Genomic DNA, 55639 nt, shown 5'->3' with positions numbered 1-55639 from the left:
ACACTGTCCATGCTCGCGGGGTTAGTTTCACCGACAGACGGAACGATACAGTTTCAAGGTGCTTCAAAACAGGATATCCGTTCGATTATCGGGTTTCTTCCACAATATCCAAAGTTCTTCCCTTGGTTATCTGCAATTGAATTTACAGAAATGGCTGCAAGGCTAAGTGGGGTGGAAACAAGGCAGGCGATAATTGAAGCGAAAAAGACATTGGAGTTTGTAGGGCTAGGCGCAGCGATGAACAAGAAGACCGGTACTTTTTCCGGGGGGATGAAACAACGGCTGGGCCTTGCGCAAGCGATTGTCCATAAACCCAAGCTACTTTTGCTAGACGAGCCGGTATCTGCCCTCGATCCAGTCGGACGACGTCAAGTGATGGATTTATTGAAAGAATTGCAACAAGAAACGACGATTTTATATTCAACCCATATTTTGAATGATGCAGAAGAAATGACAGATCAGCTGCTGTTCTTGCGGCAGGGAAAACTTGTCGAACAGGGTTCGCTCGATGAAGTGCGTGCGCGCTATGCAGAACCGCGGATTGTTATAGAATTCGAAGGGATGCAAGAGTTGCATCGATTTATGGAAGCAACTAAGTGGCAAGTAACGTCAAAAGGATTACTGGCATCAATCAACGTTCAAACTGAAGAGGTTGACATGGTGTCGGTCTTGTCCATGTTGAGCACGGGACCATTTTTGGTACGAAAAGTTGAAAGGCAGACGGCAAGCCTTGAAGAAATATTCATGAAAGTGGCGGTGATCTGATGAATGGATTTCGCGTGCTAGTGCAAAAAGAATGGCGTGAAAATACTAGGAATTTTAAAGTTTTGTGGATTCCAATTGTCTTTATTATACTCGGCATGTTAGAGCCTGTAACGAATCACTTCTTGCCTGAAATCATGAAAAGTGTCGGCAATCTTCCCGAGGGAGCAGAGTTTGCATGGCCGGAGTTAAAAGGAGAAGATATTTTCCTTTCATTGCTAGGGCAATATCAATTAATCGGCATTCTTGTTATTATTTTAGCTTTCATGGGTACGATTTCAGGAGAGCGAAAAAATGGCACTGCAACATTACTCTATGTACGCCCGATGTCATTCCGAAACTACTTTTTGAGTAAGTGGATTGTTGTCAATGGTATTGTGCTCGGAAGTTTATGGCTCGGCTTTATGGGGGCGTGGTATTACATTGAAATTCTATATAATCATGTAGATGCATTACCGGTTTTTGCATTTATTGCGACATATAGTCTATGGCTAGTTTTTGTAGTCACAGTTGTCTTAGTATTAAGCGCATGGCTTCCGACAGGCGGCGTAGCGGGACTCGCGATTCTTATTACGTTGATCTATCCGATTATCGATTCACTTATCGGCGCTTATTGGACGGTATCCCCGTGGAAATTGTCGATATATGCTTCATACTGGTTCAATCCAGATTCCGAACTGTCAGGTTTGTGGATGAGTATATATCTTACGGTTATACTAATCGTTTTACTGATATTATTTGGCATCTTTATGTCAAAAAGGAATGCAGCTAAAACGACAGTCTAAATAATTTCTTTGAATAGCTAGTCTTTCAAAGTGATTACTACATGGAGCTATCGGTTAATCTGATTGTACATTGGCTTGCAGAGAACATGACAGATATGAGCATTTCCCGGGAAATGGTGACACTTATCGACATACACACTGATAAGAATGTGTATGGATTTAAAAAGCTGCACTTCATTCATATTATGAATGAAGTGCAGCTTTTTTTAACGCTTGTTAATTCCAGAGCCGGGAAATTTCTCTACACTGGATGAATTGGTTTTGGTATCGTGATGATGTTTCTCTTCCCGTTCTTCCATTTTTAAATCTTCAAGAGGAATCGAATCGACATTTTTCATATCTTCATGCATATCGTAAATACTTTCCTTATCAGTCCGGAGGTTTTCGGGATTATCCATAAATGGCCCCTCAGCATCTTTTCGGTCGCGTTCAGTAAATACTTTTTTGTTAGTCATCTAAGTCAGACTCCTTTCATCTTCAAGTTTGCCGTGGAATATTCTCCTGTCCTTATATTATTCACTCTTTTACAGAAACTAAACATCCGATCTAGTTGAGTAGTGCGTTTCTTAATGGGTTAGACGGGTACAATAAGAAACAAAGGCAATGTCATTGAAAAGGAGGAATTTTGTAAAATGGAAAACAAGGAGTATATAGGTACATTCCATTCTATTGATACAATTTTATACAAAATTACCGAACTGAAAGCGCAAGGCTATGAGGAAAGTGATATGTATGCCGTTACAAAGGCAGAAGATAATATTTCAATGCTCCGAGGACAGACAGATGCCGAACTCCTTGGTGCATCAGATGAAAATTGGTTAGATCGTTTTAAACTATTTTTGAGTGGTGAAGAACCAATTCTGAATGCTTTTTCGCGTATGGGTTTTTCAGAACAACAATCAAGGGGCTATTACGATGAAGTTAAAAGTGGTGGTATTGCGCTATTCGTTAAAAGTAAGGTACTGGATGAGATGGATAGTAGTACAGAACGTGGTCTAAGCGGAGAACAATTGGATGGGCAAGATGGAAACCAACAAATGATGGATAATGGCGGCACAGTTCCACGCCTCAACACGAGAAACTTATGAGTGACGGAAAGGCAGCTGTTTCACATTGGAAACGGCTGTCCAATTTTATTTGGTTGTTATTACAGTTTCCCGCTACTCCAAAAAATTAAAAAAGCCCCCTTCGTCTAAAAAGGAGGCCATACAATTACATAATTATAGGGAATCAAAAAATGATGCAGGATATCACGCTTACTTCTGTAACTAATTATCGTTAGTCTTCTAGTTATCACTTTTTCGATAGCTATTTATCTGTTTTAAAATTATCTATTGTTAGTATCGGAAAACTTATCTTTTAGTTCTCCGACTTTCTTTTGTGCTTCACCTTTCAATTTGTCAAACTTACCTTCGGCTTGTAGCGAAGCATCATTTGTGGCGTTGCCTATCTGATCCTTTGTTTCACCTTTAACTTTATTTACTGTCCCTTTGACTTTGTCTGAGAAACTATTGTTCGTCATTGTAAAGCCTCCCTTTTCTTCTTGTTAGGTAATAGATACCCTTATGAAAAAATCGTTAAACATAAGAGAAAAACATGAAATTTGTAGTGATTTGATATCTAGGAGTTCAAAAGACCTAATTTATTTGGCGAAAAGGTGACGAAACATGTGTACCCAACCTTCGATATATTGCGTATAATGGAGATAGAAATAAAAAGTAGTGGGAGGAGATGGAGTGATTAGAAAAGGTCGATTTGCTTTATGGAATAAGAAGGAGTTTGAACTGGCTTCTTATCAACGACAATACTATTTGCAATCGGCGGATCCTTTAGACTTGAGGAATGGATTCGTGGAGAAGAACGGAAATAAACAACTTTATATTAAGACGGTTTCTGTCAGGGAGTTAGAAGATGCGTATGAAATTATTCCATACGCAATGATTGCAGGCTACCGTTTTGCAGTAGAAGGATACAATGAAAAGACTGGGAAAGTTGCATTGGTGACAAACAATCCGTTTGTCAAAGAGCGAATTGATGTACGTCCTTATGGGAAATTTGAATACATAATAGAAATACTTCTTGAAGATGTTGTAATTGAGGAAGATCGGGTACCCATACTTGGATTTGAAGGGTTAAACACATAAAAAGGCAATTGTGCATGTCGAAAAGACAACACGATTGCCTTTTTTATTGTTTTAACAGCTGTAGTACGGACTGGGCTTGTTGCGTATGCATAGCGAGGACGTATTGACCGGCCTGAAGTAGAATATTTGCTTTCGTGAGAGCCATCATTTCCTTTGCGATGTCGACATCTCGTATGCGGGATTCGGCTGCAATTAAGTTTTCTTCCATGACAAGCGTATTGTTGTATGCATGTTCAAGTCGGTTTGTATAGGCGCCTATTCTAGAGCGTTCTGAGGATACGTTTTTAATTGCATTGTCGAGTAATTCAATTGCATCATTAGCCTTGGATTGGGTTGTGATCGATGCGTCAGACAAACCGATTGCCCTGGCACTCATATCACCAATGAAAAATTCAATTGATTGGCCGGCATTCGCCCCGGCCTGGATCTTCAATGAAGAACGTGAACCATCTAATAGCGGCAAGGTATTGAATTCAGTATCTGTTGAAATACGAGTGATTTCCTTTTTGAGTTCTACAAATTCGAGAGAGAGGGCTTCACGATCGGAATCTGTCAAAGTCCCATTGGCAGACTGGACGCTCAGTTCACGCATTCGTTGCAATATGGTATGTGTTTCATTTAGAGCACCTTCAGCTGTTTGGAATAGGGAAATACCATCTTGGATGTTGCGTCCTGCCATCGACAGACCTCGGATTTGCGCCCGCATTTTCTCGGAAATCGCTAATCCTGCTGGATCGTCTGCAGCCCTGTTTATGCGCATACCTGAAGATAATCGCTCCATCGACCGCATTACTTGATTGTTTTGCATAGTCATATTGCGGATGATGTTCATTCCTGTCGCCTGCCATTTTCCAAGCATGGTACAACCTCCCCTTTATACGTTATATCGGTGGTAATTGAGAGATATTAACAAATTAAGTTAATCATGTTTGGGAAAGAATGAAAAAGGGTACCCAATAAAAATGGGTATTTGCTTAGAATACGTAAATAGATTGTTGAAGAGTCTAATCACAGGGGGCGAAGTGGGTGCTTGAATTTAAAAATGTGTCAAAGATATATGCGGGCGGTAAAAAAGCTGTAGATAAATTAGATCTATTTATTAATGCGGGTGAATTTATTGTCTTTATCGGACCGAGCGGTTGCGGAAAGACGACAACTATGAAAATGATCAATCGGTTAGTTAAACCGACAGAGGGTAAAATATTGATCAATGGTGAAAATATTATGGAAAAGAACATCGTGCAATTGAGGCGTTCAATTGGATATGTTATTCAACAGATTGGTCTATTTCCTCATATGACCATACGTGAAAATATTGCGCTCGTCCCGCGCCTTATGAAAAAGTCGGTTGAGGAGCGTAACAGCAAGGCAGACGAGCTGATCAAACTCGTGAATATGCCTGAGGAATTTTTGGAGCGCTATCCTCATGAACTTAGCGGTGGGCAACAACAGCGTATTGGCGTGCTTCGCGCGTTAGCGGCTGATCCTCCCCTTATTCTTATGGACGAGCCATTCGGCGCGCTTGATCCGATTACTCGTGACTCGTTACAGGCAGAATTTAAACACCTTCAGAAGGCACTGGGGAAAACAATCATCTTTGTTACACACGATATGGATGAAGCCATTAAACTGGCAGATCGAATTGTAATTATGAAGGCTGGAAAGGTTGTACAGATGGGAACCCCGGACGAGATTCTTAGAAATCCTGCAAATGAATTCGTAGAAGATTTCATCGGGAAGGATCGTCTTCTGCAAGCACAGCAACATATTCAAACAGTTGGGCAAATCATGAATCCGAATCCGATTTCCATCTCAACAGGGGGAACACTTTCCGAGGCGGTTCAGCTTATGCGAGGGCGTCGGGTCGACTCACTCCTTGTTGTTGATGAAAATAATGTTCTAAAAGGTCTTTTGAACGTGGAGATGATAGACAGGGGCCGTAATATGGAAACGTCGGTCGGTGAAGTCATGTCGACGGAACTGACCGTTGTTCAAGAAGATACGCTCCTCCGTGAAGCGACACGTAATATTCTTATACGTGGACTGAAATATGTAGCCGTTGTCGATGAAGAGCGACGATTGGTCGGATTGATTACGAGAACAAACCTAGTGGACATCGTCTATGATTCCATTTGGGGAGAAGGCGATATTGAAGAGAAAACACTGGGTCAAGTGTAAGGGGGGATATAAATGAACGGACTTATTGATTTTTTCTCGCAGTATGGAAGCCAACTTGCAGTAAAGACGTGGGAACACCTATATATTTCATTTATCGCACTTTTTCTCGGCATCCTCGTCGCGGTTCCACTCGGTATACTGCTTAATAGAATTCCGAAAGTAGCTGGATTTGTGTTAGGGGTTGTCGGGGTTATCCAAACTTTTCCAAGTCTTGCGATTCTTGCATTTTTCATACCGCTTCTTGGAATCGGAAAAACGCCCGCGATTGTCGCGTTGTTTCTCTATTCAATGTTGCCAATACTTAGGAATACATTCATCGGTGTGAAAGGGGTTAATCAAGACCTCGTAGAAGCGGGGCGCGGTATGGGAATGACGGCATTCGAGCGCACGATGAACGTTGAGCTTCCGCTGGCAATCCCGGTTATTATGGCTGGCGTTAGGCTATCTGCGGTCTATCTAATCGGCTGGGCAACACTTGCCTCGTTCATAGGAGGAGGCGGTCTTGGGGATTTCATCTTTGATGGCCTAAATCTATTTCGGACGGATCTGATTATAGGCGGTGCGATACCAGTTACATTACTCGCACTTTTAGTAGACTTTTTGCTCGGTCGTTTTGAATTACTTGCTACCCCAAAAGGACTGAGGGAAAGTAGAAAAGTGGTTTCTTGAGGAGGGGAAATAATGATTGGCAAAAGTATAAAAAGAATAGTGCTTCCGATTCTGGCTGCCACTCTGTTTATGGGGGGATGTTCGCTTCCAGGTCTGGGAGGGGGCAATGACACAATTCGGATTGCAACACTTACACATACTGAAACATCGACACTTGGTCATATGATTCGGCTCATGATTGAAAAAGAAACCGATTTGAATGTTGAAATGGTGGAAAACCTGGGAACATCGATTATTCAACACCAAGCGTTGACAAATGGGCAAGTCGATATCACTGCAGCACGCTATACAGGCACCGATATGGCAAGTATTTTAGAAATAGAACCGATGTCGGATCCGGAAGAGGCAATGGCAGTTGTCCAGGAGGAGTTTGATAAACGCTTTGACCAAGTATGGTACGAATCCTATGGTTTCCAAAATACGTACGCACTCACCGTAACAGCTGCCCTCGCTGAAAAAGAAGGGCTTAAAACAGTCTCGGATGTAGAAAAAGTTGCTGATGATTTAACGCTGGGCGTGGACAATTCATGGTTGAACAGGGCGGGTGACGGTTATGAAGGATTCGTTGATACATACGGTTTTACATTTGGAGAAGCATTACCGATGTCCATTGGTCTTGTCTATCAGGCTGTAAATAGTGGCAAGATGGATGTAGTACTTGCATACAGTACGGACGGACGACTGAAAGCATTCGATTTAAAAACGCTGGAAGACGACAAGAAGTTCTTCCCGCCATATGAATGTTCACCTGTGACAAGGAAAGATGTCATTGAAAAGCATCCGGAAATTGATGGAATCCTGAAAAAACTTGCAGGTAAAATTGACGGAGAAACGATGACGCGTTTAAATTACGAGGCAGATGTCAATAAAAAGGAACCGGCAATTGTGGCAAGAGAGTTTCTGGAAGAAAACAACTACTTTAATTAAGTTACTGGGGGTGGAAGAATGGAAGTATTACAAGAACTTTGGGCATATTACACAATGAACGGCTCATACGTATGGGATCAATTCATCAGGCATTTCCTTATGTCCGCATATGGCGTCCTGTTCGCAGCCATTGTCGGAGTTCCAGTGGGGATACTCATTGCCAGGTTTGGGAAATTAAGCGGATGGGTATTATCGATAACAAATATTATCCAGACTATTCCGGCGCTTGCTATGCTCGCAGTTTTAATGCTAGCGATGGGGTTAGGGCCTAACACAGTCGTCATGAGTTTATTTTTGTATTCATTGTTGCCAATTATCAAAAACACATATACTGGCATAAAAAGTGTCGAAAAACCTGTTTTGGAGGCCGGCCGTGCAATGGGGATGACACGCAGTCAAATGCTGTTCATGGTTGAGCTTCCTCTTTCATTGTCAGTGATCATGGCAGGTCTACGGACTGCACTTGTCATTGCCATCGGAGTTGCAACAATCGGAGCTTTCATAGGTGGGGGTGGACTTGGTTCCATTATTATCCGGGGAACGAATGTGACGGATGGTGCAGCAATCATTTTGGCAGGAGCGATACCGACCGCATTAATGGCGGTAGTGGCGGACCTCTTGATGAGCTGGCTCGAACGTGTGTTATCTCCAGCAAACCGGAAAGCTGTGGCTAAGAAAACATCGGTGGCAAATCCGGCGGCGTAGAATGTTTTTTTAAAGGTAATTAACAGCGTGAATATGTACAGGATAGCTAAGAAAACAAATCCACAAATAAGCAACCTACTGGAGGAGACGGAATGATCGAAAGTTTTAATGTGAGAAAAGAAGTATTTGAAGATACACAATATGAAACATTACACTTCGAGTTAACGTTGGACGGCAAAGACTATCAAGGACATTATAAAGACGGTGAAGTGAGCTGGTTCCAAATGCAACCTGACCAGGAAAATCATGAAATGAGACTTGAAGATTTGGAAGATGAAGTGAAGAAACGTATTAAAGAATGGGAAGAGAGCTAAAATAACTAGGAAATCCTAGCGTAGGTGCATTATTGGGGTGGCCTAAGTTGTCTGGTTTATGACAGAAGGCATCCTCAAGCGCGGAAGCGTGTATTATGGATAGCCCTTATTTTGTCTAGAACGGCAGACTTTTTCAAGGTCCACTTTATACTAGGTGGTTTTTTAGTTGAAATGAATAAAGGGAGGTAGCCTTATCATAGGGCTGCCTCTTTTTTATCACTTAAAAATTGTTAAATTAACCCATATACATTTTTTGTTTGTGAAATTATAGGAGAACCATAGTGGAAAGTGTTTACACGTGAATAGCCCCTATCTTACTTCATTTTTACTAGTATATGACGGTATTAGGAAAGAAGGTAATGAAACCCATCAAATATATCAAGTTGCATTGTATAAAAATGGGTTAGAACTGGCATGCTTAATTGTAGAAATCATTATAGATTTGGATAGCAGTTCAGAGGAGGATAAAGGATGGCAGAAGATAAAAAAGGCTTATCAAGACGGGACTTTCTGAAGACAACAGGAATTGCGACCGGGGCTCTCGTAGGAGGGGGCCTCATCGGTGGTCTGGTCGGCTACAACGTCAACAAGGAAGATAAAGTTGCCGGAACGGGTGGACATAAAGGCGGAGGCGGCGAGCAAGCCGCTGTCAGTAATCGAGGTTTGATGTTCTTTACAAACATGGCAGAGTTCAGTGTTTTGTCTCAAGCAGTTGAACGGATTTTCCCGGAAGACGATCTTGGTCCTGGTGCAATTGGACTTGGGGTTCCGTATTTCATCGACAACCAATTAGCGGGCAATTACGGAAGTAACGCGAAGGAATATATGCAAGGACCGTTCCCAGCGGGTGAAGCGACGCAAGGTTACCAAAGTAGACTGACACGTGCAGAGATTTTCAAACAAGGAGTCGTAAGGATGGAAGAGGAAGCAAAGACGCGATTCGATAAAGGTTTTGTCGATCTCGAGGGAGGCCAGATGGACGAAATCATTACAGCATTCCAAAAAAATGAAGTTGATATGAAAGGCGTGTCATCTGAATTTTTCTTTAAGCTTCTTCGTCAGGCTACACTTGAAGGTGCCTACGCAGATCCAATCTATAATGGCAACGTGAACATGGATGCTTGGCGGATGAAGGAATTCCCGGGCAATCAAATGACCTATATCGCCGAAATTGAAAATGAAAAGTTTGTGAAATACGAACCGCTATCACTTAGCAGTATGGAACATTAAAGGGGGAATAGTGAATGGCAACAACATTGGATAAAGTAGATGTCGTTACAGTAGGTGTTGGATGGACAGGTGGTATCATTGCTGCTGAATGTGCAAAAGCAGGACTGAAGGTTGTCGGATTGGAACGTGGAAAGGAACGAAGTACAGTAGACTTTTCGAGGATACATGATGAGTATCGTTATGCAATGCGTTATGATCTGATGCAAGATTTATCGAAAGAAACAATTACCTTTAGGAATCACCAAAAAATGAGGGCATTACCTATGCGACAAATGGGATCTTTTCTTCTTGGGGAAGGACTCGGAGGATCGGGGACGCATTGGAATGGACAAACATGGCGATTTTTGCCTTACGATTTCGAAATCAAATCAATGACAGAAAAGAAATATGGAAAAAACAAACTATCAGCTGACTACTTACTTCAAGATTGGGGCATTACCTATGATGAGCTAGAGCCTTATTTTGACAAATTTGAAAAGACTGCGGGTTTATCAGGTGAAGCCAAAAATCCTTTCGCGGGGAAACGTTCTTCTGATTACCCAACACCACCAATGAAAAAAACACCTATCCTGAAAAAATTTGAAAAGGCAACAAGTAATCTCGGATATACACCTTTCATGTTACCATCAGCAAACTTGTCGGAGGCCTATACAAATCCAGACGGTGAATCAATATCAGCATGCCAATACTGTGGATTTTGCGAACGGTTTGGTTGTGAATACGGAGCAAAGACATCACCGGAAATTACGGTCATTCCAACAGCAAGGAAAACCGGGAAATTTGATGTCCGTTTCCATGCAAATGTTGTAGAAGTTTTGAAAAAAGGTAATAAAGTGACGGGCGTAAAGTATATCGATAACCAAACTGGAGAAGAGTATATCCAACCTGCAGAAGTTGTTGTGCTTACGAGTTATGTCATGAACAACGCAAAACTTTTAATGGTGTCAGGCATTGGGGAACAGTACAATCCACAGACGCAAAAAGGTACCCTTGGCAAAAACTATGCCTACCAAATCCTTCCTGGCGCTACAGGGTTTTTCGATGAACAGATGAATGTATTTATGGGTGCCGGATCTCTTGGTATGACAATAGATGATCTGAACGGGGATAACTTTGACCACAGTGATCTGGATTTCATTCACGGCGGGAGTATCTCCATGACTCAGACCGGTACACGCCCGATTCAGACGAACCCGGTGCCGCCAGACACACCGATCTGGGGTCCCGAGTTTAAGAAAGCCTCTATTCATAACTATACAAGGACACTTAACGTCTCAACAGAAGGGGCTTCGATGCCGCACAAAGAAAACTTTATGTCGCTCGACCCGGATTACAAAGATGCATACGGCGTTCCATTACTCCAGTTGACGTACAATTTTACTGACCAAGATCGAAATTTACACAAGTATTTAATTGAAAAGACAACTGCTATTATGCAAGAGATGGGCGCGAAGACAGTCATGGCCGGAAATCCAATTACAGATTATGATATTGTTCCGTATCAAACAACCCATAATACAGGTGGAACTATTATGGGAGCGAGCCCGGATAATAGTGTTGTCAACAATTACTTGCAACATTGGGACGCTGAAAACCTATTTGTTGTTGGCGCTGGAAACTTTGCGCATAACAGCGGCTACAATCCTACAGGAACAGTGGGTGCACTTGCTTATCGCGCAGCAGAAGGAATTCTTAAATATAGTAAAGCCGGTGGGTCACTTGTGTGAAAATGAAGGGAGACTTATGCAATGAGTTTAGCGAGTATTGGCGTACCGGGTTTAATCATCATTCTTGTTATTGTGCTCATCTTGTTCGGGCCGAAAAAGTTACCTGAAGTGGGAGCTGCGGTAGGGAAGACACTTGCTGAATTTAAGAAATCAGCAAAGGATATTATGGAAGATGAAGAACCAGTGGTCCAAAAGGAAACGAAGAAAACGGAACAACTATGAGCAGGTGAGGGTATGGATCCATATGGAGATCACAATCGAAAAATTGTCAGTCCACTTGATAAAGCCCATATTGTAATTGAGGAAGACAAAGTAGACAGCGAAATTGAAGTAAGTGCCAGTAAGACAGAAAATGAAGCGAATGAATCGGTGTTGGAAGATGATCCTACTCTTGTCGATCATCTCACAGACTTGAGAAAACAGCTCGTCAAAAGTGCGGCTGTTTTCCTTTTCTTTCTCATCGCAGTGTTTTTGAGTATCAATCTCTGGTTCCCGCATATTACCCGCGGTCATGAGCTGATCATACTTGGACCTCTCGAAGTCGTGAAGTTTTATATGTCGATTTCAACGGCTATTGCGTTCGGGCTGTCAATTCCTTTTCTCTGTCATTTTCTCTGGCAATTTGTAAAACCAGGACTTAACGAAAGAGAAGGTCGGTTTCTGAGTTTGTACTCGCCCGTCATGTTGCTACTCTTTCTTGTAGGCGTGTCATTCGGTTACTTTGTAGTTAATCCACTTAGTTATAATTTTCTTGTCTCGTTAGGGGCAGTGAATTTTAATGTAATGGTGTCGGCGCAGGAATACATCAGTTTCTTGCTTATGACGACAATGCCGATTGGAATATTATTTGAGTTGCCTATAGTTGCGCTGTTCTTGGCGGCAATCGGATTACTCACTGCGGAATCTATGAAAAAAGTACGGAAATGGTCGTATCTAGCCATCGCGATCATTTCAGCTTTGATCACACCACCGGATTTTATAAGCCAACTCATTGTTTTAATTCCAATGGTATTGCTTTACGAAGCGAGTATCTTTATCGTTTTGTATACAGAGCGGAAAAACACAGTAACGAATTAAATTCGGAGCCCTTACTGGGGTTAAAGTTTTTTAGTGAAAAAAACGCTGGCCTCCTTAGTATAGGAGGCCAGCGTTTCGGGTTAACTGAAAATATTTTGCAAAAGACCTTTTTTTCGACCCGCTGATTGTGGTGACTGAGTCGCTGAGTGAGTGTCTTTTTTGTCTCCCCGCATTGGGGTCTCTCCAAAATTATCGAATTGCTTCGAGAGTTTGTCCCTTGAATCTTTGTTTCGCATTAAGTACGCAGCGCCGAGTCCGAGTGCAGTCAAAGCCATTTTCTTTTTCATGAATAAATCCTCCTCAAAATTTATGAAGTTGCTTATTTAATGATTTCCCCCTTTTGCAGTAGGATAAACAAAAGCCCTTTATAATGAAAAATCGGCATCCCTCAATGGGATGCCGAAATCTCTGTTACTTTACGAATTGCTATGCGATTCGTTTTTTGAAGAGAATGTACCTGTGAACGATTCAACCTGTTTCATCAGTTTGTCCCTGGCGTCTTTATTTCTCATTAAATACGCTGCGCCGAGTCCAAGTGCTGCCATGGCCATTTTGTTCATAATGTAATCATCCTCCTTATTTTTTTGTTCATGATAATATGCCCGATTTGCGGGATACTAACCGTGAAATCTACAAGAAGGTTGTTTCAAACTGCGTCATGTTAGACATTGGACATGCATCTCCTTATAATTAGTTAGTAGAGAATTACATTTTTTGGGGAGGTTCTAATGTTTAAAAGAAGAATGAATTTATTTATAATTTTCATCGCCATTTTACTCGTTATTGCGGGGTGTGGAAGCAAAGGAAAAGAAACTTCCGAAGCAAAAACAAAAGAAAATCGACTCGTCTATGCGTCGGAAGCTGAATTTGAAGGATTAAATCCGCTGTTGGAAGAGACAAACCTTGATGCACTGTTATTCCGTGGTTTGATGCGATTTGACGAGAAAAATGAACCTGTCACGGATATAGCGGATTCGTTTACTATTTCTAATGATAAGCTGACGTATGCGTTTAAATTGAAAGAAGACATTACGTTTCACGATGGTGAACCACTTACTGCCGATGACGTGATCTTTACAATTGAAAGCATTTTGGATGACAACAATGCTTCGTTTTTGAAGTCGGATTTCACTGAAGTCGATTCAGTAACAAAAGTGGACGATTTTCAACTTGAAATAAAGCTGAAAAACCCGTTTACGCCTATGCTCGATAAACTGACGGCACCCATCTTGCCGAAGCATGCATTTGAAGGCGTTGACATGAGGACGGCTGAATTCAACAGCCATCCAATCGGTGCAGGCCCATATATGTTTGACAAATGGGAACGAGGTAATAGTTTAACGTTAAAAGCATATAACGATTTCTTTGGGACTAAACCTTCCATTGAAAAAGTGATTTTTAAATTTATTCCGGATAGCAATGTCCGTGCACTGCAGCTCAAATCCGGGGAAGTCGATGTCGCCTTGCTTGATCCCGTACAGGTTGAAGAGCTAGAAAAAGAAAAAAATATTAAAATTTACGATATTGAATCCGCCGATTATCGCGGAATTCTTTATAACATGAACAAAGATTTATGGAAAGATGTCGATGTGAGACGTGCATTTAGCTATGCGACGGATCGTGCTCAGATTGTCAAAGGTATCTTGAAAGGATACGGCACCGAAGCATATTCGCCGCTTCAAAAGCACGCATTTAACAATGAAAATGTAGAGCAGTACACGTACGACATTGAAAAAGCGAAAGATCTTCTAGACAGTGCAGGTTGGAAAGAAGAAAAAGACGGTTTCCGTTATAAAGGTAATGATAAATTGGCGTTCACAATTACGGTACCCGCCACAGACACGGTGCGGGTGAACATGGCCAACTACACTGCGGAAGGCTTCAAGAAAATCGGAGCCGATGTGACCGTGGCTGCACTTGACTGGAGTGCGATTGAAATTGATAAGACAGATGCATTTATCATCGCATGGGGCAGTCCTTACGATGCAGATCATCATACACATCTATTGTTCCACACTGATCAGTCTAGTTTGACGAGCTCGGGGTATAATTACGGTAGCTATTCAAATGCGAAAGTGGACGAGCTACTCGAAAAAGGTCGTTTGACGACAGATCCTGAAGAACGAAAAGCAATTTATATGGAGTTCCAAGAAGAACTTGCGAATGATCCTGCATTTGATTTCATCGCATATGAAGATGCAGTTTACGGAATTAATAAAGATTTAAGCGGCGTGAAAAAACGTATACTAGGTCATCATGGATCTGGTTTCCTCTGGAATGTTGAGGAGTGGACGTGGAATGACCGTTAAATGGATTGGGAAGCGAATGGTGATGGGGATAATCGTCCTCTTCATCGTGAGCTTCCTCTCTTTTTTCATTATGCATGCGGCTCCCGGTGATCCCGCGGCGGCTTTTTATGGGGGCAACGCCCAAACATTGAATGCGGCTGAAAAAGAACGAATCAGCCGTGTTTTTGCACTTGATCGTCCTGTCATCGCGCAGTACGGAACATGGCTCGCTGAAACAGTGAAAGGGAATTTAGGAATTTCGTATAAGGAAGGGCGTCCTGTCTCGACCATTCTTCTGGAACGGTTGCCCAATACATTACTCTTATTTGGCACGACGCTCTTTTTCATTATTATTGGTTCAATCTGGCTTGGAACCGCAGCGGGCATGAAGGCAGGATCACTGTGGGATAAAGGATTATCGACGGTCAGCATTGTGACTTCCTCAATACCGGCATTTTGGCTGGGTATTTTATTTATCTCCTTTTTCGCGGTGAAACTTGGTATTCTGCCGTCATCCGGGACGGGGGATATCGGAGACGAAGGCGGGTTTTTGGATAAACTGCGTTATCTGATCATGCCTGCAACGGTCATCATTTTTACCCACGTCGGTATTTACGCGCGCTTTCTACAAGAAAGCATTAAAGTGGAAAGTCAAAATTATTATGTGACAGTAGCACGTGCGAATGGTGTAGCAGATCAGGTCATCAGGAAAGGGATTTTGCGCAATGCCTCTATCCCCTATTTGAATTATATCGGCATGACAATTCCGTCATTTTTTGGCGGGTCAATCATCGTGGAATCACTGTTTTCATGGGCTGGGCTTGGACAACTAACCGTGAAAGCGGTAGTCACAAAAGACTTCCCTTTGTTGATGGGGAGTATTTTACTAACGGGTTTGATTGTGGTCGTAAGCCTTTTCGTTATCGACCTGATTATGTACATGCTGAATCCCAAGTTGCGGAAAGGGGACGCGCGATAAATGAAATCAAAAAAAGCATTGATTTTCTGGTGCGCTCTCCTCAGTATGATCGTAATTTTGACGGTAAGTGCAAGCTTCCTTTCATCGTATGAGCCAAATGATATGAATCTGGATGAAGTATATGTATCTCCCAGTCAAGACCATCTGTTAGGAACGGATCACCTTGGCCGTGATGTCTTTTCACGTCTATTGGAGGGCGGTAAAGTGACGCTGACTGTTGCGAGTGTATCCGTACTTTTATCGCTCGTTGTCGGTGTACTGTACGGTGCAATTAGCGGTTATGTTGGCGGCTTCTTGGATACTGTTATGATGCGGTTTCTCGAAGCGCTCATTACGATACCGTCACTTATCATCATCTTAGCGTTTCAGGCATTCATGCAGGGTGGGATATGGAGTATGGCACTCATTATCGGCGTAACTGGATGGCTTGTTACCGCTCGTATCGTCCGCTCTGAATTTCTGCGATTGAAGGAAGCGGAGTTTGTGAAAATGGCGAAAATGTTTGGAACGCCAATTTGGAAAATCCTTTTTGGACATATACTACGCAATAGTATTCCTGCCATTTTCGTTGTTACACTGTTCAATTTTGCAGGAGCCATATTCATCGAAGTGTCGCTCAGTTTCCTTGGAATCGGTGTACCACCGGCAATTCCGTCATGGGGTAATATGCTATACTACGCACAAAATGATATTCTGATCGGTGCTTGGTGGATTGGTCTATTTCCTGGAATCATGATATTTATTACAATTCTTGCGATTAACTTTATCGGAGAAGCGTTGAAGGATCCGAAACGGAGGCGTTTAGATGCTTAAGGTCAATCAATTATCAATTGAAATCGATGGACATCCAGTTGTGCATAATAGCTCATTTTTTATCCCAAGTGGGAGGATTACATCGATTATTGGTGAAAGCGGTAGCGGTAAAAGTATGACGATTTCCGCGTTGCTTGGGATTTTACCGCTAAGAGCGAAAGCAACAGGACAAGCTATGTTTAACGAAAAGAACCTAATTACCGTTTCGGAAAAAGAAATGAAAGAAATACGGAAAACACAACTATTCACAATTTTTCAGGATGCAGCGAACAGTTTTAACCCATCCGTGAAAATGAGGCATCAGCTTTATGAGTTTTCTGGAAGACGAACAGGAGATGCTGTGCAACAATTTCTAGGGAAGATTGGCACCATTTTAGACAGCCTGGGCCTTTCAGTGGAAATCATGGAACATTATCCATTTGAATTATCGGGGGGGATGTTGCAGCGATGTATGATTGCTTGTGCATTGTATGTAGAACCAACCCTTTTAATTGCCGATGAACCGACGTCCGCTCTTGATATGATGTTGCAAAAGGAATTCATCGGACTGTTGAAGCGCCTGAATGAAGAGCAGGGAACCACGATTCTTCTTGTTACCCACGACTTGGATATCGTCGCGGAAGTGGCTCATGAAATGATTGTCATGCGACAAGGGGAAGTTGTGGAGGCGGGTACTGTGAAGACGGTGTTTGAACGACCCGAGCATCCGTATACGAAGCGATTGCTGGAAAGTCGGTTTTAGGGGAGGAGGGATAGTCGTGTTAACGGTAGAAAAGGTGTCGAAAAGTTACCGAAGTAGCGGGAAAGTGAAGCAGGCAATATGCGGGATAAATCTGTCGATCGGCGAAGGTGAAATCGTTGGACTCGTTGGAGAAAGCGGTAGCGGAAAAAGTACGCTTTCACGTATTATTATGCAACTTGAAGCGGTTGATGAGGGTGTAGTTTCATTCAACGGGTTGCCTGTTACTAAGGTATTAAGAAAAGCGTTTTACGAAGAGTGCCAACTTGTTTTTCAAAATGCCTCAGCTGCCCTCAACCCTTTATGGAGCGTTCGTCAGATTTTAATGGAGCCTCTTCGGACTATGAAGGGTGATCGGGATGCGTATATACGCGCTATGCTCGAAAAGGTGAAGCTAGCGGAAGCGCACTTACATAGGTATCCTTCTGAGCTAAGCGGCGGAGAGAGACAGCGTGTAAACTTGCTGCGATCGATTCTCGTCAGTCCAAAACTAGTAATCTGTGATGAAATTGTCTCGAATCTTGATCGATTAACCCAGAGAGAAATCATTGATTTACTGATTGAACTCAACCGAGATAGTGGTATGGCGATCCTTTTCATTGCCCATGATTTACAAGTCGTTTCTTATATGTGTGAACGAGTGTATGTCATGAAAGATGGAGAAATTGTAGACGAGAGTGTGAAAAGTGAAGGTGAATTTAAGTTTACGCATCCCTATTCAAAAATGCTTTTTGGAGCGGGGCTTGGAACTAGTGTTTAAATAAGAAATAAGTTGAAATCCAGGAGGTGTTTCCTGGATTTTTTGTCGTGTGTAACGAGCATAATTGTTGTTTTTTCTTTATTCTTTTACTAATGAAGAAATTGAAAATGAAAATAGGACGCCTGCCAAATAGAAAAGAACCCGCTACTTTTTGGAAGCGACGGGTTCTAACCATTATTTCTTTACACTGTTTACTTTTTACTTGCTTCTATAATGTCAAATATAATTTGTGCATGGTCTGTATTATCTAATAACCCGGCAAAACGATCACTAGATGGACCGAACGCATATACAGGCACGTCTTCACCGGTATGTCCGCCCGTTGTCCAACCTGTATAGGAACGCTTATCAAAAATCAGTTTGATTTCATTATTGATAGCACTCTCATCTTCGCCAGCGGCTTTAACAGATTCAATTTCAGTTTCTGTCAGTGGTAATAGATCTTGATCAATATAGCTTTTTAAAGTTTGCTCTACATCTGCACCAGTGGCAATTTCATTTGCCATGAAGGAAGGTGTGCGTTTTGCTGCTTTGATTGTATCAGTGAGCCAGTTATAATTACCATCCGCGCCTATAGAAAATCCACCTGTTGAATGGTCAGCAGTTGCTACGACTAGTGTATGCTTATCTTTTTCTGCAAACTCAATGGCTGCTTTAAAGGCTTTTTCAAAGTCTTCCATCTCGCTCATGGCACCAACAATGTCATTGTCATGGCCGGCCCAGTCAATTTGGCTTCCTTCAATCATCAGGAAGAAACCATTGTCATTTTTACGTAAGCGGTCGATTGCAGAAGTAGTCATTTCTTCAAGTGATGGAGTATCTTCCGGGCTATCAATCATTTTAGGAAGACCGCCATTGGCAAACAATCCAAGAATTTGGTCGTTTTTATCATTTAAGAGTTCTGTTTTAGTGGTTACATAGCTAAATCCATCTTTTTTAAAGGACTCCGTGAGATTGACGTCTGAGCGCTCGAAGTTTGATTTCCCTCCGCCTAGAAGGACATCGATTTTATGCTCGCCGTTGATTAATTCATTGTAATAATCATCGGCAATGGCATCCATATTTTTTCGACTTTCATTGTGAGCACCGAATGCAGCAGGTGTTGCATGGGTAATTTCTGAGGTAGCAACTAGCCCAGTCGATTTGCCTGCTTCTTTCGCAGCCTCCAAGACAGTTTTCACATTTGACTTGTCGTTGTCCACGGCAATCGCAGAGTTGTATGTTTTTACGCCAGCAGACATTGCAGTTGCTGCAGATGCCGAGTCTGTTATTGTTTGCTCAGGATCTTCAGGATAAGTCATTTGCTGACCAACAAGATACTTGTCAAATGCTGTTTTTTCGACAACAGGCGTAGTGGGATCGTCTTTCAAGTAACGATAAGCCGAAGTGTAAGAAACGCCCATTCCGTCACCAATGAGGAAAATCACATTTTTGATTTCAGCATTGTTGTTGAGTTCGGTTTCATTTGCCTGAACGCGTGGATTAGTGATTGTCCCACCCCAACTTGCAACCAAAACTGTAGAAAGAACTGCGATGGGGAGAACCTTTTTAAAAAACTGCTTTTTCACCAATGTAAAACCTCCTAGTTTTTCTGCTATCAAAGGTAACTATAAGGTGAAATTGTTAATCTAGTGTATTGAAAATGTAAATTAGTATTAATAGTATGTTAAGAATTGAAAAGGATATTCGGCTACCCTGGTAAGGCATCTGCGCCCTGTTTATGCATCGTATTCAATCTACAGAGGGGGGGAATAAAGTTTTGCCTTTGAAGGTTGGCTGTTAAAGATGAATAGTGTAGTGGATATCAACAACATCGCAAATGTCCCTGCAATGACAACATATTGAATAGAAATGAGTTGAGCTGCCACGCCAGCTATGGTCGTTGCAAGTATGATTAAAACAGCTTCCATTAATCCGTAAATACTTCCAACTCTCCCCATTACATCGACGGGAATATTGTTTTGATAGAAGGTATGAAAGCCCGTATTCGCAAAGGCGAGAGAAAAGGAAAGAATGAAAAACCCAATAGCTGCCATGAAAAAGATAGTGGAAAAAGCGTAAACAATATAGCCGACAGAAACGAATAGGGAGCCTAAACCAATTAACAAAGAAGTCGATGATTTAGTGGCAATCATCGCATTAATAAGTGCGCCCATTACGATCCCAGCCCCCGCTATGCTGACTAAAAAACTATATTCACTATCCGATAAAGAAAGGACCTCTTTAGCAAATGCGACTTCAAGTGAGTCAATAGCTGTAGCCATGACCATCACACAGCCAAAAAGGAAGTAAATGAACATGATATAGGCGTAGCGACGACTAAAATTCAATACAAGAGTCCAATCTTTCTTCACTACTTTAAAAGATAATTTTTCATCTGTACTATTAAACCGTATGTGTTTTTCGAGGTTGGGCATCATCATAGTGACTAATCCTGATAATAATAAAGCAATGGCGTTCATGTAAATGGCAAAAATGGGTGTGCCGATGATAAATAACAATCCCGCTATAGCTGGCCCAATTAGAAAGCCTCCAGAATCGAGTAAACTGCGTAATGAATTAAATCGTTTTCTATCCTCAGTGGGAATTAGTTTTGTAATATAAGTCATAGATGTCGGGTCAAACATAGAGCGTGCTATATTAATCAAAAAAACGACTAGATAGATTGACCAAAGAGAAGAAAGAAAAGATAAGGTAGCGATAAATACCGCACTAAACAAGTTAAGAGTGACCATTAAATTACGTTTATTTAACCGGTCTATTACGCTACCCGACCAAAAATTTGTACATAATGTAGCCAAAGGTTTAAGAATATAAAGGACAGCCACTGCAAGCGGAGAACCTGTTTTCTCAAGGATAATCAAATTAAGCGCAATTAAATAAATCCAGGCGCCCACATTAGAAATGCCAATTCCAGCTAACAACATTAAAGGATATTTCCAAGATTCAACTACGTTCCCAAGCCTCATTTGATTTTCCTCCCTATCATTCATTTTTTGACAATAAAAAAATCCCACCCCCAAGACCTTAAGTCTTGAGGACGAGATTGTATCAATCGTGGTGCCACCCCAGTTTATTACGATGTTTCCATCGTAACCTTATCAGGTACGGCAAATAGATGCGTATACCCTGGCTCTATAACAGGAGCACCTGTCACTCTATCCCCATTGCTGGTTCCGAAGTGATGCTCAGAGACTTGTTTCGATAACGCATTCTTACTCCTTTTCAGCAACCGGAGCTCTCTGCAAAGAATGGACGTTAGCTACTCTTCTCTTCAACGCATTTGATTTTAAAAGATAATAACATTTGTAGCATGAATTGTAAACGGTAATTCTCTTAAGGGCATCTGGTATATTCCTGCAAAATATGTCTCAAAAATCTATGATGGAAGAACAGGCTCTCAAGAAAATCACCCAATTTATAGCAGTTTGAAAACTATGGCGGTAATTTACAAGTGGTTGGAAATAGAGGATAATTAAGGTGGGTGGCATTTTGCCTTTCTAATGAGGATGTAACGTATGCCTTATCCCCAACCCTTTTAATAATAGTCTTGCAGTAGAGCAGGTATAGCATACATGGTTGACACTAAATAAACAGTAAACTGCTAGATGGAAACCGATAATGGGAAAGTACATCTGCTTACTTATTGTCATGCTCAGTCTTTTTACCATAGTGGTAGGCATAGAATTACTTATACCTTTTATATACTTTAACATCACAAAGATTACCGACGGAGAATTTTCTACATTGGTGGACAATCCAAGTATCAATGTGCTGACTGGAAGTATTGTATTTTGGGCTTCAACGCTGTTAACTACGATGGTTGGCCATGCGCTACTAAGCAGAAAGAGTAAGAATGAAAAGACTTTGGGGGAATTTAAATGCAAAGAAGTTATGAGTCTAGGCATATATTTATGGTAATTGCCATTGGCATACTACTTTTATCACCTATATTTATAATGGTTCTTCCCTTGTTTGTTGCAAATACTTTGTACTTCACGGCTGGTAATTGGTATGTATTGGTATCAGGTGCGATTTATATTGTCTACAGCATTGGATTCCTATTTTTAATCTTATCGGCAATGATTCTCTCGTTACTAGATAGCAGCAAAGTTTCGATATACATTAGCATTGCGTGTCTAATTTTGAGTGGATTTTTCTTTTTAATTGCTTCGAAAAATTATATCTCTCTAGGAGATGATTCAATTTCCTATAGAGAGATGTTTTCGAAAGAAAACCATTCCTATTCTTGGGACGAAATAGAACGAGTAGTTTACTATGAAGTACCTCGAGGTGGGGGGTTCCCTCAATATGAATTTTATTTCGATGATGGGGAAAAGTTTGTTTTGGCTGAAAATGGTATTGTAGAAAGACTAAGAATTGTTATATACAATAGGTTAAGTCAAGTGGACATTGAGATAGAAAATGCAAATAATAATTAAACCATTTTTCTTCAAAAAGTGAATAAAGGACGTAAGGGATGAGTGTTGAATGTAGTGATCCTGAGTTCACCATTCAATGAATATTTGCACGAAATATAGTATTCAAGCCCTCCCCATCGGCATCTGTGCTCATAGAATAAATGAACGAGCATTTGTTGTAAGGGGGAGTTCTTATCAATCTTTGGATTGACATATCTACAGTGAAACACCGATTAAACCTTTACGATGGCCATCACTTAATTAAAAAATATCCGATTGCAGTAGGGAAGATGGTCACATCTACGCCCATGGGAACATATAAAATCATCAATAAACAAAGCAATCCTGGTGGTCCTTTTGGAGCATTTTGGATGGGGTTATCAAAACCTCATTATGGTATACACGGAACGAATAACCCCTCTTCAATAGGGAAAAGCGTGTCTCATGGATGTATCCGAATGCATAATGAAGACGTTCTAGAATTAGCGTCTATGGTCCCTGTTGGAACAACTGTTACGATTCATAAATAAAACGCAGTTTAATCGTTCAAAAAAAACGGCATTAAATACGATTAGAAATTGTATTTAATGCCGATTTTTTAGTTATCTATTAAATTTTCTTTTTCTCTGTTGATTCTTTATCATCTGATTTGAATTCATCTGTGACATCATCCATGATATCTTTTGTTGAATTTTTGAATTCCTTCAATGTTTGTCCAACCGCTTTACCTAATTGAGGCAATTTGGAAGGTCCGAAGACGATTAAAGCAATTACTAAAATTATAATTAAACCGGGTACCCCGATACTTGATGGCATGTTTTGTTCCTCCTTTAAATTGATGTATATTTATTTGAGAAATGTACATGTTTACAGTTGCGTATATCAGTATAGCATTTCTCGCAATAAGTATGCCGCGATTTACTCCTGCAGCGTCTTCTCACGTTTCACTTCATTTGCCCGCTTTCTTTTCAGTGACCAGCTTGATACAAGAATGCTGATTTCAAATAGCAGTAATAAAGGAATAATGATCAGAAAATCGGAAATGAAATCAGGCGGCGTTATTGAAACACCAACGACTACAAGTACGAAATAGGAGAGCTTTCTCATTTTCCTTAACTTTACCGGTGTTACAATACCTAATTTAGTTAAAAATAGGATGACGACCGGTAATTCGAAGACGATACCTACTGGAATGATTAAGTTAAACATAAACGTAAAATATTGTTTCATCCCATACGTTTCAACTGCACCAATCGATTCGTTGATATTTGACATGAAATTCAACATTAAGGGAAAGAGGAGAAAATAACTAAAACTGACCCCCGCTAAAAATAGGAAGAAAGAAACTGGTATAAAAGTGACTGTACCTTTTGATTCTTCACTGGACATTCCTGGCTTTACAAATAACCATATTTGGTACAATGCGATAGGTAAAGTAATAAGAATGGCCAACAGTAATGCGCATTTCAAATAAATCATTAAACCATCTGTATAGCCAAATACGTTCCACTCCACATGACGGGCTGTAGGCTGCATTTTGAGAAAAGTTAATATTTTAGGTGCAATACCAAAACCTACCGCCAAGGATACTATAAAAACCAAAGCTATAATAATGAGCCGCTTCCTCAGCTCCGTTAAATGTTCGACAAGAGTATATTCTTGTTCCATGCTGCTTATCACCCACTATCTTTCTATGATAGAAAGTAAATTCGAAAGGTATAAACTTTCTTATATCGTAAATAAAATAGCTTTAATTCAGACTAAATCGGAAAAGTATAGTAGAATAAGTAAGTTGAATTAACTACCCTACACATTATACACATCAAAAATGGTTTGTAAATAATAGGACACTTAATAAATTAAGAAGAGTAAATTCGGAAAATAGAAACTTTCTTGGATAAGAGGAAATTTATTTCTAATCCATATCAATGAAGAAAAAAAAGGAGTAGAATAAGGACGCGTTGATTTGAATCGCGAAATAACTATCCGCTATTAAATAGATTTACCAAATAACGGGATGTTCATTTACGGAATCGAAAAGAAAGGAGAATGAAGGTGTCACAGTATTACATTGAAGAGCTTAAAATAATGAGCCAGGTATTTTTACCGATTTTATTAATCGGGGGTTTGGCTACTTCTCTTATTATTTTTAATGATGGTTATCCATGGTACACATTCATCGGTGCAGCAATTGGCCTATCTATTATTATCATTTCATGGACATTCTTTGAAGACAAAGAATTCAATCTGTATGCAGGTGCAGGGGCGTTAGGCATGGAGATCCCTGAATTCGTTGGCGATAACTTTGACCATACGAATGAGAACTTTATTCATGGCGCAGGAATTCGTATGTTCCAATACGGTGCACGCCCAATTGCAAACAATGTTGTACCAAGCGGCACGCCAAATTGGGGACCGGAATTCAAGAAACAATCAATTAAATATGCAAACAGCTACTTGAAGGTCGCTTCACAAGGCGCAAGTATGCCGCATCAAAATAACTTCCTGGATCTTGACCCTGATTATAAAGATGCATACGGTATGCCATTGCTTCGTATGACGTATGATTACACAGAACAAGATCGCGAATTAGTGAAATACATGTCGAAAGTTACGCATTCGGTAGCAGAAGCAATGGGTGCTGACATTATTGATACAGCTGATGAACAAGGACCATTCAATGTAAACAAAGATACAAATACGCATAACACAGGCGGCGTAATTATGGGTGCTGACCGTGAAACCTCAGCAGTTAACTCATACTTGCAAATGTGGGATGCCGAGAACGTTTTTGTGGTGGGTGCTTCTGCATTCCCTCATAACAGTTCATTCAATCCAACTGGTACACTTGGCGCTCTATCATATAGAGCGGCAGAAGGAATTCAAACATTCCTAAAACAAGGCGGCTCACTCGCCTAATTGATTGGGTGACAGTCACCAAGACAATTCTAAAACAAACGCAACAAATGCAACAATTGCGGTTGTTTCAATAATTACTAAAACAGCCTTAAATCGATTATCGATTTAAGGCTGTTTTTAATTGCGTTCATAATTGTAGCGGTGACTGTCACCACTACAATTATGAACGTTTGATGGGTTAATTTAAGAGGAAATGCTTAGGTTGATTTTTTATTTTCAAAAAACTCATTGACAGTGAGAATCGTTATCAGTACAATGGGAACAACTGAGAATGATTATCATTATTAATTAGGAGTGTGGGAAATGAAGAAGGTATCAGTACTTTTATTATCTGTACTGCTGTTATTTGTTTTAGCAGCATGTGGTACGGAGAATGGTAAAGCAGCAGTGAAAGAAGAGGAACCAAAAGGTAAGGAGAAAAAAGAAGTGGTCACGTCAGCTATTGAAGTGACAGATGCATCGGGTGAAAATATTACGTTTGAAAGTGTTCCAGAATCAATTGCAGTTTTAAATTCAGGAGACTTAGATATTTTACTAGCATTAGGTGCTAATGTGACAGGCCGCCCAACGGCAAGTGGACCTGTTTCAAAAGAAATAGAAAGTATTACGGAAATCGGTAATCCACATCAGCCAAACTTTGAGAAATTAGCTGAAGTTCATCCGACTGTTTTAGCAGCGGCAATGAGTTTCAAGCAACATGCTGAAAATATAGAACGACAAGGAACGAAAGTTATTTACACTAAAGCAAATTCAATCGCTGATATTCAAGAAACAATTCGTCTATACGGACAGCTATTTCAAAAAGAAACAAAAGCTGAAAGTATGAATAAAACGATTACGGAAGAAGTAGAAAATAGCGAAAAAACCAATTCTGATCCAGTAAAAACACTATTGGTATATGGTGCGCCAGGTACGTATCTAGCGGCTCTTCCAAACTCTCTTACAGGAGATTTATTAGAAAAAGCGGGTGGAGAAAATATCGCATCCGATTTTCCACAAGAAGAGAATTACCCACAGTATGCGAGTTTAAGTGTTGAAAAAATTATCGAAAGAAATCCAGAAGTTGTGATGTTAATCACACATGGCGATCCAGAAGGGGTTAAAGCGGCATTTGAAACCGAAATGGAAAAGAATGCAGCATGGAAAAATCTTGATGCAATAAAAAACGGCAATGTATTTATTTTACCTTCACATTTATTTGGTTCAAACCCAGGTACGAAAGTTGTAGAAGCACTTGAGGTGATGAAGGAAAATCTAGCGGCGGTTAAATAAAATGGAAGCGGTAGAAGTTCAAGTATCTAAAAATACCCATCCACTTGCAAAAAAACGAACAATTGTAGTTGTCTCTTTTAGCATCCTTCTTGTACTTGCGTGTACGGCAAGTTTAATGATTGGACCTGTTTCATTTACGATCAGTGAAGTTTGGAGTGGAATTTTTCACTCAGATGATTCATTGGCTAGACGAATTATATGGGAATTACGTTTCCCGCGAGTTTTAATAGGCATGATTGTCGGAATGTGTCTTGCGGTATCTGGTGCTATTTTACAAGGCGTAATGAAAAATCCACTAGCTGATCCGGGGATTATAGGGGTGTCGTCTGGAGCGGGTCTTGCTGCAACGACTATTATGATAATTTTCCCGGCGTATATACTATTTTTACCTTTAGCAGCTTTTATAGGAGCCCTCATAACTGCGCTCATTATTTATGCTTTCTCTTGGAAAGGCGGCACTTCACCTGTACGTATTATTTTAGTTGGTGTAGCCATTAATGCTGTGATAGGTGCATTTATGAGTGCACTCATGCTGTTATATAGTGACCGTGTGCAATCAGTTCTTCCGTGGCTAGCGGGCGGTATTGGCGGTGTGGGGTGGATCCAATTTGAGATGATTATTTATTACGCGGTTGGAGCGCTTGTATTATCTTTGTTTGCAATTAGGCATATTCGTATTTTAAGACTTGGTGATGAAGTTGCAAAACTGCTTGGCCATAATGTTGAAAAAAGTCGATTTTTCCTAATTGTTCTTAGTACACTTCTTGCGGGAATTGCTGTGAGTGTTGCCGGTTTAATTGGCTTTGTTGGGCTTGTTGTGCCACATATATTAAGGATTATGATAGGTGGAGATTATCGCTATTTACTGCCTGCTTCCGCACTTGGCGGAGGGTTGCTCGTTGTATTGGCTGATACAGTTGCGAGGAGTGCTTTTAATCCAATCGAGTTACCAGTCGGGATTTTGTTGGCATTCTTAGGCGGCCCATTTTTCTTGTATATGATCCAGAGAAGGAGGGACTCATTTGCTTCTAACTAAAGATGTAGCATTCGAACATTCTCCTTCCTTTCAGTTACAAGCGATTGACCTACACATAAAGGAAGGTGAGATTGTCAGCTTAATAGGACCAAATGGATCTGGAAAATCCACATTGCTCCGGCTTGTTTCACGTCTTATTACTCCTAAAAGCGGTGAAGTCATCCTAGATGGACAAATGATTGGATCAATGAAAAGTCTGGATGTCGCAAAAAAACTTGCCATGCTACCACAAATGCAAGATCATCAACTCGATTTGACAGTAGGTGAACTCATCGAATTTGGAAGGTATCCACATCGGGGGGCTTATGGCAAGTTGACAAAAGAAGATGACGAAATTGTTCAATGGGCGATGGAAGTTACGAGATTAACTCGCTTTAAAAACCGGACGTTGCAATCACTTTCTGGTGGAGAAAGACAACGGGCATGGATTGCGCTGGCTGTTGCCCAGCGGCCAAAGATATTACTGTTGGATGAACCGACAACATTTCTTGATATATCACACCAATTAGAAGTGATGGAGCTTGTCGAAGAGTTAAATACAAAGTTTGGCATGACTGTTGTAATGGTCTTGCATGACATCAACCAGGCAGCACGTTATAGTGACCGCCTTGTCGTTTTAAAGGATGGGAAGATCCAGTACGATGGAATTCCGCAATGTGTGTTATGCAGGGAAATGTTTCAATCTATCTTTGAAATAGACGCGGATATCTATAAGGATAATGGTAAACCATTTTTCACTCCAATAAGGTTACGAAAGGAAGAATGTGTATGAGAAAAGAGCCACTAAGTGATGAGTTGGTAAGGGCATTTATTATTGCAGCACATGGAGATTTCGAAGAGGTAAAGAAATTAGTTGAGCAAGAGCCGGCGCTTCTTCATTCCAGTATGAACTGGGGAGGTGACGATTGGGAAAGTGGGCTTGGGGCCGCAGCCCATACAGGTAATCGTGCAATTGCGGAATGGTTACTAGAGCGTGGAGCACGCATGGACATCTTCACGGCAGCGATGCTTGGCGAACTAAGTATCGTCAAAGCAATTCTTGCTATTCAGCCAAATGTCATTGGGGCTCCAGGTCCGCACGGAATTTCACTGCTTCGCCATGCACAAATGGGCGGAGAGCCTGCGCTACCTGTATACGAGTATTTAGAGTCTTTAACACTAAGGGAGGAAGTTAAATTATGATGAAAGCAGTAAATACAATTCGTATAAAAAAAGGAAATGTAGATGAGGTACTTGTACGTTTTCAAACACCGAAATCTGTTCATACATTTGAGGGATTTGTATTGATGGAAGTGTTAAAAAAAGAAAACAGTCCTGAATATGATGAATTGAAAATATGCACTACATGGGAAGAAAGAAAGTTTTTTGATGCATGGTTGGGTAGCAGAGCATCTCAAAAAGCACATGATAAGAAAAGTGAACAAAATCCAGCGGATAATCCAATCATAAGTTCGCAACTAACTACATTTCAAGTAGCAATTCAGCACAAACCGGCTAAACAGGAAGTATGAAATTGTTTGGGTGACAGTCACCAAGACAATTCTAAAACAAACACGACAAACACGACAAACACGACAAACACGACAAACGCGATTGTTTCAACAATTAATAAACCAGCCTTAAATCGAAAATCGATTTAAGGCTGGTTTTGTCTGTATTAATATAAAAATTATCATATTCTACCGCTATTATTAACGGGACTTGCAAACTTTTTGTTTTGTTTGCCGACTGTTAGTTTTGTAGCATCTTGCTTTGCTTTAGGAACCAAGAACATAATCGCGATTAACGCAAGTACCGCGAAAATAACGTTTGTGATGATTCCGGCAGAGGCTGCCTTTTCAATATTGCCTGACATTGTCATTGTTCCATACACCGTGGCAGATATCGCGACCCCGAAAGAACTTCCAAGAGAACTTGCCATTTTATATATACCTGAAGCGGTCCCCACTTTATCTTCCGGCGCACTGGAAACAGCGGTGTCAGTGGAAGGAGTTGCATACATCCCGAGTCCGACACCGAACAGAATGAATCCTATAAAGACGACGATGATATAACTCGTGTCCGGTAAAAATGTCAAAGCCATTAACCCAATGCCGATTGTTGCCAAGATAGCACCTGCCATCATTGGCAATCTTGAGCCAGTTCTCTGTAATACTTTCTCACCAATACGGATCATGACGAGGACAGATACTAAATAACCGATGGATAACATCCCTGATTGAAACGCCGTGAATCCTCTTCCTACTTGCACGTATGTATTCGCTACAACAAGTGTTCCAGCTACCGCGTTCAATAAGAAGTTGGAGACAGTAGCACCTGTATACGGTTTATTTTTAAATAGATTAAAATCAATCAGTGCATGCAATTTGCCCATTTCAATTTTAATAAAGAACAGCGTACCGAGTAACGTAACGCCCATTAAACTTAACGTGAGTGGACTCGACCAACCAAAGTCCGCACCGCGTGTGATGACAACATTTAAGGCGATCATTGTTAAGACAAATACAACTAATCCAGTAAAGTCAAAACGGGAAGATCCTTGCTGTTCCACTCTACTTTCAGGTGTGTCTTTGAGTAAAATCATCGCAAGAATAGCGAAAACGATTGAAAAGACAAAGATCCATCTCCACCCCATATAGGTTGCAATGGCTCCGCCTGCGAAAGAACAAACACCTGAACCACCCCAAGAACCGATGGACCAATAGCTAAGTGCACGCTGTCTTTCGGCACCTTCGTAGTACGTTCTCATCAAGGCGATGGTTGCTGGCATAATACATGCTGCAGATAGCCCTTGGATGATACGCCCAATAATTAGGAGGGCGGCCCCGTTCGAAAATACGAGGAAGAGGGAGCCGACGATACTTAAAACGAGACCGAAATACGTCATTTTCTTCCGTCCGATTTTATCGGCAAGTCCACCCGCCGCTACGACAAAGATACCTGAGAATAATGCGGTTAAACTGATTGCGACATTGAGTACGCCCAATGAAATGCCTAAATCTGATTGGATTGCCGGAACGACATTGATCATGGATTGCGCAAAAAGCCAAAACGTTATAACACCGAATACAATTCCTGTAATCATTTTATTCGTACCTTGATAGCTTGTGGCCATGATCTTCCTCCTCCAAATAGAAAGCAACTGAGTGAAACTAAGCGTTCAGCCATTATTTATATATTTCACTACTTTAGCATAATGAAGCGGAGGGGTGAAGGTGAAAATGTGATTTTTAAATTAAAGTAAAATTCTTATTATTTTAATTAAATGGAAAAATATAGTTTTTTATTCGGCCGCTAAGAGGATTTAGGAACACTTATCTCGAATCCTTAATAGTTGGAAGAGAGAGGAATGGAGATGATTCCATGAACTATGTAAAAGAATTAAGAAAAATTGTCGGTAGTCGGCTCCTCATGTTGTCGGGCGATTTACTGGAACATTGAGAAGGTAGGGGGCGTGAAGGGTGGTAATCAAAGGGGTCAATCATTTTTTATTTTCAGTGACAGATTTGGACAAATCTATTGCGTTTTACGAGAATGTATTTGGAGGAAAGTTATTAGGGAAAGGACAGAAAACTGCATACTTAGATGTTAGTGGGATGTGGTTTGCACTGAATGTGGAAAGAGATATCCCACGCAACGAGATTAGAGAGTCGTATACACATATTGCATTTTCTGTTGATGAACACGGATTGAAAGAGATGGTCGAGAAATTAAACGCAATTGGTGCATTGATCCTTTCTGGTCGTGAACGAGACCCGCGTGATATGAAATCTATATACTTCGAGGACTTTGACGGGCATAAGTTTGAATTCCATTCGGGCACACTGCAAGATCGGCTTGATTACTATAAAGAAGCCAAAGTACATATGGACTTTTATACAAAGGAGAACAACAATGAAATTAACAGCAATAAGTATGAGTGAAGAATTTGCATATGAAATTCTAATTTGGAAATATGATCCGCCATATGACTTTTATAACAATGAGCATGATGCCGAGGCAGTCGAGGAATTGTTGGAAAATAACTATACAGTCGTTGTAGACCAAAACAGGGAGTTGATTGGTTTCTTTTGTGCTGGTTCTGCGGCTCAAGTCCCTTTAGGTGCAAATGTTGGAGCGTATAAGGAAGACATCATTGATATCGGGCTAGGCATGATGCCTACATTAACAGGCAAGGGAAATGGTTTCACATTCTTTTCATTCGTAATAGAGTCACTTTATAAAAAATATGGCGTTGTACCTGTTCGTCTTACTGTCGCCAAGTTTAATCAGAGAGCGATTCACCTGTATGAGCAGTTTGGATTTGTGAAGGAAAAGGAATTTACGACGGATTCAGCTGATTTTCAGACGATGAGGAAGGTGTGACGATGTTCAATACATGTATCAAAGTGAATGAATGGATGTCGGAATTCAACGAACAATGGGGAATTGCTGGCGGCTGGGCAATTGATTTATTCATAGGCAAACAAACGCGTCACCATTCGGATATAGAAGTGGCGCTATTTCGAGAAGATCAGCACAAACTGAAAAAGGCATTGTCGGATTGGTCTTTTGAAAAAGTGGTAAAGGGAGAATTGATTTCTTGGGGAGAAGAATGGTTGGAATTGCCGGTTCATGAGATTCACGGTGTACATAAACAGACTGGGGAGCGGTTGGAAGTATTGCTGAACGACACGAGAGATAGTGAGTGGGTTTTTAGGCGAGAATCATCGATTTCATTTCTGAAAAGCTCATTTTTTCTTAACTCAAATGAAGGGATTCCTTATTTGCATCCAGCGGTTGTCTTGTTATACAAAGCAAGGAATGCACGTAAGAAAGATCATACTGACTTTTTTGCAGCTAAAGATTTTTTGAAGATAGAGGACAAAAACTGGTTACGTCAGGCACTTCAAATGCACATTCCTGAACATACATGGATTCCTGAATTATGAAACAGGAAGTGACAGTATGAATAAAATTATGGTCATCGGGGTGTCTTCCGGCGCTGGCAAATCAACATTTGCCAGGCAATTAGGCGAAGTGACTGGAATCGAAGTGACGCATTTAGATCGTTTGTATTGGAAACCAAATTGGGTGGAAGCCTCACTAGAAGAGTTTTCAGCAGATCAACAACTAGTTGTCCAAAATGATCAATGGATTATTGAAGGTAATTATTCGGGTACATTCCCTATTCGAGAGCCGCATGCAGACACTGTTATTTACTTGGAACTCCCTCTCCGTGTCTGTTTGTATCGAGTGCTGAAAAGAAGGGTGCAATTCCACGGAAAAACAAGGGATGATGTCGGGGAAGGGTGTAAAGAGAAGATAGATAAGGCATTTTTGAAATTCATCGTGTCGACATATGGCGCACGGAAAAAGAAAATGACAGAGCGTATGCAGCGTTATGCACAGGAAGGAAAGACAGTACATTATTTGAAAACACCCACGCAGATTGAAGGGTTTTTAGGGACGTATAATAAGAACACATAAAGCCGATTGCAATAAATGCAATTGGCTTTATGTGTTCTTTGAAAAAGGTTCAGCTACAATCCATGTTTTTGACCAGTTTTCAATTTCTTTCATAATTGGTGTAAGAGACATCCCTTTTTCGGTTAAGGAATATTCGATTCGTACAGGCGTTTCAGGGTAAACATTACGAATGACAAAGTCCTGCTGTTCAAGGTCTTTTAATCGCTCTGTTAATGTTTTTCCACTGACGCCGAGTTTGTCGGTCATTGTGCAAAAACGCTGCGGACCTGCCATTAATTGATACAAAATAAGTGCAGTCCAGCGTTGGCTTAGGATAGACATAGCTTTTTCAAAACGCGGGCAAAGTTCAAATTCATGCATATGTTGTTGACTCCTTTCGCCGTAAAGTTCATGTGTTGACAATTGTCATTATAACATATAAAGTTAGTTACATAAAGTAAGTAACTTACCTAATTATCGATAGGAGGAATATACATGAATTTTCATAAAGCGCCACATATATATACAGGGGAAGTACATCTTAATGTTTTGGATTTAAATAGATCTGTTCAGTTCTATCAAGAAGTGATTGGTTTTAAAGTACTTAAGGAAGCTTCGAATAAAGTAGTGCTGACAGCGGACGGCAAGACACCATTGCTGATTATCGAACAACCGGGAAACGTCACGCCAAAAGAGCCGCAAAAATCTGGCTTGTATCATTTCGCGCTTTTATTGCCGAATAGAGCAGATTTAGGAGCAATCATTAAACATTTTATACAACAACATATACGGATTGGGGCATCGGATCATCTTGTGAGCGAGGCTCTCTATTTGTCAGACCCAGATGGCAATGGCATTGAAATATACACAGATCGTAGTCCTGACCTTTGGAGTTGGGATAATGGAAAAGTAGCAATGAGTACAGACCCACTCGACGGCGAAAGTATTATTGCTGAAAGTGCGGGGCAGAATTGGGATGGACTTCCTGCCGGGACGGTAATGGGCCATGTTCATTTGCATGTAGCCAACTTGTTGGAGGCAAAAACGTTCTACAATGCACTTGGTTTCGAAGTCGTGTCCAACTATCCGCAGGCATTGTTCATGTCGAATGGAAAATACCATCACCATATTGGCTTGAACACGTGGAATGGTGAAGGGGCTGCAAGACCTACTTCAGGTAGTGTCGGACTTCAATCATATACGCTCATTTATCCGGATGAGACAACGTTGAATGATGCCATTGGGGAATTGAAAGCGCTAGAAGTGGAGATAGAATTGAGCGGTAGCGGATTTGTGGTGGAAGATCCTTCTGGAAATCGAATTAATCTTCGAGCCGCGTAATTTATTTCATCGTCAACGTATAAAATTGGCATCGGTTTACGATTTTGCAATGCAGCTAAACTTAGCTAAATTTTTTGCGTTTTTTATTTACATCGGAAAACTTGAAACTTCCTTCGACGTCATGCGTATAACAACGTATACTTAAAACAGCGATATGTAAATATGTTGGACTGAAAAGGAAGTGGGATATGTGACGAAAAAGTTATGGTTTCAAGTGGGTGTCGGAATACTGCTTGCGATGCTCATTATTAAATACTTTATGGAGATAAAAGGGATCTTAGCACCGTTGGTCATCATAGCAAAAGCTATTTTTCTACCACTATTACTTGGTGGAGTTCTTTATTATATTACGGAGCCCATTCAACGATTTCTGGAAAAACGAAAAGTACCGCGGTGGGGAAGTATTCTCTCTATTTTTGCCATCCTTATCGCGGTAGTTTGGATATTCGTGGCGATTATCGGACCTCCGGTTACAAAGCAAATTAATAACTTGGTCGAGAATGCGCCTGCAATCGCTAAGGAAATTAATGTAATGCAAGATTCTTTGCTTCAACAAAAGAACAATTTACCGGAAAAACTTGAAGAATCCATTGACAGTGCCGCTAACTCGCTTCAAACCATTGCGGTCAATTTCGGAAAATGGGTTGTCCAATTTTTACAATCTTTCTTACAGGCGATGTTTTTACTAATACTTGTTCCGTTTTTCTTCATTTTTATGTTGAAAGATCACGAGAAATTTGCGCCGTTCATCTATAAATTCTTTTCCGGAACACGGCAAGAATGGATCAAAAAAACCTTACATGATATTGATACAGTACTCCGATCTTATATCCAAGGACAGCTATTAATCAGTTTTCTGTTAGCGGTATTGCTGTTCATCGGTTACTTGAGTATCGGTCTGGAATATGCTTTATTACTTGCGATTTTCGGGCTCTTCATGAATCTTATTCCATTTATCGGTCCTTGGATTTCGGCTGTACCTCCAATTATCATCGGTTTCATACAGGATCCGAAAACCGGTATTCTTGCTGCAATCGTCATGGTTGTCGCTCAGCAGATCGAAAGCAATCTCATTACACCGAATGTCATGGGGAAAACGTTGGATATTCATCCGCTTACCGTCATTACCGTCATATTGGCCGCGGGAAATATTGGAGGTTTTCTTGGAATCATCATTGCTGTTCCGACGTATGCAGTTGGGAAAGCAATTGTCAAAAATATTTACGCCCGGCGTAAAGAGATTAAAGAGGCGGCAACATCAACAGTATAGTCCGTTTATTGAAAGAAGCACACTCCTTAGTGGAATGTGCTTTTTTCATACTTGGAAATAAAGATGCCGATGTAAGTTGCACCCAGGATTAAACGCTGCGGAACATCCAGGGCATGCCGATTTACAGTTCAAATATTCCTTAATCGTCAGCTCATGACCGCACGCGCCGCATAATACTGCTTTTTCATCAAACATTTCTACGGGCCAGACATCAGGATTGCCGCAACCATCTTCTTCATGACATTCATAGCATGGGAAATAGGTGTTGCAACAATAGAACTTAATGGCAATCCGGTCGATATCGGAATGATAATGTGCACAGCGCGTTTCGTTGTCGATAATGTTGCCACGTACAATTTGTCCTTTTACTTTCATGACACATCTCCTTACATAATCATAATAAATGCATGAAAACTAATTAGCAGGGGTATTCTTTCACTAAAAGGATTGATCCTGTGCTAAATGAATTCCCTGTTATCCATACGAACATTTGGGATGCGATTTGGGCAATCCCTGTTATCGTACTCGTGGTACTGGTACTGAAAGGATTTTTCAATCTTCGTACAAGTTGGCTATCTACAGCGGCTACAGCAACCGGCTTACTTCTATCAATTTTCATCAGTCATCGCGGCAATTTATCAGCTGGTATTTTCATGGGTTTTTTTTATGGAGGTGCTGCAATCGGCTTAATTTATTCGACACGAAACTCTTTCAGGGCATACCGAGAAAAGTAAAAGTCTAAAAGGAAAGAAGGGAATTGAATGGATAATAGTTCATCGACAGAACGATTTCTGCCTGTTACATCAGTAAATAGTGGAGAAGGAGTTGAAATAACACCCGACCTATATTGCTTCACGATTCAAATTGTGAATGTCTGTTTTTACGGGAAAGCAGGGCGGGGGGCAGACTGGGTATTAATTGACGCTGGTATGCCAAAGTCTGCAACCGCCATTAAAGGAGCGGCGGTGGAACGTTTCGGGGAAAGTAATCCGCCGAAAGCGATCATTTTGACACATGCGCATTTCGATCATATTGGCGCGATAATCGATTTGTTGGAAGAATGGGATGTACCGGTCTATGCCCACCAACTTGAATTGCCATATTTAACAGGGGAAAAAGATTACCCGAAGCCGGACGGAACCGTTGAAGGCGGATTGGTTGCTAAAATGTCGCCATTGTTCCCCAATGAAGGAATCGATATTCGTCCTCACATACAAGAACTACCGTTAGATGGTTCGATTCCGATGATGCCGGGGTGGGAATGGATTCATACACCGGGCCATTCGGAAGGTCATGTATCGCTTTTTAGAAAACAGGATGGCGCACTCATTGCCGGCGATGCTTTTGTCACTGTGAAGCAAGAATCACTCTACCGTGTATTTACACAAGAGTTGGAAATGAATGGGCCACCGCGGTATTTGACAACCGATTGGAAAGCCGCAAAAACATCCGTGGAGAAACTTGCATCCTTAAAACCGAAAATGGCAATTACCGGCCATGGCATCCCGGCGGAGGGCAGTTGGCTTACAGAAAACCTGGATATGCTTGCACGTGAGTTTGATAAACGTGCAGTACCAACGCATGGGAAATATGTGGAAGAAGAGTGAAAAAAATTATTTCAACGGGCAAAATCCACATTGCATAAGACCTGGGACGTCTTTGGAAAAGCAGCAAGTTGTCCGGACTTCAGTGTTCAAAAGTGCGGAAGGTTCGCATCCTCTTAGATAGGTCGCAAATAAAGAACGCGGGGCGATGCTCTTCCAAAGTGCATCGTCTTTCAACAAGTCAAAATCAACCCGTGCTTCTGTCGAAGTAGCCGGATTTTCAAGCAATACATGGTATTGCCATAGAAGAAATCCGAAAATGTTTTCCCATAACGTTAAAGGGGAAACAGATGTGACGGTGCGAATCTGCCTGATGACTGCATCGCACTGGTCTTTTAGAATGTATCTGATGATTTCCTGACGTTCATCATCTTCTACATATCGCCAATCATCCATGTTGGCAAACGTACTGACGGCCAAGTTGCCGTATTCTTTTTTTGCACCGAATAAAAGTCGTTTGTTGTCCCCCTCCCATACTTCGCCGTACGTAGCCAAGTTATAAAACTGCATTGCAATAAACATACCAAAACGACGCATAAAATAAGAAGCAGCAATTGTTCGATTGGGACTGCCGCTTACTGCTTGAATACTATTTAGGACATCTTCGGTCTTTCCGCGGTCGAACAGTGTTTCCAATGTGAATAATGTACGCTCTGGTTGTTCAACATAAATACTATACATATTCAGTTGTCTGAGCTGGTCCATAGTTAAGTTTGTCATATAGCTATTATATCGTTCTTACTAGTCAACCATCAAGTTGAGCGAGCGCTCAGTCTGCTGTATACTAAGTAAATAGGCGAACTTTTATAGGAGTGGAAATCAACGTGGAGAAACGATTGAATATAGAGGATATCATTGGTTTGATTGAAAAAGAGGCAGATATTATCATTCCGATTGCTAATGGGGAGCCCCACTATCTTCTAGATATATTGGAAGTGAATCATACAAAATTACATGAGGTTAAAATTCATCAAATGCTGGCTCTTCGGGAGCGGGATTATATAACTGGTAAAATGAAAGGTCATCTTTCACATATTTCATATTTTTTAAGCGGTGCGACACGAAAAGCGTACCAAGAGGGCAAAATAGAATTAGTGCCAAACGTTTTCCATGAAGTGCCGCGCATGTTGCAGGAAATTACGAACCTGTCGCTAATCATGTCAGTTGCGTCTCCAATGGATGAACACGGTTATTTCTCTTTAGGGACACAGGCAGACTATGTTTCTGAGTTCATTGGTCATGTTCCGTTTGTTTTGGAAGTGAATAAGCATATGCCGCGCACATATGGTGGAAATCAGATTCACATTAGTCAAATTGCCGGTTATGTTGAAAATGATAAACCATTATCTGAAGAAAAGTCTCCTTTAATTGGAGAAAAAGATCTTCAAATTGCTGAATTTGTAACGAATCGCATTGAAAACGGTGATTCACTTCAAATCGGCATTGGTGCGATTCCGAATGCGGTTATGGGAATGTTGAAAGACCATCGTCATCTCGGTATCCACACTGAAATGCTGACAGATGGCATCGTTGACCTTGTAAAAGCGGGAGCGGTCGATGGTACAAAGAAGTTCACACATAAAGGGAAGATTGTGGCAACATTTGCATTTGGATCACAGCGTTTGTACGACTTCATCCATGAAAATCCTGCGGTTGAATTTTTACCGGTAAGTATGGTGAACGATCCGCGTGAAATTGCGAAAGAAGAAAGAATTGTTTCCATTAATGCGACGACGGAAGTAGACCTGTATGGACAATGTGCTTCTGAAACGGTTGGTGGCCGTTATTATTCATCGACGGGCGGGCAAGCCGATTTTGCCCGCGGTGCACGTTTTGCAAAGCATGGCAAAGGGTTTATCTGTATGCATTCTACAGTAAAGAACGACACTATTTCACGCATAAAATTGCAGTTGACGCCGGGTTCTGTCGTAACAACATCGAAAAATGACGTTGATAATATTGTTACAGAGTACGGAATTGCGAGTTTGTACGGGAAATCGCTAGCTGAGCGAGCAAATGCACTCATCGGTATTGCTCATCCGGCATTCCGGGAAGAATTATTGTATGATGCCAAGAGAAATGGCATAATTTATTAAAATATCGGCAGCGTCCTTTGCATAGGGCGCTGTTTTTTATACTTAGATAATAGTTAACCCGTCTGCAGAGCAAAGTACGCCTCAACATTTTTATTTTTCTTAAAAACATATTCATTGTCTCAATATACCCGTGGTGGTATATTGGGATTGGAGATAAACTAGGAGGTGGATTAGTATGGAATGGATTTTTATTTTACTAATCGTTGGATTTCTGGTTTGGCGAATGATGCCGGCTAAAGGAGTTCGATCTATTTCAACAGAAGACTTAAAAGAAATGCTGAACAATAAAGCGATACAGTTCATCGATGTTCGAACACCCAATGAATTTAAAGGGCGCCATATCAAGGAGTTTAAAAACATCCCGTTGAACATCTTGAAGCCGCAGTTGGAAAGCTTGGACAAATCGAAAGAAACTGTAGTAATTTGTCAAAGCGGCATGCGGAGTTCACAAGCAGCTAAAATTTTGAAGAATGCCGGTTTTATGAACGTTTTGAACGTAGCAGGCGGTATGAGTGCTTGGCGAGGTTAAATAGAATCGGACATTATCTACAAATGTCAACCAATCTATGTACAAAAACGCTCACTTAATGATGTACAAAATCACTCACCTTCTGGAGCTAGATGATCTTTCAAACGATAAGAATTTCCAACGATGGTAACCACCGTTGCGTGATGTAAAATACGATCTAATATCGCATTTGCTAACTTGGTTTCCTGAAATACCTCGTCCCAGGATTTGAAGTTAACATTAGTAGTAAAGATTGTGCTACGTTTTTCATAACGCATATCTATCAGCTGGAAGAATAGTTTTGCATCCTCCGCATCAATCGGTAAATAGCCTATCTCATCGATTATGAGTAACTTATACTTTGTGTAGTGTTTCAAGCGGCTTTCTAAACGGTTTTCTAAGCGGGCCCGCTTCAGGTTCTGAATCAAGTCATGACATTTAATAAAGTAAGTGCTAGTACGTTTTTTAGCGGCTGCGATGCCAATCGCTGAAGCCAAAAATGTTTTTCCGACTCCACTAGGTCCCAGAAATACGATGTTTTCGTTCCCTTCAATAAAACGTAGCGTAAGAAAATCTTGAATTTGCTGTGGATTTAGCGAGGGTTGGAATTCAAAATCAAAATCCTTTACCTCTTTTAAATTTGGAAATGCACCCACTTTTACCATCGCGTGAACCATGTTTTTTTCACGTAAATCGATTTCATAGTTTGTCAGTTTAATTAATGTATCGATAAATGACAGCTGATTGTGGATACCGAAGTCGATGACTTCGTCTAAATACGTTACCATTTGTTTCAGTTTCAAATACTCCAAGTTCTTCAGAAGCTGTTGATAATTTGTTTGCTGCATCATGCGTCATACACCTCTCCAATGGCTTTTAGATTGTTTTTAGCTAAAGCCTCAATGTCTGGATAATGGGGAGCTGATATTTGCAGCGTTTCTTTATAATCTGAAGGACGAATATTTAATTTCCGATTCGATATAGGGTGGCGCGCAATGCACTCCATGTTATAATAAATCCATAATTGATCATCTAGTACTTGTATCCCTACCTTTTGGCCGATGTACTTAGTGGGCACTGAATACTGGTTGGCTTTGTAGGAGATCATACTTGATGTATTCACCTGTACAAGCTGATGCTTGATACGGTAAGAGTTCCTTATTTTTTCTGCTGGTAGCGGAAGAAGGGAACTCTTTTCTTTTTCTAACGCAAATGCTGGGATTTTCCCTGAACCTTGATGAAAGGATTGATTGACTCGATTCATCAACTTTTCAATGAATTGATAGAGTTCGTTCAAGGTCAGCTGACCTTGATAGGCATGAATTTCATCTATAAATTTCATTTGAGTTTCTACTTTCCCTTTCGTACGGGGACGACCTGCAATACACGGCCTAACCTTGAAATCAAAGTCCTTCGCAAAAGCAGCGAACCGGCTATTTACTTTCCCTGGATTATCTTCTCTTCGTGGCACATCCATAATCGTTTTTGGATTATCAGTTACGATTTCCTTCGGAACACCTCCTATTTTTTCAAATGCCTCCGTCAAAAAGGAGAATAAAACATCTTGTGTTTTTCGTAATGTAAGAGTGAATACGCGGAAACGTGAATACCCTAACACAAGCGCTCCTACATTTACCTCTATTTTTTCTCCATCACTTGTTTCGAATGGAATACTTTCTTTCCAATCGAATTGTGCTTGTTGGCCAGGCGGTGTTTCAAATCTTGTCGTCCCTTTAGGTGAAGGCACGCGCACCTGCTCTGTGAAATAGGCAGCGAACTCTGGCTTTTTTGAAATATAACGACGAAAAGTAGATTGAGCACATTTTAACCCATGATTGTCCGTTAGGTATTGCCAAAGTACGCGTCGGTAATAAAAGACTTGCTTCGAGTCCTCAGATAAAAGTGCTGCAATTATTTCGTAGTATTCATCTAAAATCGCTATTTTCTCTTTTGTTTCTTTTGGTGTAAATCCACTTAGGTATTTATCAACCGTCCGCCGATCTATACCCATTTCCCTTGCCAATTGGCTTTTGTTAATTTTCATTTTTAGATTCTCCATTAACTGTTTGAATTTTGTTAAGTCTGAAAGACTATTGATTTCAAAATCCGTTTGAACATCTAGCGTTATGTACATACCAATCACCTCATGATTAGTATGCTAGAAAATGAGGCAAAAGTGTACATTTTTAAGTTAGCGCATTTGTACATAAATATCGTAGCATTTATAATTATCCATGGAGAAATATGGGGCCATGGATTTTTTTGTGTAAAAAAAGGGGTGAAATTCCCCTGTATATCAGCATATGCCCAACACACTTTATTAGGCTGATACATACTATTTGAATGAAGAGGTGGTGGACGTTGAAGAGAGATGATAAGGCTGTCCGATACGATCCGTTTGAAATCGAACAGCGTGAATGGAAACAAAGGCAAACGAAAGAACGGCTAAAACAGATGTTGACGATTGCCTCGCCCGTGTTTCTTCTACTAATGTGGGAATTCTTGTCGAGGACGGGAATGATTGATATTCGTTTCTTCCCACCTCCCTCTGCAATTGTGAGCACGTTTTTTGAGATGATTTCGAGTGGTGAAATGGCAAGTCATATCGGCGTATCATTGTATAGGATTTTCGCCGGATTTTTATTAGGCGTCATTCCTGGCATTGTCATTGGTTTGCTTATGGGGCTTTACTCACCCATCCGGCATTTCGTTTCGCCAATTGTGATGGCGCTCATGCCGATTCCTACCCTTGCTTTGCTTCCAATCATTATTATTCTTTTCGGAATCGGGGATTTATCGAAAGTTGTTACGATTGCGGGGAGCGTTTTTTTCCCTGTTGTTATTAATACGGCTGCGGGTGTTATTAATATCGACTCAATCTATTTAGATGTAGCAAAAAATTATGGTGCGGGAAAATTGAATTTCTTTATGAAAATCGCTTTGCCGGGCGCAATGCCTGTCATGTTGGAAGGAATTCAGATGGGGCAGGCGATTGCACTTCTAACGATTGTAGCGGCGGAAATGATGGGGGCTACATCTGGTATCGGCTATTTAATTTGGGTTTCGTACAAAGCGTTTTTACTTCAGGAAATGTACGTAGGGCTTATTCTCATTTCATTTTTCGGTTATCTGTTCTCGTTGCTGCTCCGAGGAATCCAGAAAAAGATGTTACCGTGGAGGTGAGCAGATGAGCAGGAAAGCTAAAATTATCATTCGTAGTCTGACGAAGGCGTTTTATAAAAAACAAGGCAGCGTCACAGCACTTGACGACATTAACCTCACAATCGAGGACGGGGAATTCGTCTGTATTGTTGGACCAAGCGGGTGTGGCAAGTCAACGTTGCTACGTATATTGGCAGGATTAGAGAATCCAAGTATCGGTGAATTTACGATTGCAACGGATGGAGAAAATAGGCCGTTGCAGTCGATGGTGTTCCAAGAAAGGGGCATCATTCCATGGCTTACTGTCGAAAAGAATGTAGCGTTCGGCCTTGAAATGCGCCATTTACCGAAAAAGCTTATAAAAGAGCGGACAGCGTATTATTTGAAGAAGACCGGACTTGAAAAATTTTCATCCCTTTATCCGAAGGAGCTGTCGGGGGGGATGAAACAAAGAGTGAGCATTGCACGGGCATTTGCCAATGATCCTGAAATTCTATTGATGGATGAACCGTTTGCAGCGCTCGATGAACAAAATAAATTCATCTTACAAGAAGAGTTGTTATCTATTTGGTCAGAAACCGGGAAGACAATTCTATTCATTACCCACAGTATCGACGAAGCATTGTTATTGAGCGATCGAATCCTTCTTATGAGCTCACAGCCAGGCAAAATCATACAGGAAATCAAAGTCGACATGCCACGTCCACGAAAAATAGAAGATATACGTGAAAATCCAATTATGGCTGGACAGTTTGTGGAAATATGGAAACACCTGCAAGAAGAAGTACAGCGCTCAAGGCGAGAAGATGAGTGAAAAGGAGAGATTCCATGGGGAAATGGATGAAAAGCGGGTGGTTAATGTCATTATTCGCGTTGGCACTGCTCATTGGTGCCTGTTCTCCAAAAGAGACAGCGAAACCTGTACCTGAGGATAAAATGCCTGAAGAAACGGCCAAGGATAATCCATCCGGCGATTTGGCTCCGCTCGAAAAAAGAGCAAAAGTCATCGTAGCAGAAGATGGAGCGGCATCTGGTGCAGGCTTCTATATTGCAAAAGAGAGAGGATACTTTGAAGACTACAATATCGAAGTGGAATTTGCTCAGTTCGCAAACAGCGATGATATGCTGCCGGCATTAGCGGCCGGAGAAGTGGATATCGCAGGAGGCGTTTCAACTGCCTCTTTCTTTAACGCGATTGCCCAAGGAATTGACGTGAAAATTATTGCGGATAAAGGACATAACGTGCCAGGGAAGTCGTATTTCACTCTCGTCATAGGTAATCATATGGTTGACGTCATAAAAGAATATAAAGATTTAAAAGGGAAGAAAATTGCTGTTTCCTCCCTTAACTCAATCGATTGGTATATCTACAAAGAAATGCTTATCCACGCGGGGTTAACTGAAGATGACGTCGAGTTTGTCCTTATGGGTGACTTTGGAAGTATGCTCGGTGCAATTAGCAGCGGAACAATCGATGCAGCCATTAATATTGAACCAATTATCGCACAAGGCGTTGAAAAAGAGTTCCACGTCAGATTTGGCGATGCGACCGATTATGCGCCAGAATCCCAAATCGCATTAGTTCTAGGATCGCCAGACTTCATGAGTAAAGAAGAGGACGTTTCATTACGATTCATGGCCGCTTATTTGAAAGGTGTCCGCGATTACAACGATGCATTCATTAAAGATGAAGGAAAAGGTGAAATTATCGACATTATGACAAAGCATACAGCATTGAAAGATCCAGCTTTATGGGAAAAAGTGAATGTTACGGGGCTTGATCCTGATGGCAAGATGTTTATCGACGACATTAAAAAGCAATATGATGCTTATAAAGAAAACGGTGCTATCCGCGGAGAAATCGATTTTGATAAAGCGATAGATACCTCGATAACGGAAAAAGCGGTCGAGACAATTGGGGAATATATTCGGTGATAAAATTGCAACTACAAAAAATTGCCCCACACCTTAGTCGGTAGTGGGCAATTTTCTTTTCACGAGTGCTGTTTGAAAACTATGCAACGCCATCCCGGCAATAATGACTGCAATTCCGATTAGCGATAATGCACTAGGAAGTGCAATGCTGAGGATCATCATTTCTCCTAGCATAACAAAAATGAGTTGAGTGGATTGTGTTGCCTCCACAGCTGCAAGTTTTCCTTGGTCTCCCCGTACACGGTCGGTTGCCATGAAGAATAAGGTCGTAGCAATGACACCCGAACTGACGCCGACGATAAACGATTGACCGAGTTGGCTCATAGAAGGGGGACCGACCGTCCATAACGCATAGACGACAAAACCAATCCAGACTGGAATTGTCATAAGTGTCATGCCAAGTACGCGCTGAAACGTGTCGAGTCTGCCGCCGAGAAGCTCCATCATCTTCCGGTTGCCGAGCGGATAAGCGAACGCCGCTACAACAACAGGAATGATTCCGAGCATCAGCGTACGGAGTTCCACGCTTTGTGCATGCGGAATTTGGATTAACACGACACCAGCAAAAATGATAAGTGTAATGCCAAGTGATACTAGCGGGATTTTTTGCCGGACCGTTTTTTCACCATCCTTTGTATTTACAATAAGGGTGAAAAGTGGAGCGAGTAAAACACCTGCAACAATCGTTAATTGCCACGTACCGGCGAGAAGCCACCCAGGACTGTAAGCTGCTGCGTATGTAAGTGGGGCGTAGAATAACACAAAAGCAGTTACGCTCCAAATGAAAAATGGAGCGGGTTTCCGAATGAATTCCCTCTTCACATCACCAAGTCCTTTTCGGTAAGCAACGATAGCGATTAAAAAAGGCACCATAAATAGATAACGCAGGGAAGCGCTCCAAAGCCAGCTCCCCCCCGACAATTCCATCGATCTGTTTAAGATGAATGTCACCGCGAAAAAAATGGAAGAAAGGATACCAATCCAAATTTCCTTCATAAGTTATCCCCCTCTTACTTAAGAGCGTTCTTCAAAAAGCTTCACGGCTTCAATGATAACCTTTGTTGCTTTTTCCATATTATCGACCGAAATATATTCGTATTTTCCGTGATAGTTTTCTCCGCCCGTAAAAATATTAGGGGTTGGCATGCCCATGTATGACAATTGCGATCCATCTGTGCCGCCGCGCACGGGTACAATATTCGGCTCGATATTGAGATTTTTGAACGCGTCAGACATAATATCGACAATCTCCATGACCGGTTCAATTTTTTCACCCATATTGAAGTATTGGTCTTCAATTTCGAGTACAACTGCGTTTTCTCCATAGTTCTTTTTCAATTGGTCAGCTGTTTCAATCATCAGTTGTTTTCTCGCTTCGAAAGTTTCTCGGTCAAAATAACGAATGATATAGCCGAGCGTTGTTTCTTCAGTGGATCCGTTGAATTGCATTAAATGGACAAACCCTTCATAGCCATCCGTTTTTTCAGGAATTTCATTCGCAGGCATTGCGGCTTGGAATTGATTGGCGAGTAAAATTGAATTGACCATTTTATCCTTAGCAGAACCTGGGTGGACGCTTACGCCTCGCAATGTAACGGAAGCGCTTGCTGCATTGAAACTTTCATATTGGAGCTCCCCAAGTGGTCCGCCATCCATTGTATACGCATACTTTGCACCAAACTTTTCGACATCAAATTTATGCGGTCCACGTCCGATTTCTTCGTCCGGTGTGAAGGCGATACGCAGTTTGCCGTGTTTAAGATTCGGATTCGTAATTAAGTATTCCAGCGCTGTAACAATTTCAGCAATCCCTGCTTTATCGTCCGCGCCAAGAAGTGTTGTTCCATCCGTCGTAATGAGGGTGTGGCCGACATAGTTTTTTAGTTCAGGAAAAGCGTTTACGGTCATGACTGTGCTACCGTTCAGTTGTATATCTTTGCCGTCGTAGTTATCGATTCGCTGTGGATTGACGTTTTTCCCAGTGTAATCGGTCGCGGTATCAACATGTGCAAGGAAACCGATGATAGGTACATCATGATCTGTATTGGCCGGAAGTGTTGCAAACAAATAGCCGTTATTGTCTAGTGTAATGTCTTCCATTCCAATATCCATAAGTTCTTTTTGTAATTCATGTAACAGATCCCATTGGCCAGCTGTTGTCGGTGTGGACGAACTTCCCCCATCTGATTGTGTATCAATTTTTGCATAGCGTATAAGGCGCTCAATTAATTTTTCTTTCATATCCCAAAATTCCCCCTAATAATAAAGTACTGATTCCCTTATCTTATCAGATTATTACGGTTTACGGAATACTTTACTACACGGCTTCCGATACTGGCTGCAATGAAGACTTGCGCCGCATAATAGGTGACCATAACGAATGCATCACGGTATGGGAGGGCGTAAACGAACCGATCAATTGCAAGAACGGAATCTGAGAAAATGAACAACAGTGCCCCAATAATTGCAAGTTTCAATCGAGTACGAATCGCCATCCAGCCCATCGTTAAAATAACGCCTATATAGGCGATAATGGCAATACCGAGCACGGTTTGTCCTGCAGAAAATTGTGAACCAGCTACCCAAATAGCCATGCCTGCGCCGTAAAGGAGAAGAGGAGCAGCTACCCATATTGGCACGGACTTCCTTCCGGCATGATGGAAAGCGAAGATATAAAAAACATGCCCAATGAAAAAAGTGATAAGTCCAGGTAAGAACCAATAGAGAACACCGTCTGCACTCATGCAAACGAATAGTCCAGCGATAATGATGCGTTTGTATGTACGAGAAAATAGAGATCTTGCCGTTACTGCAAACAGGATAATAAGCGCCATCGGAATCAGTTTCATTAAAATTTTGAAGCCGACAGGATCAGCAGGGATAAAGAAAATATAAACAATTCCCATCAAGATAATTGCAGCAAGCAGCAGATTTCGAAACATAAGGACAACCCCCTTTCCTACTACTTTTCGGGAAAGGGGAGGAGAAACCCTTTTTGGGCATACTGTTTTAGAGAGCGGCTGTAGTGGTTTACTTATTTTTCAAAAGAAAAATATAGTTTTTTAACCTGGAGCAGTATTCAGCTCCACCGTCTCTCCCAAGGCGCTGGAGCTTTTCTTATTGTCTAGCTCCAGCGCCTAGAGGCTCGGGTCATAAGTCAGTCTGGTTATGCAGCCAAGAACGCTGCATTGCCAGCCTTTCTTATGCCTGTCGCCTCTCCCAAGGCCACTGGAGCTTTTCTTATTCAGATTGAAGCTCTTTCAAAAAAACTGTAACATGTTTTTTTTCAGCCATCAGCGGCGAGCACAAAGTTGAGAAAGTTCGTTTTTTTGGGAGCGTATGAACCTTTAATTGTACAAGCTGCCCGCTGTCAAGTTCAGCTTTCACAGTATGAACGGAAACGGCTGCGATACCTAGCTCACATAGAACTGCTTTTTTTACACCTTCATTTGAACCAATAACAGTTTTCGAGGGTTTGATATGGCCAATTGATTGAAGTAAATAATCCGTATATTCTCGTGTACCAGAACCAACTTCTCGCATGACCCAGTGAGAAGTTTGAAGGTCGGTTCCTTTAAAGGGGTGAATACTTGCTAATGGATGTCCGCTTGCCGCGACTAAGATAAGTTCATCTTCCATGAATGGTTGGATGATGAGACCTTTCGCTTGTACACTCCCTTCGATACAACCGATATCTGCCCTGAATTCGCGAACGGCAACTTCCACGTCTTCGGTATTGACAATTGCAACTTCTACATGTAAATCAGGATACTTACGATGGAGCTTCGTAAGTATTTCGGGCAATACAGATTCTCCGATTGTGTAACTTGCAGCGATTCGGAGACTGCCGCTTACCTTCTTATGTTGCCATAGTATCTCTTCTTTCGTTTGTTCTGATAGATGAAGCAATTGTATCGCGCGTTCATATAAAAACTCTCCGGCAGGTGTAATGTGAAATGTTTTATTCGCACGAATTAGCAGGGAGGCTTGCAGTTCTTCTTCTAAATGTTTGATATGGAGACTAACAGTTGGCTGAGATATATGTAGCGATTCGCCGGCCTTAGTAAAATTCTTTTTTTCAATTACAGCGACAAATGTTTTTAGTTCTTCTAGGAGCATGGTCGTATCCTCCGATCGATTAGTAATGCTAATCAATTTTATCATATATCCTCATTTTACTGATCGATGATATCAGATTATACTGAATGAAATGGAAGGAGGTATAGCCGTGAAAAAAGGATTCTGGATTGGAATCGGATTGACGTTTTTCATCGCAATCCTCTCAAAACTGGCGACAACATTACCATATATCTCATTAATCGGTCCACTTGTATTTGCGATACTGATCGGTATGTTATGGAATTCCTTTTTTCCTGTTCGTGCAGCGTGGGAAAGCGGTATTACATTTTCATCGAAAAAACTGCTACGCGCGGGGATTATCCTACTTGGCATGCGATTGAATTTAGGGGATATCGCGTCTGCTGGATGGCCAGCATTTATACTGGCAGCGGGTAGTGTATTAATTGGAATCGGGGCTGTATATGGAATTGCAAGGGCGATTGGGGCTGATAAAACAATTAGTTTCCTAACCGCTTGCGGAACGGGCATTTGCGGGGCAGCAGCTATTGTCGCGGTAGGCTCTCAAGTAAAGGCAAAACCTGAACAGACTGCAGTTAGTGTTGCGATCATTGCCATTCTTGGAACGCTATTCACATTTGTCTATACGTTGTTGTATCCGATATTAGGATTTTCAAGTGAGGCATTTGGGATGTTTGCAGGTGGGACACTTCATGAGATTGCGCATGTTGTTGCAGCAGCGGATGCCGGCGGAGCAGAAGCACTTGATTTTGCACTTGTCGTGAAATTGACTCGTGTCATGTTACTGGTCTTTGTTGCGGGGGGAATTGGAATCTGGATGTCACGGAAGAATAAACAGTCTGGGGAGAAATTCAACTTGAAGACACTCCCAATCCCGTGGTTCATTTTCGGATTCCTTGCAGTGAGTGCACTTTATACTACTGGGATTGTTCCAGAAGCTGTTGCATCGTTATTTGTCACGCTCGCTTATCTTTTAATGGCGATGGCAATGGCAGGCCTAGGATTGAACGTTAAGTTCGAGGCATTCCGTAGTGCGGGCATGAAGCCGTTCATTGCAGGATTTGGAGGAACAATTTTACTCATTCTTTCGGGATATATATATGTACGTTACTTTTTTTGACTTGTTGGGGTATAGAAAAAAGGCATCGCTTGTAGAGCGAATGCCTTTTTGCAAAGATAAGAAAATATACTTTTTCAACACGAGTCAGCGTCTAGAATCCGCCCACTCTGTACTTTTCTTACCTATTTATTAAACGATTGAGTAATTCTTATGTGAAACAACAGTGAGATTTGATGCGGCGCCAATAAGTTCAGCGTCCTTTGAAGAGATTTCAACGATAACGGAATTCTCGAGTATTTTAAAAATAGTACCATTTACTTCGTGATCATTACGGACAAATGAAATCTCTTCATCGATTTTGCGCGCTGCGACAAAATCCGATACTTCTTTTTCCCTGCGTGGAAAAGCCATTCGAATTCCCCCTATTATCCATTCTCATCTTGCCATCTATTTAAAGAGTGCTTTGGGGAAACCCGAAGCAAAAAGTAGATGAAGATGGAAAACAACTAACCGTAAACGATATTTCACATGTTGTCTACTATTAGTATACCATATTTTAACGAAATTTGCAGGAAAGTTGATTTAAATAGCTTTTCCTACGTTTCAATAACTTTTACTTTACTAAAAGCAAAGGGGTTGACATTATACCTACTGGGGTATATAGTTTTGGCATAGCATAAATAAAAGGAAGTGATGAGCATGGAATACGATGACAAAATGAAAAATAGATTAAAACGGATTGAAGGCCAAATTAAAGGCATTCTAAGAATGATGGATGACAATAAAGATTGTAAAGAAGTCATTACACAATTATCGGCCTCACGCTCAGCAATAGATAGAACGATTGGTGTTATCGTCAGCTCCAATCTAATTGAATGTATACAACAAATGGATGAAAGTGATCCAAGAACACAAGAGGATATTGTAAAAGAAGCAGTAGAGTTACTAGTCAAGAGTCGATGAAACAGTGGACTCTTTTCTTTTTAATAAAAATTATACCCCGCCGGGTAATTAGATAAAGGATGATTTGATTGACTGAAATAAAGAGAACTACCATTGTATTATTCAGTGGAGATTATGATAAAGCAATGGCGGCGTACATCATAGCAAATGGTGCTGCAGCTTATGATCACCAAGTAACGATATTTCATACATTTTGGGGATTGAATGCGCTTCGAAAGGAAGAGATGGTTCCAGTAAAGAAAGGCTTGTTAGAAAAAGTATTTGGCAAAATGATGCCGCGCGGTGCAGATAAGATGGGTATTTCCAAAATGAATTTTGCTGGAATGGGTCCTAAAATGATTAAACATGTCATTAAAAAGCACAATGCGCTGACACTTCCGCAACTGATTGAACTGGCTGAAGAACAAGACGTGAAGCTTGTTGCTTGTACGATGACAATGGATCTTCTTGGACTTCAACAGGATGAACTGTTGGATGGTATCGAGTATGCCGGAGTAGCGGCGTATCTTGGTGATGCCCAGGAAGGCAATGTAAACTTATTTATTTAAATTGGAGGGTTTAAGATGATTGAAATAACACCAATAGAAGTTCAAGAAATGTTAAATACGAACAAAACGATTCACCTGATTGATGTGCGTGAAGTGGACGAAGTGAAAGAAGGAAAAATCCCCGGCGCTATTCATATTCCGTTAGGATTATTGGAGTTCCGTATGCATGAATTGGATAAAGGGATCGCGTACACAATGGTTTGCCGATCCGGGGGACGCAGCGGAAGAGCTGTACAGCTGCTTGAGGGGCACGGTTTTAAAGTAGTAAATATGGTTGGCGGTATGAATGACTGGGAAGGTCAGCTAGAGTAATATTTTTTTGAAATATAATATACCCATACGGGCATAAGTAAAAGGAGAAGAGGATATGATAAAAACTGACTTCATTCTTGACGCAAAAGGGATGGCTTGTCCAATGCCAATCGTCAAAACGAGAAAGTTCATGAAAGAATTGGAACCGGGAAATGTATTGGAGATACAGGCAACTGATAAAGGATCTACGGCTGATTTAAAGGCATGGGCTGAGGGTTCCGGCCATTATTATCTCGGCACGACTGAAGACGCGGGAATTCTTACGCATTATATACGGAAATCAAGTGAGGAAGAAAAAATTGAGAAAAAACACCCACACATCGTATCAAATGCACAACTGCAAGCTGTTTTAGAGGAGAACCGTGAAGCGCTTGTGCTCGATGTCCGTGAATCTGCAGAATACGCATTCAATCATATTCCAGGGGCTAAGTCTGTGCCACTTGGGGACCTTGAAAGTGAGCTCGAAAGTCTGGATAAAGAGGCGGAAATATATGTCGTGTGCCGTACAGGAAATCGCAGTGATACGGCTTCTCGAAAACTTGCTGAATCGGGTTTTTCAAGAGTGAAAAACGTCGTGCCTGGCATGAGCGATTGGAACGGGCCTATGGAAAAACTTGTGTAATAAATGAACGAAATTACTAGAGGGGGTATACAGATGATAGTTCAACCAATGACAGCCAGTACAATAGCGAAGAAAGTAGTGAAAAAGGAACCGTTTTTTATTCTAGACGTACGTAATGAAGAAGCATTTGCAGATTGGAAAATTGAAGGAGAGAACATTCAATATCTCAATATCCCTTATTTCGATTTACTTGATGGAGTTGAAGAGATCCTGCAACAACTGCCGACAGATCAAGATATTGTCGTTGTCTGCGCGAAAGAAGGATCTTCCATTATGGTTGCGGAGATGATTGCGGAAGAAGGACGCGCCGTCCATTACTTACAAGGCGGCATGAAAGCATGGAGTGAACATTTGGAACCGGTGAAAATTGGTGATTTGAAGAACGGTGGGGAGCTATATCAATTCGTACGCATCGGCAAAGGGTGTTTGTCGTACATGATCGTTTCGGGTGGGGAGGCAGCAATTATCGACGCGACACGAATGACTGATGTATTCATCGACTTTGCGAAGACGTTGAATGTCAAAATCACACATAGCCTTGACACGCACCTTCATGCGGATCATATTTCGGGGGGGCGTAAAATTGCGGAGGCAACAGGTGGAACGTACTGGTTGCCACCAAAAGACGCTAGTGAAGTGACGTTTGCCTTTGAAGCATTGGAAGAAGGACGCAACATTCAGATTGGAAATACGACGATTGCGATTCAGCCTTTGTATTCACCTGGACATACGATTGGCTCTACATCATTCATAGTGGATGACACGTATTTACTCTCCGGTGATATCTTGTTCATCGATTCAATCGGACGTCCTGACCTTGCCGGTTTAGCTGAAGATTGGGTTGGTGATTTGCGGGAGTCATTGTACAAACGATATAAAGAATTATCAGAGGAGCTCATTGTCCTCCCTGCGCACTTTATGATTGTTGAGGAATTGAATAGAGACGGTAGTGTATCTGAAAAACTGGGTACATTATTTGCTGAAAACCAAGGTTTGAATATTAAAGATGAAGTGGAATTCAGAGAAATGGTGACTGGGAATTTACCACCACAACCAAATGCTTACCAACAAATCCGTGAAATAAATATGGGGAAAATAACGCCTGATGAAGATACACAACGTGAAATGGAAATCGGACCAAATCGCTGTGCAGTCAGATAGGTTGAAACGAAGAATTCTTTTAAACCCGCAGCCTGTCTTATCGCGAGAGGCATCCGCGAGAGCCGAAGCGTGTAGTGTGAAATCTTTAGTTCGGTCTATATAGAGAAGAAATTAGAAAAAGAGGAGAGATTATTTATGAATGCAAACAAGGTATTAGACGCGAAAGGATTGGCTTGTCCAATGCCGGTCGTGCGTGCAAGAAAAGTAATGAAGGAAATGGAAACAGGAGAAGTATTGGAAATCCTTGCGACCGATAAAGGTTCCGTCGCTGACTTGGCTGCATGGTCAAAGTCTGGCGGGCACGACCTGCTTGAACATAAAGAAGAAGGCGGTATCTTTAAATTTTGGATTAAAAAAGGCTAATGTGAAATGGAAGGGTGTCTATTTACTAGGTACCCCTTCTCCTTTTGGAAGGAGGAAAAAGTAGTGGATTTTGCGTTTATTATTACGATATTTTTAATTGGATTTGTTGGTTCGTTCGTTTCCGGAATGGTCGGAATCGGCGGAGCAATCATAAACTATCCGATATTATTATATATACCGCCCCTGCTTGGAATGGCTGCATTTTCAGCCCATGAAGTATCTGGAATAAGCGTCATTCAAGTGCTTTTCGCGACGATTTCAGGGGTGTGGGCTTATCGCAAAAGTGGTTACATTAATAAAACCCTCGTGCTATACATGGGTTCGAGTATAATCCTTGGTAGCTTTATAGGCGGTTTTGGATCAAAAGCGATGTCTGAAGGATCCGTAAACATTGTTTATGGGATATTGGCAACGCTTGCTGCAATTATGATGTTCATCCCGAAAAAGAAAGTGGATGACGTTCCTGCTGATCAAATGAAATTCAACAAATGGTTGGCGGCAACACTTGCGTTCATTGTTGGGATTGGAGCAGGGATTGTTGGAGCGGGAGGTGCATTTATCCTCGTGCCCATTATGTTAGTGATCTTGAAGATCCCAACGCGGATAACTATTGCGACTTCTCTCGCAATCACCTTTATTTCTTCAATTGGTTCAGCCATCGGGAAAATCGCGACCGATCAAGTGTTGTATGGACCTGCTGCCATCATGATTGTTGCAAGTATTATAGCAGCCCCTCTGGGAACAAAAATCGGTCAAAAGATGAATACGAAAGCATTGCAATGGATATTGGCATTACTGATTTTAGGGACGGCTATTAAGATATGGCTAGATTTTTAGAAGGAAATAAATATAAACGAAATCCGGTATCGCTCATTTAATAGAGGATATCGGGTGTTATGTCTACTAGGGGTGTACGCAGCATCCAATCTTGAATTAGTGCAGCAAATCTATTTATGTGTTCTGAAAAAATTCTGAATCTAACACAATAGAAATATGTTAGATTCACAAAAACAGTTTCATCCCTTGTGTAGCAAGGGATGAAACTGTTTTTTTATTCGTGCATTTTTTCATTGCTCATTTGAATCTAACTTAACATATGTTGAAATTAACTTAAGTTAGATTTGGGTTTGTACATTAATATGCGTGGGATGTGGTATTAAAATAAAGGTTAATCATTTTATAGCTCTAAATTTCCACAATCGCTCCCGTTTGTTTAATACTGGTGAGTAAATAAATGTACTATATATGTTGAATTAAAGAATCCCATTGAATCTGCTTTGGCGCTCAATAATGAGAGAGTTGTAATTCGGAGTGTGGATTGTAGACCGCTTGGCGCTGGGGTGTTCATTATCGAGAGAAATGTAATTTTGAGATGTATATGCCGAGACTATAAGGTAATTACT

General features: G+C 41.2%; 66 protein-coding genes, 1 pseudogene and 1 other annotated feature (1 of these 68 only partly in view). Of the genes and pseudogenes, 47 read left to right on the top strand and 20 right to left on the bottom strand.

What is annotated here, in order from left to right:
- Positions 1–765, top strand: the 3' portion of a protein-coding gene (locus MKZ11_RS02835) for an ABC transporter ATP-binding protein (RefSeq protein ID WP_340792546.1). Its footprint begins 135 nt before the window's first position; only the last 765 of its 900 coding nucleotides appear in the window; the start codon falls outside the window, past its left edge; its stop codon occupies positions 763–765.
- Positions 765–1547, top strand: a complete 783-nt coding sequence (locus MKZ11_RS02830; protein ID WP_340792545.1) for an ABC transporter permease subunit — start codon at positions 765–767, stop codon at positions 1545–1547. Before MKZ11_RS02835 ends, MKZ11_RS02830 begins: the two co-directional genes overlap by 1 nt.
- Positions 1548–1753: 206 nt before the next feature.
- On the opposite strand, the gene MKZ11_RS02825 is transcribed toward MKZ11_RS02830, so the two are convergent.
- The gene (locus MKZ11_RS02825) at positions 1754–2002 is read right to left on the bottom strand and encodes a hypothetical protein (RefSeq protein ID WP_340792544.1); all 249 of its coding nucleotides are present in this window, start codon (positions 2000–2002) and stop codon (positions 1754–1756) included.
- Between the two features lie 177 nt (positions 2003–2179).
- On the opposite strand from MKZ11_RS02825, the gene MKZ11_RS02820 reads away from it, so the two are divergent.
- Positions 2180–2635, top strand: a complete 456-nt coding sequence (locus MKZ11_RS02820) for a general stress protein (protein WP_340792543.1) — start codon at positions 2180–2182, stop codon at positions 2633–2635.
- A gap of 239 nt (positions 2636–2874) precedes the next feature.
- Here the strand turns inward: MKZ11_RS02820 and MKZ11_RS02815 are convergent, their stop codons facing one another.
- Positions 2875–3069, bottom strand: coding sequence for a CsbD family protein (locus MKZ11_RS02815; RefSeq protein WP_340792542.1), 195 nt, complete (start codon positions 3067–3069; stop codon positions 2875–2877).
- Positions 3070–3283: 214 nt separating this feature from the next.
- On the opposite strand from MKZ11_RS02815, the gene MKZ11_RS02810 reads away from it, so the two are divergent.
- Entirely contained in the window at positions 3284–3691 is a 408-nt protein-coding gene (locus MKZ11_RS02810; protein WP_340792541.1) for a hypothetical protein, read from the top strand.
- A gap of 43 nt (positions 3692–3734) precedes the next feature.
- Here the strand turns inward: MKZ11_RS02810 and MKZ11_RS02805 are convergent, their stop codons facing one another.
- Entirely contained in the window at positions 3735–4550 is an 816-nt protein-coding gene (locus tag MKZ11_RS02805; RefSeq protein WP_340792540.1) for a flagellin N-terminal helical domain-containing protein, read from the bottom strand.
- A gap of 167 nt (positions 4551–4717) precedes the next feature.
- Between MKZ11_RS02805 and MKZ11_RS02800 the strand changes: the two genes are divergently transcribed.
- The 9 genes from MKZ11_RS02800 to tatC (MKZ11_RS02760) all read left to right on the top strand — a co-directional run bounded on the left by MKZ11_RS02800 (position 4718) and on the right by tatC (MKZ11_RS02760) (position 12518).
- Entirely contained in the window at positions 4718–5869 is a 1152-nt protein-coding gene (locus MKZ11_RS02800; protein WP_340792539.1) for a betaine/proline/choline family ABC transporter ATP-binding protein, read from the top strand.
- Positions 5870–5881: 12 nt separating this feature from the next.
- Positions 5882–6538, top strand: a complete 657-nt coding sequence (locus MKZ11_RS02795) for an ABC transporter permease (protein ID WP_340792538.1) — start codon at positions 5882–5884, stop codon at positions 6536–6538.
- A gap of 12 nt (positions 6539–6550) precedes the next feature.
- Positions 6551–7465, top strand: a complete 915-nt coding sequence (locus MKZ11_RS02790; RefSeq protein ID WP_340792537.1) for an osmoprotectant ABC transporter substrate-binding protein — start codon at positions 6551–6553, stop codon at positions 7463–7465.
- A gap of 18 nt (positions 7466–7483) precedes the next feature.
- The gene (locus MKZ11_RS02785; protein WP_340792536.1) at positions 7484–8170 is read left to right on the top strand and encodes an ABC transporter permease; all 687 of its coding nucleotides are present in this window, start codon (positions 7484–7486) and stop codon (positions 8168–8170) included.
- A gap of 92 nt (positions 8171–8262) precedes the next feature.
- On the top strand, positions 8263–8484 hold the full coding sequence (locus MKZ11_RS02780; RefSeq protein WP_340792535.1) for a hypothetical protein: 222 nt from the start codon (positions 8263–8265) through the stop codon (positions 8482–8484).
- 471 nt (positions 8485–8955) lie between these two features.
- Positions 8956–9714, top strand: coding sequence for a gluconate 2-dehydrogenase subunit 3 family protein (locus MKZ11_RS02775; RefSeq protein WP_340792534.1), 759 nt, complete (start codon positions 8956–8958; stop codon positions 9712–9714).
- A 14-nt stretch (positions 9715–9728) separates the two neighbouring features.
- Positions 9729–11441 carry a GMC family oxidoreductase gene (locus MKZ11_RS02770; protein WP_340792533.1) on the top strand — a complete coding sequence of 571 codons (1713 nt, stop codon included), beginning with the start codon at positions 9729–9731 and terminating at the stop codon, positions 11439–11441.
- A gap of 21 nt (positions 11442–11462) precedes the next feature.
- Entirely contained in the window at positions 11463–11663 is a 201-nt protein-coding gene (gene tatA, locus MKZ11_RS02765; RefSeq protein WP_179390538.1) for a twin-arginine translocase TatA/TatE family subunit, read from the top strand.
- A 12-nt stretch (positions 11664–11675) separates the two neighbouring features.
- Complete coding sequence (gene tatC / locus MKZ11_RS02760) at positions 11676–12518, top strand: twin-arginine translocase subunit TatC (protein ID WP_340792532.1); 843 nt, start codon at positions 11676–11678, stop codon at positions 12516–12518.
- Positions 12519–12598: 80 nt separating this feature from the next.
- Here tatC (MKZ11_RS02760) and MKZ11_RS02755 read toward each other — a convergent pair whose 3' ends face one another.
- Entirely contained in the window at positions 12599–12805 is a 207-nt protein-coding gene (locus MKZ11_RS02755; RefSeq protein WP_340797105.1) for a hypothetical protein, read from the bottom strand.
- A 129-nt stretch (positions 12806–12934) separates the two neighbouring features.
- Entirely contained in the window at positions 12935–13078 is a 144-nt protein-coding gene (locus tag MKZ11_RS02750) for a hypothetical protein (RefSeq protein WP_340792531.1), read from the bottom strand.
- Positions 13079–13246: 168 nt separating this feature from the next.
- Between MKZ11_RS02750 and MKZ11_RS02745 the strand changes: the two genes are divergently transcribed.
- From MKZ11_RS02745 to MKZ11_RS02725, 5 genes are read left to right on the top strand one after another with little or no spacing between them, the layout of a single operon-like run.
- On the top strand, positions 13247–14827 hold the full coding sequence (locus tag MKZ11_RS02745) for an ABC transporter substrate-binding protein (RefSeq protein WP_340792530.1): 1581 nt from the start codon (positions 13247–13249) through the stop codon (positions 14825–14827).
- Positions 14817–15785 (top strand): ABC transporter permease, encoded by a 969-nt coding sequence (locus tag MKZ11_RS02740; protein ID WP_340792529.1) that lies wholly within the window; start codon positions 14817–14819, stop codon positions 15783–15785. The genes MKZ11_RS02745 and MKZ11_RS02740 overlap by 11 nt, the downstream gene beginning before the upstream one ends.
- The gene (locus MKZ11_RS02735; RefSeq protein WP_340792528.1) at positions 15786–16598 is read left to right on the top strand and encodes an ABC transporter permease; all 813 of its coding nucleotides are present in this window, start codon (positions 15786–15788) and stop codon (positions 16596–16598) included. It abuts the gene before it with no gap.
- Positions 16591–17340, top strand: a complete 750-nt coding sequence (locus MKZ11_RS02730; protein WP_340792527.1) for an ABC transporter ATP-binding protein — start codon at positions 16591–16593, stop codon at positions 17338–17340. The genes MKZ11_RS02735 and MKZ11_RS02730 overlap by 8 nt, the downstream gene beginning before the upstream one ends.
- Positions 17341–17356: 16 nt before the next feature.
- A complete protein-coding gene (locus tag MKZ11_RS02725) occupies positions 17357–18097 on the top strand; it encodes an ABC transporter ATP-binding protein (RefSeq protein WP_340792526.1) in 741 nt (246 codons plus the stop codon).
- A 191-nt stretch (positions 18098–18288) separates the two neighbouring features.
- Here the strand turns inward: MKZ11_RS02725 and MKZ11_RS02720 are convergent, their stop codons facing one another.
- The gene (locus MKZ11_RS02720; protein ID WP_445327024.1) at positions 18289–19587 is read right to left on the bottom strand and encodes an alkaline phosphatase; all 1299 of its coding nucleotides are present in this window, start codon (positions 19585–19587) and stop codon (positions 18289–18291) included.
- 246 nt (positions 19588–19833) lie between these two features.
- A complete protein-coding gene (locus MKZ11_RS02715; RefSeq protein WP_340796898.1) occupies positions 19834–21066 on the bottom strand; it encodes an MFS transporter in 1233 nt (410 codons plus the stop codon).
- A gap of 64 nt (positions 21067–21130) precedes the next feature.
- Positions 21131–21384, bottom strand: a binding site (T-box leader).
- A gap of 594 nt (positions 21385–21978) precedes the next feature.
- On the opposite strand from MKZ11_RS02715, the gene MKZ11_RS02710 reads away from it, so the two are divergent.
- Together MKZ11_RS02710 and MKZ11_RS02705 are read left to right on the top strand one after the other, a co-directional pair.
- A complete protein-coding gene (locus MKZ11_RS02710; RefSeq protein WP_340792524.1) occupies positions 21979–22539 on the top strand; it encodes a hypothetical protein in 561 nt (186 codons plus the stop codon).
- 173 nt (positions 22540–22712) lie between these two features.
- Positions 22713–23048: a L,D-transpeptidase gene (locus tag MKZ11_RS02705; protein WP_340796897.1), complete on the top strand. Its 336-nt coding sequence runs from the start codon at positions 22713–22715 to the stop codon at positions 23046–23048.
- A gap of 79 nt (positions 23049–23127) precedes the next feature.
- Here the strand turns inward: MKZ11_RS02705 and tatA (MKZ11_RS02700) are convergent, their stop codons facing one another.
- Both tatA (MKZ11_RS02700) and tatC (MKZ11_RS02695) read right to left on the bottom strand, forming a co-directional pair.
- Positions 23128–23334: a twin-arginine translocase TatA/TatE family subunit gene (gene tatA / locus MKZ11_RS02700; RefSeq protein ID WP_340792523.1), complete on the bottom strand. Its 207-nt coding sequence runs from the start codon at positions 23332–23334 to the stop codon at positions 23128–23130.
- A gap of 102 nt (positions 23335–23436) precedes the next feature.
- A complete protein-coding gene (gene tatC / locus MKZ11_RS02695; RefSeq protein ID WP_340792522.1) occupies positions 23437–24186 on the bottom strand; it encodes a twin-arginine translocase subunit TatC in 750 nt (249 codons plus the stop codon).
- A gap of 555 nt (positions 24187–24741) precedes the next feature.
- Here tatC (MKZ11_RS02695) and MKZ11_RS02690 point away from each other — a divergent pair.
- From MKZ11_RS02690 to MKZ11_RS02665, 6 genes and pseudogenes are all read left to right on the top strand, one after another.
- Positions 24742–25437, top strand: a pseudogene (locus MKZ11_RS02690) (GMC oxidoreductase); the annotation flags it as partial.
- Positions 25438–25740: 303 nt separating this feature from the next.
- The gene (locus MKZ11_RS02685) at positions 25741–26709 is read left to right on the top strand and encodes an ABC transporter substrate-binding protein (RefSeq protein ID WP_340792521.1); all 969 of its coding nucleotides are present in this window, start codon (positions 25741–25743) and stop codon (positions 26707–26709) included.
- A 1-nt stretch (position 26710) separates the two neighbouring features.
- Complete coding sequence (locus tag MKZ11_RS02680; RefSeq protein ID WP_340792520.1) at positions 26711–27745, top strand: FecCD family ABC transporter permease; 1035 nt, start codon at positions 26711–26713, stop codon at positions 27743–27745.
- The gene (locus tag MKZ11_RS02675) at positions 27732–28517 is read left to right on the top strand and encodes an ABC transporter ATP-binding protein (protein ID WP_340792519.1); all 786 of its coding nucleotides are present in this window, start codon (positions 27732–27734) and stop codon (positions 28515–28517) included. The genes MKZ11_RS02680 and MKZ11_RS02675 overlap by 14 nt, the downstream gene beginning before the upstream one ends.
- A complete protein-coding gene (locus MKZ11_RS02670; protein ID WP_340792518.1) occupies positions 28514–28927 on the top strand; it encodes an ankyrin repeat domain-containing protein in 414 nt (137 codons plus the stop codon). Before MKZ11_RS02675 ends, MKZ11_RS02670 begins: the two co-directional genes overlap by 4 nt.
- Positions 28924–29256 (top strand): antibiotic biosynthesis monooxygenase, encoded by a 333-nt coding sequence (locus MKZ11_RS02665; RefSeq protein ID WP_340792517.1) that lies wholly within the window; start codon positions 28924–28926, stop codon positions 29254–29256. The genes MKZ11_RS02670 and MKZ11_RS02665 overlap by 4 nt, the downstream gene beginning before the upstream one ends.
- A 161-nt stretch (positions 29257–29417) precedes the next feature.
- Here MKZ11_RS02665 and MKZ11_RS02660 read toward each other — a convergent pair whose 3' ends face one another.
- Positions 29418–30860 (bottom strand): MFS transporter, encoded by a 1443-nt coding sequence (locus tag MKZ11_RS02660; protein ID WP_445326972.1) that lies wholly within the window; start codon positions 30858–30860, stop codon positions 29418–29420.
- 346 nt (positions 30861–31206) lie between these two features.
- On the opposite strand from MKZ11_RS02660, the gene fosB reads away from it, so the two are divergent.
- From fosB to MKZ11_RS02640, 4 genes are read left to right on the top strand one after another with little or no spacing between them, the layout of a single operon-like run.
- A complete protein-coding gene (fosB, locus tag MKZ11_RS02655) occupies positions 31207–31668 on the top strand; it encodes a metallothiol transferase FosB (protein ID WP_340792516.1) in 462 nt (153 codons plus the stop codon).
- Positions 31640–32110, top strand: a complete 471-nt coding sequence (locus MKZ11_RS02650) for a GNAT family N-acetyltransferase (protein WP_340792515.1) — start codon at positions 31640–31642, stop codon at positions 32108–32110. The genes fosB and MKZ11_RS02650 overlap by 29 nt, the downstream gene beginning before the upstream one ends.
- A gap of 2 nt (positions 32111–32112) precedes the next feature.
- Entirely contained in the window at positions 32113–32676 is a 564-nt protein-coding gene (locus tag MKZ11_RS02645) for a nucleotidyltransferase domain-containing protein (protein WP_340792514.1), read from the top strand.
- Positions 32677–32692: 16 nt separating this feature from the next.
- Positions 32693–33214 (top strand): topology modulation protein, encoded by a 522-nt coding sequence (locus MKZ11_RS02640; RefSeq protein ID WP_340792513.1) that lies wholly within the window; start codon positions 32693–32695, stop codon positions 33212–33214.
- Between the two features lie 27 nt (positions 33215–33241).
- On the opposite strand, the gene MKZ11_RS02635 is transcribed toward MKZ11_RS02640, so the two are convergent.
- Complete coding sequence (locus MKZ11_RS02635) at positions 33242–33574, bottom strand: winged helix-turn-helix transcriptional regulator (RefSeq protein WP_340792512.1); 333 nt, start codon at positions 33572–33574, stop codon at positions 33242–33244.
- A 114-nt stretch (positions 33575–33688) separates the two neighbouring features.
- Here MKZ11_RS02635 and MKZ11_RS02630 point away from each other — a divergent pair, with 114 nt between their 5' ends.
- Together MKZ11_RS02630 and MKZ11_RS02625 are read left to right on the top strand one after the other, a co-directional pair.
- On the top strand, positions 33689–34534 hold the full coding sequence (locus MKZ11_RS02630; protein WP_340792511.1) for a VOC family protein: 846 nt from the start codon (positions 33689–33691) through the stop codon (positions 34532–34534).
- A gap of 190 nt (positions 34535–34724) precedes the next feature.
- Complete coding sequence (locus MKZ11_RS02625) at positions 34725–35804, top strand: AI-2E family transporter (protein ID WP_340792510.1); 1080 nt, start codon at positions 34725–34727, stop codon at positions 35802–35804.
- 45 nt (positions 35805–35849) lie between these two features.
- Here MKZ11_RS02625 and MKZ11_RS02620 read toward each other — a convergent pair whose 3' ends face one another.
- Positions 35850–36179, bottom strand: coding sequence for a CHY zinc finger protein (locus tag MKZ11_RS02620; RefSeq protein ID WP_340792509.1), 330 nt, complete (start codon positions 36177–36179; stop codon positions 35850–35852).
- Between the two features lie 80 nt (positions 36180–36259).
- On the opposite strand from MKZ11_RS02620, the gene MKZ11_RS02615 reads away from it, so the two are divergent.
- Both MKZ11_RS02615 and MKZ11_RS02610 read left to right on the top strand, forming a co-directional pair.
- The gene (locus MKZ11_RS02615; protein ID WP_340792508.1) at positions 36260–36538 is read left to right on the top strand and encodes a hypothetical protein; all 279 of its coding nucleotides are present in this window, start codon (positions 36260–36262) and stop codon (positions 36536–36538) included.
- A gap of 27 nt (positions 36539–36565) precedes the next feature.
- Entirely contained in the window at positions 36566–37411 is an 846-nt protein-coding gene (locus MKZ11_RS02610) for an MBL fold metallo-hydrolase (RefSeq protein ID WP_340792507.1), read from the top strand.
- Positions 37412–37417: 6 nt separating this feature from the next.
- On the opposite strand, the gene MKZ11_RS02605 is transcribed toward MKZ11_RS02610, so the two are convergent.
- Positions 37418–38128 carry a hypothetical protein gene (locus tag MKZ11_RS02605; RefSeq protein ID WP_340792506.1) on the bottom strand — a complete coding sequence of 237 codons (711 nt, stop codon included), beginning with the start codon at positions 38126–38128 and terminating at the stop codon, positions 37418–37420.
- Positions 38129–38232: 104 nt separating this feature from the next.
- Between MKZ11_RS02605 and MKZ11_RS02600 the strand changes: the two genes are divergently transcribed.
- The gene (locus MKZ11_RS02600; protein ID WP_340792505.1) at positions 38233–39504 is read left to right on the top strand and encodes an acetyl-CoA hydrolase/transferase family protein; all 1272 of its coding nucleotides are present in this window, start codon (positions 38233–38235) and stop codon (positions 39502–39504) included.
- A 175-nt stretch (positions 39505–39679) separates the two neighbouring features.
- Complete coding sequence (locus MKZ11_RS02595) at positions 39680–40033, top strand: rhodanese-like domain-containing protein (protein ID WP_340792504.1); 354 nt, start codon at positions 39680–39682, stop codon at positions 40031–40033.
- A 71-nt stretch (positions 40034–40104) separates the two neighbouring features.
- Here MKZ11_RS02595 and istB read toward each other — a convergent pair whose 3' ends face one another.
- Positions 40105–40863 (bottom strand): IS21-like element helper ATPase IstB, encoded by a 759-nt coding sequence (gene istB, locus MKZ11_RS02590; RefSeq protein ID WP_340792503.1) that lies wholly within the window; start codon positions 40861–40863, stop codon positions 40105–40107.
- On the bottom strand, positions 40860–42146 hold the full coding sequence (gene istA / locus MKZ11_RS02585; RefSeq protein WP_340792502.1) for an IS21 family transposase: 1287 nt from the start codon (positions 42144–42146) through the stop codon (positions 40860–40862). Before istA ends, istB begins: the two co-directional genes overlap by 4 nt.
- A 320-nt stretch (positions 42147–42466) precedes the next feature.
- Between istA and MKZ11_RS02580 the strand changes: the two genes are divergently transcribed.
- Genes MKZ11_RS02580 through MKZ11_RS02570 form a run of 3 tightly spaced genes read left to right on the top strand, consistent with a single transcriptional unit; the run spans position 42467 to position 45109 of the window.
- The gene (locus MKZ11_RS02580) at positions 42467–43195 is read left to right on the top strand and encodes an ABC transporter permease (RefSeq protein WP_445327023.1); all 729 of its coding nucleotides are present in this window, start codon (positions 42467–42469) and stop codon (positions 43193–43195) included.
- Between the two features lie 4 nt (positions 43196–43199).
- The gene (locus MKZ11_RS02575) at positions 43200–43988 is read left to right on the top strand and encodes an ABC transporter ATP-binding protein (protein ID WP_340792500.1); all 789 of its coding nucleotides are present in this window, start codon (positions 43200–43202) and stop codon (positions 43986–43988) included.
- Between the two features lie 14 nt (positions 43989–44002).
- Positions 44003–45109, top strand: coding sequence for an ABC transporter substrate-binding protein (locus MKZ11_RS02570; RefSeq protein WP_340792499.1), 1107 nt, complete (start codon positions 44003–44005; stop codon positions 45107–45109).
- Between the two features lie 33 nt (positions 45110–45142).
- Here MKZ11_RS02570 and MKZ11_RS02565 read toward each other — a convergent pair whose 3' ends face one another.
- The 4 genes from MKZ11_RS02565 to MKZ11_RS02550 form a co-directional block, all read right to left on the bottom strand.
- Positions 45143–46105, bottom strand: a complete 963-nt coding sequence (locus tag MKZ11_RS02565) for a DMT family transporter (protein WP_340792498.1) — start codon at positions 46103–46105, stop codon at positions 45143–45145.
- An 18-nt stretch (positions 46106–46123) separates the two neighbouring features.
- On the bottom strand, positions 46124–47350 hold the full coding sequence (pepT, locus tag MKZ11_RS02560) for a peptidase T (RefSeq protein WP_340792497.1): 1227 nt from the start codon (positions 47348–47350) through the stop codon (positions 46124–46126).
- A gap of 38 nt (positions 47351–47388) precedes the next feature.
- Positions 47389–48051, bottom strand: coding sequence for a lysoplasmalogenase (locus MKZ11_RS02555; protein WP_340792496.1), 663 nt, complete (start codon positions 48049–48051; stop codon positions 47389–47391).
- 298 nt (positions 48052–48349) lie between these two features.
- On the bottom strand, positions 48350–49273 hold the full coding sequence (locus MKZ11_RS02550) for a LysR substrate-binding domain-containing protein (protein WP_340792495.1): 924 nt from the start codon (positions 49271–49273) through the stop codon (positions 48350–48352).
- Between the two features lie 46 nt (positions 49274–49319).
- On the opposite strand from MKZ11_RS02550, the gene MKZ11_RS02545 reads away from it, so the two are divergent.
- A complete protein-coding gene (locus MKZ11_RS02545) occupies positions 49320–50327 on the top strand; it encodes a YeiH family protein (RefSeq protein WP_340792494.1) in 1008 nt (335 codons plus the stop codon).
- Positions 50328–50456: 129 nt separating this feature from the next.
- On the opposite strand, the gene MKZ11_RS02540 is transcribed toward MKZ11_RS02545, so the two are convergent.
- Positions 50457–50678: a DUF2187 family protein gene (locus MKZ11_RS02540; RefSeq protein WP_149581345.1), complete on the bottom strand. Its 222-nt coding sequence runs from the start codon at positions 50676–50678 to the stop codon at positions 50457–50459.
- 288 nt (positions 50679–50966) lie between these two features.
- Here MKZ11_RS02540 and MKZ11_RS02535 point away from each other — a divergent pair, with 288 nt between their 5' ends.
- The 7 genes from MKZ11_RS02535 to MKZ11_RS02505 all read left to right on the top strand — a co-directional run bounded on the left by MKZ11_RS02535 (position 50967) and on the right by MKZ11_RS02505 (position 55073).
- Entirely contained in the window at positions 50967–51230 is a 264-nt protein-coding gene (locus MKZ11_RS02535; RefSeq protein WP_340792493.1) for a metal-sensitive transcriptional regulator, read from the top strand.
- Positions 51231–51298: 68 nt separating this feature from the next.
- Complete coding sequence (locus MKZ11_RS02530; protein ID WP_340792492.1) at positions 51299–51778, top strand: DsrE/DsrF/DrsH-like family protein; 480 nt, start codon at positions 51299–51301, stop codon at positions 51776–51778.
- 15 nt (positions 51779–51793) lie between these two features.
- Positions 51794–52090, top strand: a complete 297-nt coding sequence (locus tag MKZ11_RS02525) for a rhodanese-like domain-containing protein (protein WP_340792491.1) — start codon at positions 51794–51796, stop codon at positions 52088–52090.
- Between the two features lie 55 nt (positions 52091–52145).
- Positions 52146–52712, top strand: coding sequence for a sulfurtransferase TusA family protein (locus tag MKZ11_RS02520; protein WP_340792490.1), 567 nt, complete (start codon positions 52146–52148; stop codon positions 52710–52712).
- Positions 52713–52745: 33 nt separating this feature from the next.
- Complete coding sequence (locus MKZ11_RS02515) at positions 52746–53873, top strand: MBL fold metallo-hydrolase (RefSeq protein WP_340792489.1); 1128 nt, start codon at positions 52746–52748, stop codon at positions 53871–53873.
- A 135-nt stretch (positions 53874–54008) separates the two neighbouring features.
- Positions 54009–54236, top strand: coding sequence for a sulfurtransferase TusA family protein (locus MKZ11_RS02510; protein ID WP_340792488.1), 228 nt, complete (start codon positions 54009–54011; stop codon positions 54234–54236).
- 63 nt (positions 54237–54299) lie between these two features.
- Positions 54300–55073: a sulfite exporter TauE/SafE family protein gene (locus MKZ11_RS02505; RefSeq protein ID WP_340792487.1), complete on the top strand. Its 774-nt coding sequence runs from the start codon at positions 54300–54302 to the stop codon at positions 55071–55073.
- The last annotated feature ends 566 nt before the right edge of the window (positions 55074–55639 follow it).

It is taken from the genome of Sporosarcina sp. FSL K6-1508 (assembly GCF_038007465.1).
GTDB classification, from domain to species: Bacteria; Bacillota; Bacilli; order Bacillales_A; family Planococcaceae; genus Sporosarcina; species Sporosarcina psychrophila_B.
This window is presented reverse-complemented; position numbering and strand designations above follow the sequence as displayed.

Bases quoted from the DNA above. Each gene is read 5' to 3' on its own strand.
- MKZ11_RS02825 (WP_340792544.1), bottom strand. From the start codon at position 2,002: ATGACTAACAAAAAAGTATTTACTGAACGCGACCGAAAAGATGCTGAG.
- MKZ11_RS02545 (WP_340792494.1), top strand. From the start codon at position 49,320: ATGGAAGGAGGTATAGCCGTGAAAAAAGGATTCTGGATTGGAATCGGA.
- MKZ11_RS02565 (WP_340792498.1), bottom strand. From the start codon at position 46,105: ATGAAGGAAATTTGGATTGGTATCCTTTCTTCCATTTTTTTCGCGGTG.
- MKZ11_RS02640 (WP_340792513.1), top strand. From the start codon at position 32,693: ATGAATAAAATTATGGTCATCGGGGTGTCTTCCGGCGCTGGCAAATCA.
- MKZ11_RS02550 (WP_340792495.1), bottom strand. From the start codon at position 49,273: ATGATAAAATTGATTAGCATTACTAATCGATCGGAGGATACGACCATG.
- MKZ11_RS02830 (WP_340792545.1), top strand. From the start codon at position 765: ATGAATGGATTTCGCGTGCTAGTGCAAAAAGAATGGCGTGAAAATACT.
- MKZ11_RS02660 (WP_445326972.1), bottom strand. From the start codon at position 30,860: ATGGCCACAAGCTATCAAGGTACGAATAAAATGATTACAGGAATTGTA.
- MKZ11_RS02595 (WP_340792504.1), top strand. From the start codon at position 39,680: ATGGAATGGATTTTTATTTTACTAATCGTTGGATTTCTGGTTTGGCGA.
- MKZ11_RS02570 (WP_340792499.1), top strand. From the start codon at position 44,003: ATGGGGAAATGGATGAAAAGCGGGTGGTTAATGTCATTATTCGCGTTG.
- MKZ11_RS02685 (WP_340792521.1), top strand. From the start codon at position 25,741: ATGAAGAAGGTATCAGTACTTTTATTATCTGTACTGCTGTTATTTGTT.
- MKZ11_RS02735 (WP_340792528.1), top strand. From the start codon at position 15,786: ATGAAATCAAAAAAAGCATTGATTTTCTGGTGCGCTCTCCTCAGTATG.
- tatC (WP_340792532.1), top strand. From the start codon at position 11,676: ATGGATCCATATGGAGATCACAATCGAAAAATTGTCAGTCCACTTGAT.
- MKZ11_RS02730 (WP_340792527.1), top strand. From the start codon at position 16,591: ATGCTTAAGGTCAATCAATTATCAATTGAAATCGATGGACATCCAGTT.
- MKZ11_RS02790 (WP_340792537.1), top strand. From the start codon at position 6,551: ATGATTGGCAAAAGTATAAAAAGAATAGTGCTTCCGATTCTGGCTGCC.
- MKZ11_RS02775 (WP_340792534.1), top strand. From the start codon at position 8,956: ATGGCAGAAGATAAAAAAGGCTTATCAAGACGGGACTTTCTGAAGACA.
- MKZ11_RS02620 (WP_340792509.1), bottom strand. From the start codon at position 36,179: ATGAAAGTAAAAGGACAAATTGTACGTGGCAACATTATCGACAACGAA.
- MKZ11_RS02525 (WP_340792491.1), top strand. From the start codon at position 51,794: ATGATTGAAATAACACCAATAGAAGTTCAAGAAATGTTAAATACGAAC.
- istA (WP_340792502.1), bottom strand. From the start codon at position 42,146: ATGTACATAACGCTAGATGTTCAAACGGATTTTGAAATCAATAGTCTT.
- MKZ11_RS02510 (WP_340792488.1), top strand. From the start codon at position 54,009: ATGAATGCAAACAAGGTATTAGACGCGAAAGGATTGGCTTGTCCAATG.
- MKZ11_RS02820 (WP_340792543.1), top strand. From the start codon at position 2,180: ATGGAAAACAAGGAGTATATAGGTACATTCCATTCTATTGATACAATT.
- MKZ11_RS02580 (WP_445327023.1), top strand. From the start codon at position 42,467: ATGTTGACGATTGCCTCGCCCGTGTTTCTTCTACTAATGTGGGAATTC.
- MKZ11_RS02630 (WP_340792511.1), top strand. From the start codon at position 33,689: ATGAATTTTCATAAAGCGCCACATATATATACAGGGGAAGTACATCTT.
- tatC (WP_340792522.1), bottom strand. From the start codon at position 24,186: ATGGAACAAGAATATACTCTTGTCGAACATTTAACGGAGCTGAGGAAG.
- tatA (WP_340792523.1), bottom strand. From the start codon at position 23,334: ATGCCATCAAGTATCGGGGTACCCGGTTTAATTATAATTTTAGTAATT.
- MKZ11_RS02710 (WP_340792524.1), top strand. From the start codon at position 21,979: ATGCAAAGAAGTTATGAGTCTAGGCATATATTTATGGTAATTGCCATT.
- MKZ11_RS02785 (WP_340792536.1), top strand. From the start codon at position 7,484: ATGGAAGTATTACAAGAACTTTGGGCATATTACACAATGAACGGCTCA.
- MKZ11_RS02540 (WP_149581345.1), bottom strand. From the start codon at position 50,678: ATGGCTTTTCCACGCAGGGAAAAAGAAGTATCGGATTTTGTCGCAGCG.
- MKZ11_RS02665 (WP_340792517.1), top strand. From the start codon at position 28,924: ATGATGAAAGCAGTAAATACAATTCGTATAAAAAAAGGAAATGTAGAT.
- MKZ11_RS02805 (WP_340792540.1), bottom strand. From the start codon at position 4,550: ATGCTTGGAAAATGGCAGGCGACAGGAATGAACATCATCCGCAATATG.
- MKZ11_RS02515 (WP_340792489.1), top strand. From the start codon at position 52,746: ATGATAGTTCAACCAATGACAGCCAGTACAATAGCGAAGAAAGTAGTG.
- MKZ11_RS02535 (WP_340792493.1), top strand. From the start codon at position 50,967: ATGGAATACGATGACAAAATGAAAAATAGATTAAAACGGATTGAAGGC.
- MKZ11_RS02680 (WP_340792520.1), top strand. From the start codon at position 26,711: ATGGAAGCGGTAGAAGTTCAAGTATCTAAAAATACCCATCCACTTGCA.
- MKZ11_RS02780 (WP_340792535.1), top strand. From the start codon at position 8,263: ATGATCGAAAGTTTTAATGTGAGAAAAGAAGTATTTGAAGATACACAA.
- MKZ11_RS02555 (WP_340792496.1), bottom strand. From the start codon at position 48,051: ATGTTTCGAAATCTGCTGCTTGCTGCAATTATCTTGATGGGAATTGTT.
- MKZ11_RS02610 (WP_340792507.1), top strand. From the start codon at position 36,566: ATGGATAATAGTTCATCGACAGAACGATTTCTGCCTGTTACATCAGTA.
- MKZ11_RS02670 (WP_340792518.1), top strand. From the start codon at position 28,514: ATGAGAAAAGAGCCACTAAGTGATGAGTTGGTAAGGGCATTTATTATT.
- MKZ11_RS02605 (WP_340792506.1), bottom strand. From the start codon at position 38,128: ATGACAAACTTAACTATGGACCAGCTCAGACAACTGAATATGTATAGT.
- MKZ11_RS02770 (WP_340792533.1), top strand. From the start codon at position 9,729: ATGGCAACAACATTGGATAAAGTAGATGTCGTTACAGTAGGTGTTGGA.
- tatA (WP_179390538.1), top strand. From the start codon at position 11,463: ATGAGTTTAGCGAGTATTGGCGTACCGGGTTTAATCATCATTCTTGTT.
- MKZ11_RS02815 (WP_340792542.1), bottom strand. From the start codon at position 3,069: ATGACGAACAATAGTTTCTCAGACAAAGTCAAAGGGACAGTAAATAAA.
- MKZ11_RS02740 (WP_340792529.1), top strand. From the start codon at position 14,817: ATGACCGTTAAATGGATTGGGAAGCGAATGGTGATGGGGATAATCGTC.
- MKZ11_RS02650 (WP_340792515.1), top strand. From the start codon at position 31,640: ATGAAATTAACAGCAATAAGTATGAGTGAAGAATTTGCATATGAAATT.
- MKZ11_RS02750 (WP_340792531.1), bottom strand. From the start codon at position 13,078: ATGAACAAAATGGCCATGGCAGCACTTGGACTCGGCGCAGCGTATTTA.
- MKZ11_RS02635 (WP_340792512.1), bottom strand. From the start codon at position 33,574: ATGCATGAATTTGAACTTTGCCCGCGTTTTGAAAAAGCTATGTCTATC.
- MKZ11_RS02745 (WP_340792530.1), top strand. From the start codon at position 13,247: ATGTTTAAAAGAAGAATGAATTTATTTATAATTTTCATCGCCATTTTA.
- MKZ11_RS02755 (WP_340797105.1), bottom strand. From the start codon at position 12,805: ATGAAAAAGAAAATGGCTTTGACTGCACTCGGACTCGGCGCTGCGTAC.
- pepT (WP_340792497.1), bottom strand. From the start codon at position 47,350: ATGAAAGAAAAATTAATTGAGCGCCTTATACGCTATGCAAAAATTGAT.
- MKZ11_RS02520 (WP_340792490.1), top strand. From the start codon at position 52,146: ATGATAAAAACTGACTTCATTCTTGACGCAAAAGGGATGGCTTGTCCA.
- MKZ11_RS02715 (WP_340796898.1), bottom strand. From the start codon at position 21,066: ATGAGGCTTGGGAACGTAGTTGAATCTTGGAAATATCCTTTAATGTTG.
- MKZ11_RS02645 (WP_340792514.1), top strand. From the start codon at position 32,113: ATGTTCAATACATGTATCAAAGTGAATGAATGGATGTCGGAATTCAAC.
- MKZ11_RS02575 (WP_340792500.1), top strand. From the start codon at position 43,200: ATGAGCAGGAAAGCTAAAATTATCATTCGTAGTCTGACGAAGGCGTTT.
- MKZ11_RS02795 (WP_340792538.1), top strand. From the start codon at position 5,882: ATGAACGGACTTATTGATTTTTTCTCGCAGTATGGAAGCCAACTTGCA.
- istB (WP_340792503.1), bottom strand. From the start codon at position 40,863: ATGATGCAGCAAACAAATTATCAACAGCTTCTGAAGAACTTGGAGTAT.